A 57,671-nucleotide genomic window follows, 5' to 3' on the forward strand; every position below is an offset into this window, starting at 1 on the left:
GGCTCCGCGCCCGGCGCGCTTGTCCAACCCGAAACCGAACACTATCAACCCCAAGGACTCTCGTTATGAACGAGGGACGACCGGGGGGCAGGTCACCATCTTACCGAAAATGGATCACTCTCGGGGGTCTATCGCTACCCCCAAACCCAGCTCGTCAGACTTGGAGAATTCCCTCTCCACCGACACCGAACCATGTCCAACCGACCGCCCGATTGACCCGCGCCACGCCGTGGAGGCCATGCCATGGAGACGACTTCATCGAGACCAACCGAGGCGGGTTGGAACGCGAGCGGCGTCAAAGTATGCTTTACCCGAACCATGATGGCTATTACTCGGATCAGAGGTTTTCCTCATATTACGCATAAGTGTCGCGTTCACGCTTCGATGCAGGCCTTGATGTCAGCGAAGAGTGCTTTCAGGTGATGACCGGACATGTCGAGGATCGGCTCGAACATGAAAGAGTTCAGATGGATATTCTCTGGCGTCATCAGCGCAACTCGTTTGACCGCACGTAAGACCTTCTCGTCGCAATCTCCCGACCTTTCATATTTGCGGATCAGCTTGCTAGTCTGATTCTTCCGGATCGCCCCGACGTATTCAGGGTCGTTTATCTCGTCGATCAAGACTTGCTCTGCCACGAGCCTGATACCAACAGACAGCGCGATCTTCTGTTCGAGCGTCAGGTTGTCATCATCGAGATCGCAAATCTCGCCGCAGACGGACATGATCAGATCGAATACGCTTCCTCCTATGCCACTAAAATCCGTGAACGATCCTGCGGCTAGTACCGATTGATATACGGTATGGAGGTCTTGCACGGTTAGCGCCTGCGTCTGATCCTTCATATGGAGCAGAGAAGTCAGGGTCTGGAATGCCTCTTCATTGCCGACATACTCGGCAAGATTTCGGACAAAAGGAACCGACGCCACCAAGACAACCGGAGTCGTAAGATTGTTCTTCCAGGTCTCGAACGGGTTGTCACTGATGCTGTCGGGTATCAGCTGTAGTGCGCCATTCAGCCGGTTGCAAAGGAGCTTGTTATCACCGAAAACACCAAGACGACCCCGCACCGTTCTGTAGAAATCATAATTGTGGGTCAGAATAATAAGGTGGAAATTCTCTTCGGAGCGCATGTCATTCAGGTACTCGATAATCGCGTACTTATTTTTATAGTCAAAGGAATCTGCAATATCATCAAGCACAACCAGTGTCTCGATGCCAGCTTTCCGCCGCGCTTCAACCTCGAAGATAATATTCAGAATATACAGAGCGCGTTTTTCACCATTGCTGAGACCTTTATCCAGAATATTCCTGTCTGTTTTTCTAGGCGCTCCGTTATCGCGATCCTCCACATAGAACGTAATTTGCGGCGCGGATACATTCAGGACAGCATCACCCTTGTTTTCCACCTTGACTGTAAAAGGGACTGAGAAACGATCATTGAATTGGCTGATCACTGACTCCCATCGTGTTTGTTCTTTTTCGGCTTCGCCAATAATTTCCTTGATCTTCTCCTTACTAGAATCGTATTCCTCGATCAGATCGAAGTATTCGCTACTGCTTTCGACGAGATAAGAAATCCAGACCCGCTGCTTGAACGCGTCGATATCCGATAATTCTGCAACAACAAAAGGGTTCTCGATTAGATAATCCCGAAAGTTCCTGAGTTCCGCGGTCGTCAGTGTATTGTCTACTTTCTGGAACATCTCCGCGAGCTTCGGGTCCGTGAGGATTTTCTGTTTCTCGGACTCGATAGCGTCAATCAGCTCGGCTTCTGTTGATATTTCGCTACGTTCACCCTGATGGTTGAGGTTGACGGAATGGCCGCCATCGAACCAGCCGTTGGACTTGAGATTCTTAGCTATTGTCTCCGCGTTGCTGTGGTTGAACACGCCCTTTTTGAAGTAAAGGGAGCTATCGAGGATCTGCTCATAAATCTTCGTATAGTCGTCAATCAGAGTCTTGACGTCAGAGTTCTGCAAAAACTCTAAAACTTTGTCGCTAAAGAGCGTCTTATATTTTAGTCCGGAAAACTGGGAATGAGCTCCCTCTTTGACTTCACGCTCCAAGCGCGCGAGCGCCACTAGCACGTCTTCCTTTCGGACCTTGAAGGCTCCGGCGATTGCAGCATCGATATCTTTGCTCAGTCCGGACGGTTTTTTTAGAGCCTTGAATAGCTTTTCCTTCTTCTCCGCAATACTTCCGAAAATGTCGTCATACCGTGCTTTTAGCTCTTCGCTGGCGAGGAGCGTCGATATGCGTGACGACTGATATTTGTCATCAACAGAGTCGATGACAAAGACCGACTCGCGGTCGATTGCCTGGCCGCCCTCATCCGCAATCGATAATTCACTCACTCGTTCGGGGAAGAAAATGTCTTCTGGCTTCTTATTTAATGCGTATTGGCGCATGGTTTTTGCCAGCGAAGTCTTCATTACCCCGTTCGGCGCGTAAACGAGGACAGGCATATTGTTGTTGGAGAAGTCAAAAGTATGCTCTAGGGCGTCTATCCCGTAGCAATTCTTCATGCCGATGTGAACTTGCTGTACCATAACTATTTAAACCTCTTCTACCTCAACAAATTTGAGCATATCTTCGACTGATGTTGACTTTATGTAGCGCGCAGAACTGGCGTCTTTTCCTTCTGCAAGAACAGCGAAGTGTCGTTCGCCGCACTTAATCTTCGCCCCTTCTTTGTGGCGCAGGTCATCCCACCAGCCGCTACTTTTTGTCTCCACTACGAAGTAAAGTTTTTCGCCTCCGTCATCCTCAACCAGAACCGCCCAATCAGGATTATAGGTGCCCAGCGGCGTTGGCACCTTGAACCAGGGCGGAAGCTTAGCATAGACCTTCACCGCCTCATTGGCTTCAAGGTCTTCCGCAAACCGCTTCTCAGTGCCAGCTGAGTCATAAACAACATGCTGATAAACCGATTTTTGCGTCTCCAAGGTATTTTTTAGATATCCTGTCAGCTCTTCCTGTTTGAACAGCTCTTGAGCATAGAAATGGTCGTCGCCGATGCGCTGATAGCGAATGCCGTCCACTAGCGCGAGGCGCTTGGTGCGGTTAATCGCTTCTTCGGCAATGTCGATGAACTCTTGCGGATTCTTTTTGAAGTCGTGCAAACGACGGCTGTTCGTCAAGATTTCGACCAAGCTTTTACGCGTGAGGTGCGTCTTGTCCTGAAGATCGGTAAGCAGATCGGGCAATTCAATATCGCTCTCGTTTATCGTCGAGAATAACGACGTATCGCCCTCATTTGCCTGCACTCCCCCTTTGCCGATAGCGATGTCTGCCTTACGGAAACGAGCCCGTGTCTTGGTGATCGGCGGAGCGTCCCGAATAGCTGTCGCGCAGTCCTCGAGCAGCTTCGGATTGTCGAAGTCCACGCGATAGGTGGTCTTGTGCTTAATCCTGTCCCAAAGCTGCTTGAATTCTTCGCTCTCCAAAACTGCCTCGCGAGTACGGATGGTCACGCGCTCGTCGGCATTCTTGATATCCAGCTTGCCTGCAAGCTTGCGCAGAATGTCCTTGATGTCCGCTTCTTGCTCTCCGAATTCATCGGGTAACGTCAGCGTGTCTTCCTTCAACGCCGTACGCAGGGTGTCGAGCACTTTGCCCCGAGTATCCAGGAACCCTTCGCCCTTCAGGAAGTCCCACACCGCTTCCGACTTCTCCACGCCGAGCGGCGCGGTCGTGCCGTCGTCGGCAGTCACGGCGATGTTGGCGAACTGGTGTTTCTCCACCACGCCGAAGCGGATGCCCGTGTCCGCTTCAATCTCTTTCTGAAGGTTCTCGGCGAATTGCTCATAACTCTCCGTCGCGATGACGGTCAGCGTGTTCACATCGAAACCACGTAGGCGGTTTCCTTCCTGATTGACGCAAAGACGCAGACCCCGACCGAGCGTTTGTCGCCGCTCACGCTCAGTGCCCATGTCGCGCAGGGCACAAATCTGAAAGACGTTCGGGTTGTCCCAACCTTCTTTCAGTGCCGAGTGGGAGAAGATGAACTTGAGCTTCGAGTCAAAGCTCAGCAGCTTCTCCTTTTCCTTCATAATCAGGTTATAGGCGCGTTCTGCGTTGTCGCGGTTCGTCTGGTTGTTCTCAGCCGTTTCCGTCCATCCGCCTTTCTTGTCTATGGAGAAGTAGCCGTTGTGGACTTCATCCGCCTCGATATCGAGATCAACCTTCTCGAAGAGCGTCTGGTACGCTTCGCTCTTGGCGAGCTTGCGGTATTCTTCCTCAAACATCAGGGCGTACTTGCCCTTCACAATGTTCCCGTCTTCATCGTACTGGCGGTAGAACTCCACGCTGTCGATGAAGAACAGGCTCAGCACCTTCACATCGCGCTTTTGCGAAGCGAAGCGCATTTCCTTGTCCAGATGCTCTTTGATGGTGCGGCGTATCATCAGCCGCTTAAGATCGTCAGGGTTGACGCCGCCGACTTCTTCCCCTGGGTGAAGGGTGACTTCGCCGCCTGGCATGCTCAGCTCCATCGACTCATTACCCTTGCCGCAGTTGATCGTGCCTATGCGGAAGTTCTCGTAGATCGTGCGACCTGTCTCTTGCTCCAGATCGTCGCCGTCTTCGACCGTCAGGATATCTCGCCGCACGTTGCCGCCGCGCAGGAAGTCAGCTTCGATCTTCGCACTGATAGAGCCGCCTCGATTGTGGGTTGAGAGTAGCTTCACGAACGGTTTGTTGTGCCCGCCCTCGACTTCGAGCGAGGCAACCTCGATCTGCTTCACCAGCTCCCGCTCATAGGCGTCCACCGCGTCCAGGCGATAGACCATGTGGTGCTTGTCCACATGGGTTGCCGAATACCGCAGCGTACAAAGCGGGTTCATGTCATTCAGAGCTTCCTTGCCTTTACCCTTCAAGCCGCCGTCCACACTTTGCGGCTCATCCACAATGATGATCGGGTGGGTGGCACGAACAAGGTCGATGGGTTTTTCGCCGCCCGTCTTCTCGCTGTCCTTGTAAAGATTGTTCACATCCTTTTTGTTAATCGCCCCGACCGTGGCGACCATGATCTGGATGTTCGGACTCGTCGCAAAGTTCCGTACTTGGCCGAGTTTCGTCGAGTCATACAAGAAATACTCATACCCCTTCGCAATCGGGTAGAGGTTTTCGAAGTGGTTGCGGGTGATTTGGAGCGTCTTATAGACGCCTTCCTTGATCGCGACGGACGGGACGACAATCACAAATTTGGTAAAGCCGTAGCGCTTGTTCAGCTCGAAGATGGTGCGAAGATAGACGTAGGTTTTCCCCGTGCCGGTCTCCATTTCTACCGTAAAGTCACCGGTCGTCAGCGACTCTGACGGACGGAGGCCATTGCGGAGCTGAATGGTGCGTAGGTTCTCAAGGATTTCATCATCCAGTAACTCAAGGCGGTTACCGATGCCGAGTTCGCTTTCGGTGATACCGAAGGAGCCTTGCCCAGTGTCATCGGGGCGATAGGTAACGGTGAATTCCGTACGGTTGATTTCCTGTCCTTGAAAAAGATCAACGACCGATTCAATCGCTGTCTGTTGATAATCAAGATTGTCTTCAAAATGCAGTTTCATGTGCGTTCTCCAATCTTAAAGGCTGCGCACATGAGCGATGCCGTTCTGTTCCAGAATGGCGGTCATGTTGGTTTTAGCGATGTCATCCGCGAAGGCGCTATCGCGGAAGACGACTTGTGTGTCCGAAGCAGGCTCAAGTTCCTTATGCCAAGCGCTAATGTCTCGCGCCAGCGGCTCGATCTCGTTGTTTGCAATCTTCTCGTCAAGGCAAGCGAACAGCACACCGAAGCCAATGCTATAGACTGTTTTTCCTACGATACTTTTCTCTTCAATCGGGACGGTCAGATCGACACCGCGCTTGAGCAGCAATTCGTACAGAACGTCTTTCTCGCTCCGGCCTTCCTCCAAGTGCTCAGCATGATCGAGCAAGCTTTGCTCAAGATCAGCCATGTCAGGGTTCCAAGCGCGGATGTTGCTGCTGTCGAGCTTGAAGACTTTGAAGCCAAGATCACCTTTATAATCAGAGTTCTCTGCCTCGATTGAGGCTTTCACAAGCCGCGCTCGCTCTTTTCCAATCTCACATATGTTTGCAGGAAGCCCTTTCTTGGTTAGGTATCCAATCGCGTTTTTGCAAGTTTTTTTGGCCGTTCCCGAAGCGGCTTTCTCCATGGCATGGAGGTCTTCAGGAAGTTGAACCATAATTGCCCTACACGAGCTGCCGAGCTCAAGATTCAACAGAGAAACTGCGTGCAAAGTACTCGCTGAGCCTGCGAAGAAATCTAAAACGACGTCATCACTTTTGACTCCGAAGGCTTTGAACAAGTCCTTCAGTAGAAATTCATCTTTTGGATTGGTGAACAGTTTGTCCCCAAACAGTTTTTGCAGGCGTTTTGACGCCGAACGACCATCAACAAACCGCATGCTCGTTAAGCTTTGCTGTTCCGTGTCCTTCAAATAGGTCTTGTTGTTGGGAACAGTTGTGTGGTCGGCTCCAAAATGAACCCGCTTCTCCTTAATTCGTTGAAGTAGAGTTTCCTCAGGATAACGCCAGCCAGTAGAGGGCATTTTGCAGACCTCGCCCGTCACAGGATGCCTCACATCGTACACATATTGTCCGTCGTTGGGGCCTGAGATGTTGTCAGGAAAGTAGACGCCGCGCTCGTCCATCCAGCTGTAGTGCTTGCTGTCCCTTATAGGGTTTGAATCTGGGAAGCTCTTGTAGAACTCCAGAGCGGCTTTGTGGATTGCTTCCCAATCGTCCCCGTGCTCCCTCCGAAAGCCTTCGAATGCTTTATAAATTTCGTCCAAGCCAGCCTTCTTTTCGACCCACTCGCCGCCGTTCGCATCCTTGTTCTTGGTGAACACCACAAAGTATTCATGCTGCATGGATACATACATCTGGTCATTTTTGCTGCTGTTCTTCCAAATAATCTCACCGCAGAAGTTTTCTTCGCCAAAAACATCGTCCAAGAGTTTCACTAGGTTTGCGTTTTCGTTTTCATCAATAGATACAACAATTATACCATCGTCCCGCAGGAGGTTTCTCGCGAGTTTAAGTCGCGGCAGCATCATGTTGAGCCAGTTCGTATGCTTTCTTCCAGATGACTCCTTATTGCTGGAAAACTTCAAGCCCGCGTCGTCAACTTGGCCAGTGTATCGGAGGTACGTATCCAAGTTGTCTTGGTAATTGTCGGGGTACACAAACTCTTTGCCTGTGTTGTAGGGCGGGTCGATGTAAATCATCTTTATCTTGCCTGCGTAGCTCTTCTGCAGGAGTTTCAAGACTTCAAGATTGTCACCTTCAATGAAGAGGTTTTGCGTGGTGTCCCAATCGACGCTCTCTTCGGGGCACGGACGCAATGTACCAGTTGACGGTGTGAGGGCGATCTGGCGGGCTTTCTTCTTGCCGTGCCATGATAGACCATACTTCTCCTCACCGTCCGCTACCTGATCTCCAAGAAGTTGGCGTAGTGTATCGAAGTTGATGCCATCTTCGCTGAAGGCATCTGGGAAGATAGCCTTCAGGGCTTCGATATTCTCCTCGATGAGGTTCAGGCTCTCGCCATCCTCGTGTTTCAATGCGTCCATTGCTCTTTCCTCATAGTTCGTTGCGAACCGCTTCGATGCGGTCATTCAGTTGCTTAATCTTGGTATTCAGGCTGACCTGCGTTCCAAGATTTTTCTCGTTCTTCAGCTTGTTGCGGAGTTCGCTCCGCTCTTGATGAAACTTCTCGATCTGTCGGAGTGCCGCCAGGCGCTCCGTCTTGCCCTTCGGCGTCTTGCCCGCTTCGGCTTTAAGCGCGTAGCGTCCCGTATGGACGGCACAGTTCAATGCGATGATCCGCGCGACCGCATCCTGGTAGAAGTCGTACAGGTTGCGATAGCTGAAATTCGTGACGCGGAAATCGGACAAGAAGGCGGCCTGCGCCTCATCAGGCGCGGCCAATTCTATCCAGCCCGTGTCATAGCTACCTTCGGTAACGATCTTGTTCGCGTCGGCGCGGTTTATCCGCTTGTCGGCAGCGGTGATCGCCAGCCGTGAACCGCAGACGAAGACGATCAGGAGCGGATAGGGGATTGCCTTCTGGATGACCGATGCAATCCGAGCGTGACGACCTGCGGCGGTAAGCATCACCTGCAAGATCGCGATCTCAAGATATTCGCGCGCGTCGTCCTCAAGCTTGGGGATATTGATCGTTGAAGGCTTGATCGTGTAGCGCCATTCGATGCTGTCGATGTCTTCGACAAAGGCTTTCTTGTCTGTCGCACCTAGCTGCCCATGCTCATAAAACTGTTTCTTGAACAGGCGCTTGCCGAGGTGGCAGGCTTCGGGAACCGCCAAATTTTCGTGGAACTGATCGAAGGTGCGGATGTCTGTCATGGCGCGTTCACCACCATGTAGCTGATCACCTCGAAGTCCTCCATGCACTGGAAGCTGTCTTTGGTGAGGTTAGTACCGCCTCGCGAAAACAGGCTCTCCACACCTTTCTCTTCGGACTTGCCGACCACGCTTGCGACGGCAGCTTCCAACAGGGCGCGATAATGGCTCATGTCGCGCCCGTTCTTCGTCCTTGCGTTCATGCGAGCGACCGCATCTTTGTCTACTGAGCGCGTGCCGAGACCATGCTTTTTTAGGACATCGAGCACTTTCTTCGATTGCGTGAAAGTCAAGGCGACCTGACCATCGTCGCTGACATAGGCGAGGTAGTAGGGGGCGAGCGCGTAGCCGTCATCATTTCTGACGGGCTTACCCACGTTTTTCAGGCAGAAAACAACACCAGGTGGCAGACCGTCGAGCTTGAGCGCATGGTCGAGCGTTGCGGCAGCGAAAAGCCCTGTCGGAGCGCTCTCCAGCTCATCGAGGTGCTCCTTCATAAATGCCGATAAATCCATACGGAAGTCGTTCAGCGTTAGATCGGCAATCGACACCCCGCCGGACATATCTTCAAGATCAACCACGGTCTTTTGGAGTTGTTCGAGCTGCTTACGCCGATACTCCAAATCTTTCATTTGGCCTGCGCTGTCCTGCTCGATCACGTTCTCTTCGCCCGTCGCGGAAATATCGAGCAGCACCATGCGTCCGCTTACACGAGCCTCAAGGTTGATGTACTCATCCAGCTCCATGTTCGGCCAGAAGTTCACAAGCTGAATGACTTCGTTCTTCGAGCCAAGACGGTCGATACGCCCGAACCGCTGGATGATCCTTACAGGGTTCCAGTGGATGTCATAGTTGACTAGGAAATCGCAGTCCTGAAGGTTCTGGCCTTCAGAAATACAGTCCGTAGCGATTAGTAAGTCGATCTCTTCTGTCGCGCCCTCATCGATCTTGGAACGCTCCTTCGAGAAAGGTGAAAATGCTGCGAGCAGGCTGTCAAAGTTGTTGCTTTGGCCAGGCATGTTCGTCTTGTTTGTGCCACTACCCGTGATCTGCGCAGCATTGATGCCGAGCGTATCCTTAGCCCATCCCGCAATGTTTTCGTAAAGGTAGTTAGCCGTGTCGCTGAAGGCCGTGAAGACGACGATCTTGCGGTTGCCCGCGTTGATCGGGTTATTGCACTTATCAGCGATCAGATCGCGCAAGCCGTGTAACTTGGCATCTCGGGCAGCCTCGATCTTGCGTGCTTCTTCTAGCAACTCAGCCAGCTTGGTGCGATCATCCTTCAAATCTTGTCGCCAGCGGTGCTCATCTATGTCTTTGATGAGCACCTTCACCTTGCGCCCGATCAGATAGGCGTCGAATTCTGGATCATCCGTTTCGACATCCTCAATACCGAGTTCCTCGATATCGCTGGCGCTATGGTTTTCGAGCTTTTCAAGCAGGCTTTCCACTTCCCCAAGCAGCTTCTCAAGCGTTAGACCAAAGGAATTAATGGAGCTTTCCATGCGCTTGAGAAGGTTCACGCGCATTAGGTGGATGAGGCTCTGTTCGCGGTCGATCTGACGGAAGACAGACTGTCCGCCTTTTACCTGCACATCATATTTTCGGCTATATTCTTCACGCTTGTCCGCCCGAACATACTTTAAAGGCGAATAGGCGCTAAGGTTTAGCTTGCGGATTGTGCGGTTGATCTCACGCAGTGGCGGGAACTGCCCCAGCGTATCGATATCCGCTTTGATGTTGATCGGCTGGAGGCGCTCAGGGAATGAACCGATCTCAGATACATCGTAGTATTTCTCGATATGCTTGCGTGACCGCGCAATCGTGAGAAGGTCGAGCAGCTTGAAGTAGTCGAAATTCATGCTGTCGAGCAGTGCTTCGACCGTTCTTTCGCTCTCTTCATGGCGCAGCCAGTTGTTGAAGCGCGTCTGCGCCTTACGCAACGTCTCCTCAACGCTGCCGATACCCTGTTCACTGTAGGCACTATCTATGCCTTCGGTGATGAACGCGACCTGGTTCTTCAGGTCGTTCATGCGGTTGTTCACAGGCGTTGCCGAAAGCATCAGCACCTTGGTCTTCACGCCCGAGCGGATAATCTCGTCCATCAGACGCGAGTAACGCGTAAGCCCTTCCTTGGCAGAACTGGAATTGCGGAAGTTGTGCGATTCATCGATGACCACGAGGTCATAGTTTCCCCAATTCAGCGTTTCGAGATTAATCTCCCCCGACCGGCCTTGCAGGCGGGTCAGGTCGGTGTGATTCAGGACGTCATAGTTGAAGCGGTCTGAAGCGAGCAGATTGCGCTTATCGTTGACCGTGTAGACCGTCCAGTTGTCCCGAAGTTTCTTCGGGCACAGCACAAGAACGCGGTCATTACGCAGCTCATAGTACTTGATTACCGCCAGAGCTTCGAAAGTCTTACCCAAGCCCACGCTGTCCGCAATGATGCAGCCATTATACTTTTCAAGCTTATCGATAGCGCCAAGAACACCATCCCGCTGAAACTTATAGAGCTTGTTCCAGACGATCGTGTCCTTGAAGCCAGTCTTCGACTTTATGATGTTTTCCTCGTCGATATCTTCGAGGAAATCTTTGAAAATATTGTAGAGCGTCAGAAAGTAGATGAACTCGGGCGTCTGATCGTTGACGAGCTTTTCAAGCCTTTCGAGCAGCATCGCCTTTGCATCTTCAACTGCGGCGGGATCGTTCCAGATCGTCTCGAACCAGTCGAGCATTGCTTGCGTGCTCGGCGCATCCTTAGCGCACATATTCATGTGGAAGCGGTTGGACTCGGAGTAGCCAAAGCCCGTGGACGTAAAGGTAGAGCTACCCTGAATGCCTATCGCCTCGCCGTCCTTTCCTTCCGCAAGTAGAAGGTTCTGTCCGAACGCGCGAGGGTTCTTTGCAACCTTGATGTCCGCCTTTTCGGCCAACCATTTCGCGCATTCTTTCGCTATGCGGTTCTGGTCGAGGCGGTTCCTGAAGCGAAGCTCGAACTCATCTCCCGCTAGCGCAGCAGACATACCGTCTGCCATGTCGTTTGCGGGTTCTTGCGCCAGTACCAGGCGGAACCTGTCGAGCCCCTTGAGCTCGTTCTTAAGGGACTCAAAGCCGTAGATGGAAAACAAGCCCGAGATCACCGAAAGTTTGGTGCCCTCGGTCAGATGTTCACGCAGGGCGTCTCCGACCTTGCCATTCTTCTTGTTGTCCAAAAGCATTAGCTGCTCGCCCCGCTGTCCTTCATTCGTTCGTCAATCCACGCATCAATCTCTTGCTTTCTAAATCGCCAAGCGCCTCCAACCTTGAAGCCTGGGATCTTCCCCTCTGCCGTGAGCCGATAGGCTGTCTTTTCCGTTATCTTCAGGTAGGCCGAGACTTCTTTGATCGTCAGTATGTCGGTCTGCATGCGCTCAGCCTCGGAAAAAACAGCCACCAAGTGAGAAAATACGGGAACAAGCGGCAACTCACAACCCTTAGCTGAGTCCCGCACACAGGTCTCTAAGAAGAGACTTCCGCTGCCAAAGCTTTGAATGTGAGTAGTGTAAGGGCGTACATAGGTAGTTTTGGTCTTGAGCACCCTCCGTAAGCCCCACGCTCTCGGAACCGAACCACCTCTCCATGGGCAACACTTCTCATGAGCATCGGTTGTGGATATCGTCAGATAGGGACATGTGATGCGGTCGAACGACTGTTATCCTTGCGATAGGACGAGAGGCGTGCGACCTCATACGAAACAAGTGCAAGCCAACCGAGCGTGAAGAATGCAAATAAGACAAATAATTGACAAAATTAATGACGACCAGATTTTCGTTCCTGCTTTTCAACGAGAATACGTTTGGAAACGACCCGATGCGAAGGCATTGTTCACTTCACTCATAAAGCGATACCCGACGGGAACGCTACTAACTTGGGAGACGACCAATCCTCCTGAGCTCAAAGGTCAAAAAAAGTACACTAGTGAAATGGGCTCTGTGAAGCTGATCCTTGACGGTCAGCAGCGCATTACCACGATCTACATGATCCTCGAAGGGAAGCTGCCTCCATATTACAAACAGCCGGAAATCAAAAATAATGTCTTCGGGTTGTACGTAAACTTAGAGACGCTTGAGTTGGAGTATTACAAAAAACAATCGATGCAGAACAATCCGCTCTGGGTCAATCTGACGGAAATTTTTCAGGGTGACGTCAAAAGTTCAGATGTGCGAAAGAGCCTAAAGGCGAAAGAACTTCTCAGTGATGAACTAGAAGACTTGATCGACACTAATTTTGAGGTAGTCAAGTCGATCCAGGACAGGGAATTTCCTGAGCAAATCATTCCTGTTACAGCTTCTATCAAGGAAGCGATTGATATCTTCTATATTGTCAACGCAAGCGGCGTGAACCTCACCGACGCGGAGCTCGCCTTGGCCCAGATAAGCGGTTACTGGCCTGACGCTCGCGACCTTTTCAAGAAAAAGCTTTTCGAGCTTGAGCAGAATGGCTTCGTCTTTAAGCTCGACTTTATCATTTACGCTCTTCTTGCCGTGACCCATTCAATGGGCTCAGAGATGAAGCGCCTTCATAGTGCCGACAATCTTCAGGCAATCAAAGAAGCTTGGAGCCGTCTCGACAGTCAGGTTCTCGATTACGTGACAACGATATTGCGCACTCATGCTTATGTTGACCACTCCGATGAGATAAACTCCGTTTTTGCCCTCATTCCCCTGATCGCATACGTTTACAAAAAACCGAAAGGTCAGCTAACGGAAGCGGAAATCAAGAAGGCGGTAAAATGGTTCTACTATTCTCAGCTACGGCAACGATACGTGAGCCAGACCCCGCAAAAGCTCGACAAAGACCTGGCGACCGTTAGGGACTCGGATCAGCCGTTTGATGAGCTGCTCGGCGCTATTGAGCAGGAGCGCTCATTGACGATTACCGAAGGCGAATTCGTTGGTCGTGATATACGACACCCACTCTTCTCGCTCATGCGTTGGTACTTCAAGAGCAAGGGAGCAGTGTGCCTTACCAGCGGTGTGTCCATTCGTCAGAATATGGGCAAGAAGTATCTATTGGAGAAGGATCACATATTCCCCTACGCAGCGCTAAAGGCCAATGGGTACGATATTAACAATCGATTCAAGTACGCCCTTGCCCAAGAGATAACCAATCGCGCAGTACTCGCGTCCGTAGAAAACCGTGGCAAATCTGACCAGGCCGCAAAGGAGTACCTTCAGAGTGCCGCGGAGAAATTCCCGTCGGCTCTAGCCAAGCAGTGCATACCGAATGATCCAAGCCTTTGGAGCATCAACTCCTTCGAGAATTTTCTAGCTGCACGCAGGAAGCTCCTGAGCGATGAGTTGAACCAGTTTTTGTCCGGTATAACCGAGATGCAGCCCGAACAGGGCAAAGTAAGCATCTCAGATATGATTGCCGAAGGTGAGCATGACGGCTTGGAGTTCAAATCTTCCATGCGTTGGGACACCAAGGAAAACTGTTTAAACAAAGACTTGGAGAAAGTTATCCTCAAAACCATAGCCGCATTCAACAACGGCTATGGTGACGGAGGAACTTTGATTATCGGCGTTGACGATGATCGGAACATTCTCGGCCTCGAAAACGATTTGAGTACGCTAAAGGGTGATGATGCCGATGCATACGAATTACACCTGCGGAATTTGGTGAAGTCGGAATTTGGTATCGATTTTGCTGCGTCAAACGTCCGGATTCGCTTCCATGATGTGGAAGGCGAATTGATCTGCTCCGTGGAAGTGTCGAGAGGTACGTCGCCGTTGTTTGTGAAAGTCGCTGACAAGCACGGCGCGAAGAGTGAGAAATTCTTCGTTCGTTCTGGTAATTCTTCTGAGCCTATCAATAGCCCGAGCGAGATTTCTACGTACATCGCGAAGCGCTTTAAGGCCGCGTAGCTCCCAAGTGAAAACTTGGAATTTATAGGACGCATCCCTTCTGGTCGGGCTGTCGTGAACCGAGCACGCCTTTGGCAGTCTCGGCCAGTGGGCTTCCATCCCTTGCGCTGATCTGATGCCAGCCCGTTCGGGCTGACTTTCTCTTTCTTGTTGGGGTCTACGACCCCGTCCTCCGTCAAGACCAAGCCCTTCCCCCTGATCAAGTCAGGGGTGCGGGCGCAGTCAGCGGTCTCCCCATCCTTCCGCGCTTCCGCCTTCGCCGAGGCTTCGGCTGACAAGTCGCTTGTGCAGGACGGGTGATCCCCCACCGCTGTCTGCGGTCCTGACGGTCTCCCCCCGCTCATTGGCGCGGGCCTAGTCCGGTTGCATGCGCAACCGACTAAGCAAAAAGGAGAAAAGACCAATGAAGCAAGATGTTTATCAGAAAGTTACAGACAAGATCATAGCCGATCTTGAGAAGGGCGAGCTTACATGGCTGAAGCCATGGAGCGCAGGCAACATGGACGGGCGGGTTCTGAAACCGCTGCGCCATAACGGCCAAGCCTATAGCGGCATCAATGTTCTGATGCTCTGGGGCGCGGCGATGGAGGCGGGCTATTGCTCCCCGTACTGGATGACCTACCGCCAAGCCAAGGAACTCGGCGCTCATGTCCGCAAGGGCGAGCGCGGCGAACACGTTGTTTATGCGGGAACGGTGAACAAGACCGAAGAGCAGGACGACGGCACCGAGGAAGAGCGCAGCTTTCGCTTCATGAAGGCTTACACCGTCTTCAATGTCGATCAGGTCGAGGGCTTGCCCGATCATTACTACGTCAAACCCGAGCCCGTCATCGACCCCGCGCAGCGGGACGAGACCGCCGACAGGTTCTTTGCGGCGACGGGCGCGAACGTGCGGCATGGTGGCAATCGTGCCTATTACATTGGCGGCAGCGATCATGTGCAGATGCCTGTCTTCGAGTGTTTCCGCAGCCCCGAGGCCTATTATGCGACCTTGGCGCACGAGCTGACGCACTGGACGAAGCACCCCAAGCGCCTTGACCGTGAATTTGGGCGCAAGAAATGGGGCGATGAAGGCTATGCCCGCGAGGAGCTGGTTGCCGAACTCGGCGCGGCGTTCCTATGTGCCGATCTTGGCCTGACGCCCGAGGCGGGCACCGACCATGCCGCCTACATCCAGAGCTGGCTGAAGGTTCTGAAGAACGACAAGCGCGCGATCTTCAGCGCCGCCGCCTACGCCCAGAAGGCCGCAGATTTCCTGCATGGCCTTCAGCCCAGGGCAGACACCCAGACCGAAGCCGAAGAAGGAGTCGCCGCGTAAGCGGCGGCTTCGCCCGTTATTTCAAGAAAGGAGATTTTCCAATGATAGCACAGACACACAACATCACATGGCGCGGTATCGCCATCGAGATTACCCACACCCCCGAAAAATGGATAGTGACTGATCACATCGAGTTACGCACCAAAGGGAAAGCGCCGCTGCCCGTCACCGAGACAGGCTACCGCTCCGAATACTTTGCCCTTGGCAGTGTTGCCGAGTACGGCGGCGCGGTCGCCTTCGTTACGGCATGGCTCGACCAGGAGGCTGAGCGCACCAAGTGGCGCGGGGCGCAGCTTTCCCTGTTCTAGGGGGCAGAAAAATTCGCGGCTGGCCTTTCGGCCAGCCGCATCAGGATTTAGAGACCTGGCGCACGGGTCGCCAGCTCATCTTCGATGGTTCGCATCGTCACAAGCGCGTCGCGCTGTTCCTGCGAGCCGCGCGGGGCGGCGGTGAAGGCGATGAACGCTTCTTTTCGCAGACCGTACAATTCAGGTGTGCTCAGCGTTGCCGCCTCAAATCGAGAGGCAAGTTTCATGTCATCCTCCTTTGGCTTCAAGGAGGCCCCGAACCGCTCAGGGCCTTTCGGCCCCGCACCCATCATGATCGGCCAATGAAGGCTCTGATGGTTCGGAGGTGACGCCAGAACGTCACAGGCGGATGCGCAAGGAGCGCAGACTCGGTTTGCGGCTGCTATCGCCCAAAGCACCATAGGATTGATCGCGGTTGATCGGAAAGAAGCGGGCGTCAGGTTCACCCCGTCCCAAGCGCGCCAATGGCAGCGCGCCCGATTGTCAGATGCGGATTATCACCTCGGAGATGCGCGAGGCACGCAGCAGGTCGTGACAGATGCGGCTGGCTGAAGGGCAGTCGCCGTTTTTCTGACCGCGTAACTCTCACCCCCTTGATTGGTTGGCTTGCTTCAAAACACCCAATTTCCCTGACCGAACGCGGCACGGCCTTCAATGGTCTGCCCGCACCATCTGGCTACGCCAGCCGTGTTGACCATGAATTCCGCACCTATGCCTTCGGCCTGACGGGAGGGCGTTAGCAAGCCACCCCAAACAAAGGAGATGAGATCATGGCACGCGAAAAAACAACGAACACCCAAGCCCACAACGCACCCGAATTTCTGGCCTGGCACGTCACGCAGAGAGGCGAGAAATCCTTCTGGAACAAAGTCGGCGCAGCTTGGGCGCACAAGGACGGACAGGGCTACACGCTTCAGCTTGAGACTTGCCCGATCAACGGACGGATCGTCCTACGGGCTCCGCTCGAAGATACCCCACCGCAAAACGAAGGGCGCTCCTAGAGCGCCCGCCAAATTCAGGGTAATGAACCCGCCAAACCATCGGCGACGATGCCACGATAGACATAGGAGCTTGAAAGCTATGTCGGAAGACGAGATCGAAATCACCATCACGATCAGCCGCAAGGCGTTCGAGAAGGCGACCCGCCTTGCCGCCGATAAAGAAGGCCCCGCTGACGAACTCGCAGGGCTGATGAGCGCCGAAGAATATATCGAGCGGCTTGTCGAGATCGCCCTGGAAGACTGACGGAAGCTACGGCTCGAAGCCGCGTCTGAGTCGAGGACGCGGGGCGCGTTCGCGCTTTCGGTCTTCTTCTTTTCGGGTCTTCTCGCGCTTACGCGCAGCCGTGTGATCGGGGTCAAGCTGATCATCACGCATGTAGTGCACCACATCCTCGCGCAGCCGTAGCAGCTCTTCTTGAGCGGCTTCCTTCTGCACTCGAATGTCTCGCTGGATAGCTTGCCGTTCTTCGATCTGCTTGAAGATTAACGCATCTGTTTCGGCGCGGTCGCGGTGCAGGGCATCGAGCGCTTCGCGTTCATTCTGTTCCTTCACCCTGGCATATTTTCCTGTCAGGCGATGCCAGATGCCAGAGACTCCTTTCGGCAGGCGCTCAGCCCGCTTGCGGGTTTCGGACTGCCAGCGTTTCTCTTGGGTTTCGTTGAGCTGGCGGCGCTCTTCCTGATGCCGCCCGACAATCTCCGCCTTGCGGAAGTCGATATGCAACGACCGCCGCGCCGCGTCCCGTTCGGCCTGCTTGATGAACTCTTGCAGCTTGGCCGTCATACCGTGCGCGATATCGGCCTTCACTTGTTCGACCGAACGAAGCTCTTGCGGATCGCCGAGCTTGGCGGCCACGTCCTTTGCCTTCACGCCGCCGTAGCGGGCAACGGCATAGACTTCACCGCGATAATCGACCGCGACAAAGCCGCGCCGATCACCCTTGGCCAGCCAGAACCCGCGCTCCTTGAGCGCCTGTTCAAAGGCCGCGCGGTTGTCCGACGCTTCCCAGACAGTCTTGAAGACCGCCTTCAGTTCCTTCGCATCGAGGCCAGCCCGTTGCGCTTGTTGCCATTCTTCTCGCGTGAAGGTGAGGGGATCGCGCAAGCGCCGATCTTCCAGGCCGCGCGGCATCGCCCAGCCGTGCTCTAAGTAGAGCTGGCGCGACACATCGCGCAGCTTGATCTTGTAGTGGTTCATATTCAGCGCTCGCATCCGTTCGCTGTCGATCCGCGACCAAACGGCATGGGCGTGTCGCCGTCCGTCTTTCTCATGGAAGACGATAGCGCGGGGCTGGCCTTCCAGCCCGAGTTTGGCTTCGACCTGCTCGATGGCTTTTTCGAAATCCTCGATAGACGCATTCGCGCCTTCGGGCGGATTGAAGCTCATCGAGAACAGATGCTTTTCGCAGCGCGTTCCCCGTGCGATGGCATCGGCTTCGCCGAAGGCCTCGACCAGATCATCACTGATAAAGCCGCGCACGTCATGCAGCTCGACATGATCATTGTCCTTCATCGCCAGAAGATAGCGGGCGAGTTGCGGGGCGTTGCCTCGCTCTTTGGCCTTCAATATCATGGCTCGCTCCCTGGTGCCTTGCCGAGCGCGGTCAAGAGAGCCGTTCGCAGTTCGGAGATTTCGCGGCAGGCTTCTTTGATCTCGGCTTCGGTTTCAGGCGTCACAGGCAGGGAGCCCGTGTTCACCGCTTTGGCTAGTTGGTTCATGTTTTGGGACAGGCGCGACTGACCCAAAGCACCCGCTACACGACCAAGGGCTTCCTTGTCCTGAACAGGGCTATTGCCGCGCCTTTTGCGCGGCGCAGCATCATCGCCGAAGAGACGCTCTCGGATGTATGCCGCCAGGGACTTGTCGCCCCTTTCAGCATCCAACCGCGCCCGCTCGTCATAGGTCAGCCGTAGCGAAAAAGGCGGTGGATAATCCGCCTTTTTCGCCTCGGGCTTGGCTATCTCATTGAATTTATGGCGCGAATTCGTCATTTTCGCACCTCGGACGCTTAGCGTCTATCGATGCGAGATGGTGCTGCCATTCTTCAAGGGCCTGAAAAAGCTGGTTCGAGCTTTCTCCCGTTAGGCCCACCATTTCCGGAAAATCCAGCAGTCCATCGGACGGTCAGTCGTTCCGGGTGGGTGAGTATGCCCGTTCGGTCAAGCTGTATCGCCATGACTTGGCGTGGGGCTTGGGGGTACTGCCAAAGGCCGGATGTCAGCCGATCACACAGCCCGCTCGGTTTTTCTTGGCCTTGTACATCGCCTTGTCGGCGCGATTTATGATGTCTTCGATATCGTCGTCGCCCGGTCCGAAGATCACCAGCCCAAGACTTGAGGACATGCTCAGCGTGACCGGGGGCTCGGTTTGTTCCAGTCGGACGGGGCGGCCCAGGGCTTTCAGTACACGGTTGGCAAGGGCCAGGGCCTCGGCCTCGGCGTTTGCGCGCGGCGCGGGCAGGTCATCGACCAGCGCGACGAATTCGTCGCCGCCATAGCGCGCAACCAGATCCGACGATCGCACCGCATCGCGCAGCCGAGCGCCGAACGCGCTCAGGAATTCATCGCCGCCGCGGTGCCCATAGCGATCATTGATCGTCTTGAACCCATCGACATCGAGAAAGAAGATCGCGCCGAAATAGCCCGAACGGTTGCTCTTGCGCAGGGCGCGTTCGAGGCTGAGGTCGAAATGCCGCCGGTTCGGCAGTGCGGTCAGGTCGTCGATCATCGCCATCACGCCCAACCGCATCGCGTCACGCTTTTCCAGTGCGGCGGAAAAGACATTGGCGACGGTGCGGATCAGGTCGATCTCGCCGGCTTGGAAGCCACGGTTTTTCCTGACCGCATCATAGCCGACAAAACCGGATAGAACGCCGTTCTGACGCATCGGCAGGGCCAAGAGCGACTTGACGTCCTGTTGCTGCAGGAACTTCTTGTCGGGGCGGTCATCGTCCAGAAGCGCGGTATCCGGGATATACATTTCGCCCACTGTATCGAAAGCCTCCCACCAGGCGGATGCCTTTTCGATCGAGAGGCCCTGCAACTGGTTGCGCACGGACTCGATTCCGGGGGCCACCCATTCATGGGTATTGTCCAGGAATTGCCCGTCACGCAGCCTGAACACGTAGGTCCGGTCTGAATCGGTGAACGCGCCCAGACGGGCAAGCGCCTTGTCGATCATCCTGTCGAGTTCCACGTCCGAGGCCGACAAGACATCGTTGATGATATCGACACACAGCCTGAGCCCCTTGGCCAGGCGGTCTTCACTATGAGTGGCTTCCAAAATGGTCCTGTTCATGGCACCGCCATGCCCTCGTTACGTCCCGGCCCTGAAAAACTTTCGTATAATATCGGGCTTCTGAATGGGTATACGAAAAGCGGCCGAGTTGGGAGTATTTTCTTGCCTTCACAACGCGCTAACGCGCCGCACGTACTTTGTCGCGGGGCTGATGTCGGGCCATGCGATCCGGGATGCAATTCATGGTTGAGGATGTTCGAGCCTCAGGCGCGAGGATGCGGGTTGCGGTGTGACCCCGCAAGCGTTGTCCGGGCCGCCGCGAAGTCGAAATTCCTGATCTGGCCGGCCAATGTCTCGGCGAAAGCCGCACCATAGGCCGCGGCGAAAAGCGGCTGGTGACGCTCTATCAGTTTGATCGCGCCGAAGTCGGAGCGTTCCAGCAGACCGATCAACGTGTCGCGGGTTTGCGCGAGTTCGCTTGCGCAGAAGGAATTGGCTTTTTCTGCAGGGGGTTGCGCCAGGTTTGGCAGGGCGCGGGTTATCGCGGCGATGGTGTCGTTCAGCGCTGTCTCTGTCCGATCCTCCAGGCCGGGATGATCTGTCAGCTTGCCGGTGTGTATCGCCTCTTCCAGCTCGGCCGCAAGCGCCTGGAGCCCGACCGCGCCGATCTGCGCCGAAGAGCCCTTGAGGGTATGTGCGACGCGCCGTGCGCTGTCGGTGTCGTTGTCCGCCAGCGCTTGCCGGAGCGTATCGATCGAGCCTGCCCTGTTCTTGCAAAAACTTGCGAGCAACTTCTGGTAGAGATCCGTGCCGCCTGCGGCCAGTCGTAATCCAAGCGCCGGATCAAGCCCGTCGATCCCCGCCAGCCCCGCAAGGGCCTCTGGCAGGGGGCTGTCCGTAACAGGTGGTGCCGAGTCGGATTCGGTCGGCCGGGTTTTGAGGATATTGGCCAGTTTCTCGAAAAGCTGGTCGGACGGCACCGGCTTGCTCAGGAAATCGTCGACCCCCGCGCTCAGCCCTTCTTCCCGGTCCTCCGCCCGTGCGCTGGCACTCAGCGCGATGATGGGTATCTGCGACAGCGGGGCAGGGAGGTTCCGGATGCGGCGGGTCGCCTCCAGGCCGTCCATGACCGGCATGCGGATATCCATCAGCACCAGGTCGAAGCTGTCTTGCTGAACCTTTTCCAGCGCGGCCGCACCATGTTCGGCAACGACGACCGAGGCCCCCGCGAACTGAAGCAATTCGCTGCTCACCTCCTGGTTCATCGGATCATCTTCAACCAGAAGAACCTTGCAGCCCGACAATGAGCCGCGATTGTTCCGCGGCCGGGAGTTGTTCGTTGTGCTGCGGGACTGGCCTGTGCCGGGTGATCTTTCTGATCCTGCCGGGTCCCTCGTCCGCTTCTGTTCCGGTTTGTGTTCCATCCCGGCCTCCCTTGGGTGAGGTCTTCAAGCCCGATTGCCGCCGAGGGGCGGCGCATGGACCATGGCGTGACAGGCCATCAAGCTACAAGGCTGCGGCCCGCTTTCCCACCGTTTTTTCGTCTTTCGCGATTGTGGGGGGCATGTGGGACGACCGGTGCGCGGCGATGACGGGCGCGATGGGCAGGCGTTGCCTGCCGCCCGCATGCGCCGATTGTTCGGGCGCTCGAAATATGTCAGACAAAAGGGAAACCTCGCGCTGGTTGCGGGTGGCTCCGGGTAGGTGGCCGGTACAGGATCCAGGCATGTGCGCTCAACTCACCAAGATCGGCAACCGGGTCATCGGGCTTGATGGCGAGGGATACGAGATGCTGAACGTTCCGTTCAGCAACTTGCCCGTTTCCGTCGCCCATTACCACGAGGCCCCCCGGTGCGACGTGTTCTTTGAACATACCGACGTTTTCCCGGTCTGTTTCGAGTTCGAGGTTGTCGGCGTCAAGCTGGCCTTCGAACCGACCGTGGCCTGGCATCCCCGCACCATCGACACGCCGGGCGCCGAAAGGGAACTCGAACAGGCCCGCCGCGAACAGGATGCCGCAAGAGCGACGGCGATGACGCGGGCGGTTCTGCCCGGTTGGGTGCCGCCCGAACAACAGCGCCATCCCAGTGCGCACCCGTTCTGGGCCGGTGTGCGCGAGGCCCATAGCGGTGTCTATTACCTCGATGTCACGGAATACCCCGATGACAAGGCCGCAGGCCTGGCGGCGGCCAAGATCGCCGATCGCCTGATCCGGCAGGCCGCACAGAAATACCTCATGAACAAGCCGGTTCAATTCGCCGGGGGAGACGACCGCAATGCCTTTTGAATGCCACGCGCCAAAGCTGGCCCTGTATTCGTCGAGAAAATGCGGTAAAATTTTCGTCATCACGGGTGTTGCCGGACAGGCGTCGCGGCAACCATCCGGCGAGAGGGGACTTTGACATGTCGTCCATAGCAGAGCTTTTCACCGCCTATTACCCTGAATTCGTCGGGCCAGAGCCGGAAATCCTTTCGGTTGACCTTGCCTTTTCACCGCTGATGGCTTGCGCCACTTCCGGTTCGGAAGAGCTGCTTTACGGCAATGCGGACATGGCCGTGCGGCTGGGGCTGACGCTTGAGGATCTGGAAACCGGGGCGTGGCTGGACAGGGTGCAACCCGATGGTGCCGAGAACCTGCGCGAGGCATGGCGGACATTCCTCCAGACCCGGCGCCCGCTGACGTTGAAATTGTCCGTGCAGACCGGACCCCAGGATGCCGTCCATCGGTATCGGCTCGTCTGCATAGCCTATCGCCATCCGCTCACCGGCGCGGACTGCGCGTTGGTGGCGGCCGCCAATATCGACTTCCCCGAACGCGCATTGAGATATCTGGACGAAGCCCAGGGCGCGCTTGCCGCGGTCCACGCCGGCCGGGGCGCTGTCAGCCTGACGCTCGATGCCGATGCAAGGATCGTCGCGATCACCCCCGAGGCCAGGAAACTGCTCGATCTGGACGAGACCGGCACCGCCGAGGGCGTCATGTTGAAAACGTTTCTGGCGGAAGAAAACCATTCCGATCTCGACGATTGTCTTCAGGATAGCGGCGGGCGGGGGGTACGGGCTTTTGCGACGCAAGTCCGTTCCAAGGGCGGTCCGGGCCCCTTTATCGAGATTTTCTGCCACCGCACCGGGAACGGCAGCCACGATGACGGCACCACGCATTGTTCGATCATCGGCCTGCATGATCAACTGGCGGCAAGCCAGCTTTTGCATATCGCGCATGGGCGGTCGGGATGTGCGGGCAAAGTTGTTCCCGGCGGGCTGATCGGGCTGGATGCCGGGGGCCGGATCGTTCTGGCCGACGACCACGCCGCGACAATCCTCGGCCGGCCGGCGCAAGAACTTGTCGGATGCGCCTTCCGGGATCTCGCCCAGGTCGCCCCGGGCGACGAGGCCGGGCGCGCGGCGCTGCCGCTGCCGCCAGAGGCTGGGGTCGGGGCCACTCATTGTGCCGAAATCCTTGTGGGTGGCGCTGGTGGTCCGGTCTTTCTGGAATATATCGCCACGCGCCTGCCCGAGGTGGAAAACGACACTGGCCTGTCATGCCTTGTCAGCCTGCGGGACATGAATGGCGACCTGACCCACCGGGCGTTGCAAAGCCTCGACTTGTTGGTGTTGTCGATGGTAGCGATGGGGTTTCCGCGGGACTGGATGCTGGCCGAGGTGGGCAAGGCCATCGGCCGGGTATTTCCAGAGGTGGCCGTCCTGTTCATGTCCCCCGACAAGCGCGGGCACATGTCGCGCGTGGCCAGCCACGGCATGGACGAGGCCACTGCCGCCGCCTGCGAGGCGCTGGCCAACGCGCCCGACACCGCGTTGCGCCGTTCGATCGAGGCCGATGCGCGGTTCACGGAATGGAACCCGGACGTCCTGCCGCAAGGACCTGCCTGGCAAAAGGCCTATAGCCTGCCGCTGAAACCATGGAACGGGGACCCTCATGCCGTTGCGGTGCTGTTGTTCCGGCAGGATGGGCTGCCCGAGCAGGATCGCGCCCGAACCCTTGGAAAGATCGCGGACACGCTGCGACTAAAGGCGCAGTACATGGACCGCGAGACCAAGGGGCAGGCGACCGAACAACGATTCCGTTTCCTGTTCGAGGCGATGCCCACGGCACTGATCGAGCTGGATTTCACCGAAACGCTTTCGCTGTTCGAAATGCTTCGCTCCCAGGGGGTGAACGACCTGGCCGCCCATATCGCCGCGCATCCCGAGGGGGCCGCCGCGTTGCTGGCCTCGGTCAGGGTGGTCGGCGGCAACCCGCTGGCCCTGCGCCGCTATGGGGTCGATAGTCAATCCGCGCTGATCGTGGCATTCGACGAGGTGCTGAACGGCGATGAGTTTCGCGAAACGCTGCAAAAGGCATTCGTGGCGATGTATGAGGGCGCGGCCTTTTTCGAGGCCGGGCGCGTGGTGCGGCGTCAGGATGGCACCTTGCGCAAGATCGAGGTCCGCTTTGCCTTTCCGAACCCCGAAATCGGACGGGGCATCATCGCAGAGATCGACAATACCGCCCGCGAACAGGCGCTGGAACGGTTCACAGTGCTGGCCCGGACGATCAGCGACGCGGTGGTCGAATATAACTTGCGCACCGACAAGGTCTGGTATGTCGACGGGCTGGAGCGCACGTTAGGCTTTTCGGCCGAGGAAATGGGAACGAGCCTGGCCTCGTTCATCGGCCTCGTCCATCCCGAGGATGTAGAGAAGGCGCTGACGCTCTTCAATTCCTTCAAGGCACGGGCCGATGCAGACAGCAACAGCCTGACACTGCGGATGCAGCGCGCCGACGGAAGCTGGGCGATTACGGAAATCCATGCAGCCCCCCTGATGGACGAGCTGGGGCAACCGGAACGCATCGTGGCCAGCCTGCACGATATCAGCGCCAAGATGAAGGAACAGCAGCGCCAGCGCCTGATCGCCGAGGTCGCCTGCGATGCGGCGTTCGAACATGATATCGAGGCCGATGAATTCGTCTGGGATGGCGGTCTGAAACGACATTTCGGGATCGATCCCTCCGAGATCCGCACGATGGAGGAGTGGAAAAACCACATCCACCCCGATGACCAGCATCGGCTCACCGAAATACATAACGATGTTCTGGCCATGAAGCTGGCCACCGCCACCGGCACGGTGCGTCTGCGCTGTGGGGATGGGCGCCATGTCTGGACGGATCTGCGTATCAAGGTTCTGCACGGGGCCAATGGCAAGCCCTCCGGCGTGATCGGCGCGGTCGAGAATATCGATGATCGCATTGCCTACGAAGCCCGTGTCGGCACGCTGTTGGAACTGGCCGCGGACGTGATATTCGAGATTGATCCCGTGAATGGCACGGTCTGGCACAATGTTCTGGGAACGCCCTATCTCGCGGGGCGGCGGGGCTGGCTGCCGCTAGAGGCGGCGGATCAGGGCGATGCAATTCACCCCGACGACCGCGAGGGGCTGCGCCAGCAGGTGGCGCTTATCCATGATGGCGATCTGCGCGAGATCGAGGCCCTCTATCGCCACATGACGATGGACGACACCTGGGTCGAGCTGGTCACAAGGGTCCGGGTCGAGCGTGACGAGAACGACAAGGCGGTGCGTCTGATCGGTTTTACCCGCAAGAGGTGAGGCCGGGCACGGGCCGGGCATGGGCCAGAGCCGCGAACGGGTTCCGCCACCCGTCGGGGGGGCGGGCGGCCCGAGCGCCGCTTTTGCCAGAAAGTGTACGCGCGCCTGCGCGTTCATACCTTTTGCGAGACAAGCTGCTGAACGGTTTTGAAATCAAACTGATCGCTCGCGCGCACCAGTTCGGCAAAGGTCGCCTTGTCCAGAGCCTCGCAAAGAATCGCATGGTTGCTCTCTACCAGGGTCTGTGTCCGAAATTCATGCCCGCGCGCTGCCTCGCCGATATCGTGCAACAATGTGGCGATCTGATCGGGTTCGAGGGTGACAGGCGCCTGCATGGCAGCGGTTTCTGCCGGCAGGGCGGCGCGAATGGCCTTGGCCAGGGCCTGTGTCTGGTCGGCCAGGGCACGCAGGCGGGCAGGATCGGGATGATCCGTCGAATTTGCGTCCAGTCTCTCCTCGATCGCGGCGGCGGCGTCTGCCAGGGCGGTCGCCCCGATCTGACCTGCCGTGCCGCGCAGCTTGTGACAACGGGCGATGACTTCCTTGCGGTCCGTTTCTCGCGTCATCGTCCGCAACGCCCTCAGCACGGCCGGGACATTGCGAACGAAACGCAAAAGAAGGGTGCGGTAGGTCGAGAACTGTCCACGCGTCAGCCGCAGGCCTTTATCGGGATCCAGCCCCGATACGGCCCGAAGCGCCGCCATCTCGGGGGGCGGGGCGATCTCGCTTGCGGCGGGGTAGGGGCGGGGTGGGCGCGCGTCGCTGTCCGGCGGGGTGGTCTGATCTGACAACAGCCGCACGAGCGCGTCGCGCAGGACTTCGAAATCGATAGGTTTCGTTACCAGGTCGTTCATGCCCGCGGCAAGCGCCTCGTCGCGGCTTTCGGCGCTGCCGCTGGCGGTGAGGGCAAGGATGGGCACGTCGCCCGCCGGTTTCGGCAGCGCACGTATGCGGCGCGTTGCCTCCAGGCCGTCCATCACGGGCATCCGGCGATCCATCAGGACGATGTCGAACGGCAACCGCCCCATCCAGTCCAGCGCCTCGGCCCCGTTGAAGGCCGTGCTGACCTGCATGCCCATTTCCGACAGGTAAATGCCTGCGATTTCAATGTTGGTGGGGTTGTCATCGCACAGCAGAACGCGCCGCCCCTTCAGCGCGGGGTGCTGTGTGCGCATACCGTTCATGGCAACAGATGGAGGAATCGCGGACGGGACGGTGGCGGCATGTCGCCTGCTCCAGGCCTCCGTCAGGGCGTCGTGAAGCAGAGAGATGTCCACCGGTTTTTGCAAGACGCCGTCGATCATTGCCGATTGCCGTTCCGCCTGTATTTCGGCGGCGCTTGTATGGACCATCAGGATGATCGGCGGGCTGTCCTTGCCAAGCTCTTGCCGAAGTGTTGCGACGCAGTCATCCAGGCTGATCCCCGGCAGGTCGTCATCCAGAAGCACGGCATCGAAAGGTGCCCCCTTGGCGGTGGCCTCGCGGATGGCGCCGATCGCGGACTCGCGATCGCTTATGCCGGTTCCCCGCAGTGTCAGTGCCTCAAGCAGCTTGCAAATCGTTTGGCGCGCGGTGTCGTTGTCGTCCAGGACGAGCACGCGAGAATCCCTGCGGAAGGCCGTGGGGTCGAGTTCGCGCTGCAACATGCCCTTCCCCGGCCGATAGGGAAGCTGGAACCAGAAGGTAGAGCCTTTGCCGGCTTCGCTTTCAAGGCCGATCGTTCCGCCCATCAGTTCGACAAAATGCTTGCAGATCGCAAGGCCCAGCCCGGTGCCGCCGTATCGGCGCGTGGTGGAACTGTCGACCTGGGTAAAGCTCTGGAACAGCTTTTCCGTCTGTTCGGGGGCCATGCCGATCCCGGTATCGGTGACCGCGAAATACAGCATTTCACCCTCGCCGGATTCCTTTCGGCGACGGACCTCTATGCTGATTTCTCCGATATCGGTGAACTTGACCGCGTTGCTGAGGAGGTTCAGCAGAACCTGCCCCGTCCTGGTCGGATCGCCCACGAAGGTCGTGTGCAAATCGGGATCGACGCGAGTGATGATTTCCAACGATTTTTCGGCGGCCTTGTCGGTGATCATCGCCACGGTGTTGCGCACCATCTGGTTGAGATCGTATTCGATCTCCTCGACATTGATCCGCCCGGCCTCGGCCTTGGCCAGATCGAGAATGTCGTTGATGATCTGAAGCAGGTTCGTGCTGGAGGCATATATCTTTTCGATATGCGCATGCTGGCGCGGGGTCATCTCTGTCTTCAGCAGGATTTGCGCAAATCCCATGATCGCGTTCAGCGGTGTGCGCAACTCGTGGCTCATGTTCGACAGGAAGTCGGATTTGACCCGCGCGGCCTCTTCGGCCATTTCGCGGGCCTCTTTCATCTTTTCGCGGGCCTCGCGTTCCTCGGTCACGTCATTGACGATCCAGACAGAGCCGCTGTCGATATCCTTGATGTCAACGATCGTGGCGCGCAGCTTGGCCCAGAAAACGGTGCCGTCTCGGCGGCGCAGGCGAACCTCTTGTTCGACGGGCTTGCCCGTTTTCAATCGCGCCGTGGCCTGGGCGGCGAACCGTGTGAAAGAAATATCGCTGGCCCAGAAATCGGATGGTGCGGTGTTGAGCAAGACCTTTGCCGGGGCGCGGAACAGGGTTTCAGTGGCCGGGTTCAACGCCGCGATCCGCCCTTGCCGGATCAGGACGATCCCGGATGAGGCCGCCGAGAGGATGGCGCGCAATTCGTTATTGGTGCTGGTCAGTTTCCGGGTTCGGGTCGCAACCTCGCGTTCCAGCCGCTTGCGATAGGTTCGCAAGGTTTCCTCGGCTTCGCGCTGGGCGGTGACATCTGTCCAGATGACCTGGTAGATCGTGTTTTCCGCCCCCTTGATCGCGGTCAGCAAGACATGGACCAGGCGCTTGCCCCCATCGGCATGCAGATGCTCCCAGTCAAAGCTCACGCTGCCCTTGGCATCGGCCTCTGCGAATAGCAGGCGGGCGCGCTCGACAGAGCTTGTGCCGTCGGGCTGCTGGTCTGGTGAAATCTCTGCCGGCGTTTTTCCGACGATGCTGTCGGAAAAGAAATACCCCAGGAGGTTCAGCGCGGCCCGGTTGGCCGAGGTGAAAACGCCCCCCTCGATCGTGGCGATGGGTTGTTCGGTGTTGAAGAACAGCTTGCGAAAGCGATCCTCGCTTTGACTGAGGGCGTTACGCGATTCCAGGCGGGCGATCTGGCTGGTGATGCGCGCCACGACCAGCCCCATCATCTCGTCTTGCTCTTTGAGGAAGGGGCCCTGTTTTTCCTGTTCGGGGCTCAACTCGTCATAGCAGATCGTAATCTCGCCGCGGGCCGCGCCATCCACGGTGATCGGCCATGTATGCACGGCGACCTTGCGGTTGGAACCGATCAGGTCGCCCGTATGTTCGCCGATCGTGACACGTGCATGGCAATGCTCGGCAAACCAGAATCCCTGTGGCAAGGCACGCGCCAACTCGAGGGTCAGTTTCGCCAGGTCGCCCCCATGTTCCTGGGTGATGTCGGTAACCCGTTCGATCGTGCGCAGTTCCTTGACACGCTCGATCAGTTGGGCCTCTGACTCGCGCCGGGCGCTGGTTTCGATCCGCACCCGGCGCCGAAGGCTGAGATTCCAGATCAGCGCACCAACCCCGAGAACCGCGAGCACACCGGCCACTTCCAGGAGTTGGATCAGGTGCGTTTTCAAGTGGTTGTTGGGCGTTAACAGGGTGCGCCCATACCACTTGTCCTCGATGGCCCGGAATGTCTGGGGCGGAATCCGGGCAAAGCCGACGGCTACCTTTTCATAAAGGGCCAGGTCGGCCTCGGGTACCGCCCAGTGAATGCCCGTCTGGAAAAGCTGTGCCGCCGCGCGGAACTTTTCGTCGACCCCGCGCTGGTTCAGCAAGTAGTTGGCCTGCCGTTCCAGCATGCAGAATACCTGGATCTCTCCGGCTGCCGCGGCATCGGTCAACGCCCCCGGGTCCGAATAGGCGCGGATATAGTCAACGCCTTGGGACAGGAGGTATTCCTCGCATGCGCCGGACCCCACGACCCCGATGACAAAGGGCCTTGCCGAGTCGAGATCGGTAATGCCCAGCAAGTCGTCGGAATAAAGAAGGGCGGCGTCGAGCGTGATGAATGCATCCGAGAAGGTCAGCCTGTCGCGCAGTTTCGGCGTGGACTGGAGCCCATCGATCACATCGGCACGGCGTTCGTCGAACAGCCAGATCGCGCTGGAAAGGTCGGTCAGCACGAAATCGACCTTGATGCCTGTCGCCTCTTCCCACGCGCGCCAGGTGTCGATGCGGCTCCCGTATGGTTCGCCCTCGTTATCCTTGATGTAGAAGGGCGGAAAATAGGCCGGTGCGGCGACGGTGATCGATGGTTGCGCCGTTTCGGCGTCTGCCGCCATCCCGGACGACTGGGCAGCGGCGGGAGAAAGACCTGCCCACGCAGACCAGAGCAACATCGCGCCAAGACCCGCCCGCCGTGTGCCCGGCAGGGAAAGGCGTGTGCGTCTTTTTCTGCCCATGCTCGCTCCCTTGTGGCGGAACGGTGCGCGATCCTAGGTGGTTTCGGGCGCGGGATCGCTGAATTTTTCAGCGACTTCAAAGAAATGATCCCGCATCGCGACATAGGCGTCAATGACATCGGGATCGAAATGCGTTCCCCGGCCCTCGAGAAGGATCTCGTCCACTTTTTCAAGCGGCATGGCCTCTTTGTAGACACGCGCCGAGGACAGCGCGTCGAATACGTCGGCGACCGCCATCATCCGCGCCGATAGCGGGATCTGGTCACCCGACAGTCCGTCGGGATAGCCCGAACCATCCCATTTCTCGTGATGGAAATGGGCAATCTCGGCGGCGACAGCCAGGAATTCCAGCGCGTGCCTTGATTGTTCCTCGGAAAGGCCGGCGCTGGCCCTGGCCTGGTCCATCGCCATTTCTATCGCGTCGCTGCCGATACGCGAATGGGTCTTGATGATCTCGAATTCCTCGGGGGTCAGGCGCCCGGGTTTGAGAAGGACCTTGTCGGATATCGCAACCTTGCCGATATCGTGCAGCGGCGAGGCCTTGACGATCAGTTCCCTGTGCTTGGGGTCGAGTTCGTCGCGGTGCTCGGGCATCCGTGCAAGGTAGTCGGCCAGCAGCCGCACATAGCTTTGGGTGCGCAGGATGTGCAGTCCCGTATCCTTGTCGCGCGCCTCGGCGAGGGTGGCGAGCGCGGATATGGTCACCTCCTGGATCAGCAGGTTTTCCCGCATCCTCCGCGCCACTTCGCGTTCGAGCCATTCATTCTGGTCGGCCAGCACGTCGCGCGCCGCCTTGAGGTCGAGTTGCGCCCTTACCCGTGCCGTCAGAACCGCCGGGACGATCGGCTTGCCGATATAGTCCTGCGCACCCATTTTCAGGCCCGCCTCCTCGTCGATATGTTGCGACTTGGCGGTCACGAAAATAACGGGGATGTTGGCCGTTTCGGGGCTTTCCCGCAAATGGTGCAAGACCTCGTGCCCGTCCATCTGTGGCATCATCACGTCAAGCAGGATCAGGTCGGGATGCGGCGCCGTGCGGGCGATGTCCAGTGCCACGCTTCCCGATGTCGCGACCTTGACCTGGTAATCCGCCGACAACAATTCGCCGAGCAGGTACAGGTTCTGCGGCTCGTCATCGACAATCAGGATACTGGCTTTCGCTTGTGTCATCGATTCGGCTGTCCTGTAAGTGTGTCTCTGCCACATATCTCTTGTCGGGCAGACCGCAACGGTCCCGCTAAAAGCTGCCGTTTCAGATGTTGAGATACCACGATCCTCACCCGAACAAAACGGCGCGCACGAAAAGGACTTAAACATTTTTGGCCAATACTCGCCAATGTTTATGCGTTTAAGTCACGTTCCCGCAAGCGCGCCGGGATAAGGATGCCGCCCGCGCAGTCCTGGCGGGATGAAATCCTGCGCCATCTGCCTATTTTTAGGGCGATCGCTCGGGTATGGGCTGGCGGGGCTGGAAAAATGCTTGCGGGCCGGACGATCGGCTCGCTAGGTTCGTATCAAATGTATGACGGCAATTGGGCCCCCGTGTCTCTGATTTGAGAGGCGCGGGTTTTTTGTGCGCCGAACCGGAGGCAAGATGGGAACCACATCTGCACATAAAGTTGGCCTGCTCTTTTCGACCACCGGGCCTTACGCTGCGCTTGGCCGGTCGGCGCTGGACGGCGCGCGGATGGCGGTCGACGAAGTCAACGCCGAAGGTGAGGTCGCGCTTGTGCCGGTCATGTGCGATCCCGAGGGCATCCCGCACCTTTACGAGAAATGCACCCGGCGATTGCTGCGCGAGGGGGCCGTGCGTCACATCGTGGGCGGCATCACGTCCTGGTCGCGCAAGGACATGATCCCGGTGCTGGAGCGGCGGGATGCAATGCTTTGGTATCCCTGTCCCTACGAGGGGTTCGAGTGCAATGACCATGTCGTCTACCTCGGCGCCTGTCCGAACCAGCATCTCGTGCCACTTGTCGATCACGTCTTGCAGGATCGGCCCCGGCGCGCGGTGCTTGTTGGTTCGAATTATGTCTGGGGCTGGGAAACGCTGCGCGTCGCGCGCGAGAGGCTGTCGGCGGCCGGTGTCGAGATCGCAGCAGAGCGGTTCGTGCCGCTGGGCGAAACGGGCTGCGCACATCTGATCGACGAAATCCGCGCCTGCCGACCCGACGTGATCGTCAACAGCCTGATCGGTCCGTCCAACCATGCCTTCATGCACATGCTTGCGGAAATCCGCGACATGACGGGTAGTTGCCAGGTGATCAGCGCCAACCAGACAGAGGCAGACCTGGATGAGCTGGGGCAGGCGGCGGATGGCATGCTGTCAATCGCCGCTTGGTTCGAGGGCATCGAAACGCCAGAGAACCGGCTGTTCCGCGCCAGGATTGCCGATGCCTTGGGGCCAGATTACCGCGCGTCGTGCAACTTTGCGACGGCCTACACGGCCGTTCGGTTACTGGCCGAGGGGATCGCCCGCGTCGGCCATGACGAGCCGCAAGCGGTTTTCGATGCCGTGTCGGGGCGTATTCTGGATACGGTGCTTGGCCCGGTCGAGATCGACCCGGCCACGCGCCACACCACGCTTGTACCCCGGATGGGAAGGCTGCGGAGAGGCGTTTTCGAGATCGTTTCCGCTGCGTCGGACAAGGTCGCCCCTGACCCGTACCTGACCCGCGTGACCCCGCCCCCGCCGAGACAACGCAAACCTGAACTCAGGATCGTGTCATGACTTCCATGCTGGACCTGAACTTTACCGGCCGCCGCGCGGTTGTTCTGCACCCGACTGAAACCGTTCGCACGCGCCTTGCCAGCCGCCTCGACGTTCTGGGGCTCGCGGTCGAGGGGCACTGGCCCGACCTGCCCGCGGAGCGCATCGATTTCCTGTTCGTGGATATCGATATGGGCCATGACGGGCAGCTGCATTGGGAACCGGGGCAGGCACCGATGCCGGTGATCGGGGTGATCCGGTCGGAAACGCCCGGACGCCTGGCCTGGGCTTTGCGTCACAACCTGGATGCCTTTCTGTCCGAGGCGGCGCCCGAACTCGTCTATTCCTCGCTGGTCATCGCAACCGCCAGGTGGACAGAGCGCGCGCGCCGGACCGAGCATGACGTAGAGGCCGCCCGTCGGGCCGGGATGCGCCATTTTCTGATCCGCGCGGTCATGCAGATCATGGAAACCCACGGTGTCGATGAACTGGGGGCGCTGAGGAAACTTCGTACCCTCGCCATGGTCGAGCGCGTGGCGCTGGAAGATGCGGCGCTATTGGTGCTCAACGAAAATGGCACCTTGCCATCGGAGGGGTCGGCATGAGTGAGCCGAGCGTCACCGCGCAAAAGGCCCCCGCGCGGGCGGATGGCGCGAGCACGGTGATGGTGCGACTGCTGCGCCGGCCGCGATCAGCCTTTGCGCTGATCGTCATCCTGACCATGGTGGGCGCGGCGGTTCTTGCGCCATGGATCATGCCTTATGATCCGAACGACCAGATGTTTGATGGCCTCAGCCTGGAGGGTGCCCCGCTGCCGCCCTCTTCGGAATTCTGGCTGGGCACCGACCTGTTGGGGCGCGATCTGTTCTCGCGGTTGATCCTGGGCACCCAGACCTCGCTGATCATCGGGGTGCTGGCCAACGGGATCGCCGTGCTGCTGGGCGCCACCGTGGGTATCACCGCGGGCTATTTCGGCGGCTGGATCGGCGGGATCCTGATGCGGTTTACCGACCTGATGATGGCCTTTCCCGCGCTATTGCTGGCCATCGTGCTGGCGGCGATCTTCAAGCCCTCGCTACTGATTGTGGCCCTCGTGATCGCGATGGTGAACTGGGTGCAGATGGCGCGCGTCATCTATACCGAGACCCGCAGCCTGGCGCAGCGGGAATTCATCGACGTGCAGCGCGCGATGGGTGCGTCCACCTTCCGCATCCTGGGCCGGCATATCCTGCCGCACCTGGTCTATTCGATCATCGTCTTCGGCACGCTGGGGATTTCCACGACCGTCCTGCTGGAGGCGACGCTCTCCTACCTTGGCGTCGGCGTGCAGCCGCCCACGCCAAGCTGGGGCAACATCATCTTTGAAAATCAGACCTATTTCGCCAACGCGCCCTGGCTGGTTTTCTTTCCCGGCGTGGCCATCGTCCTGCTGGCGCTGTCGTTCAACCTGCTGGGGGACGCGTTGCGCGACACCCTCGATCCCAGACTGAAGGGGCGGCACTGATGTGGGCCTATGTGATCCGCCGCCTCGGGGAATCCCTGCTGATCCTGCTGGGTATCAGCCTGGTCACCTTTGCGCTGCTATATCTTGTCCCCGCCGACCCCGCGCGCCAGATTGCCGGACGCTCTGCCACTGCGGAAACGGTGGCCAATATCCGCGCGCAACTGGGCCTGGATCAGCCGTTCCACATCCAGTACCTGCGCTATCTCGGCAATCTCTTGCAGGGTGACCTGGGGCGGTCCTACCTGCAACGCACCGAGGTTTCGGAACTGATCGCGGCGCGGATGCCGGCGACGCTGCTGTTGATGCTGGCGACCATCGTGGTGGAGCTGATCATCGGGCTGACCATCGGCGCCATCGCCGCGCTCAAGCGGAACTCGGCCGTCGACCAGTCGCTCATGGTGTTCTCCTTCGTCACCATCTCGGCCCCGCAATTCGTGGTGGGCATCCTGCTGCTCTATGTTTTCGCGGTGCAGCTGGGCTGGTTCCCGATCGGGGGCTACGGCACCTTTGCCCATCTGGTGCTGCCCGCGATCACCATCGGGTTGCTGGGCACAGGCTGGTACTCGCGCATGATGCGGAGTTCCATGATCGACGTGCTGGCGCAGGATTACGTCCGCACGGCGCGGGCCAAGGGGCTGGGCCGGTTGCGCATCATCCTGCGCCATGTCGCGCCCAACGCGATCCTGCCCATCATTGCCATGATCGGCATCGATATCGGGCTGTTCATGTCCGGTATCGTGGTGGTCGAAAGCGTGTTCGGCTGGCCCGGTATCGGCCAGCTGGCCTGGCAGGCGATCCAGCGCGTGGACATTCCCATCATCATGGGGGTCACGCTTGTGTCCGCCTGTTTCATCGTCCTCGGGAACCTTCTTGCGGATCTCATCGCGCCGCTGGTGGACCCGAGGATCAAGCTGAAATGACCAACAGGAGAGGGAAAGACCAATGAAAAAGACACTTCTGACAAGCGTTCTGGCGCTGGGCACGGCCTTCGGCCCGGCGCTTGCCCAGGATTTCACCGAGGCCAAGCAGGGCGGGTCGATGATCGTCACCTACAAGGATGACGTGTCCACGCTGGACCCGGCCATCGGCTATGACTGGCAGAACTGGTCGATGATCAAGTCGCTGTTCGACGGTCTGATGGACTACGAACCCGGCACCACGGTTCTGAAAAAGGATCTCGCCGAGGATTACACGATTTCCGAGGACGGTACGGTCTTTACCTTCAAGCTGCGCGAGGGGGTCAAGTTCCACAACGGCCGCGAGATGACGGCCGAGGACGTGAAGTATTCGCTCGACCGCGTGACCAACCCCGAAACCCAAAGCCCGGGCGCCGGGTTCTTCGGTTCGATCGAGGGCTATGACGCCATGGCCGCGGGCGAGGCCGACGGCCTCTCGGGCGTGACCGTGATCGACCCCTACACCGTCGAGATCAAGCTGTCGCGCCCCGACGCCACCTTCCTGCACGTCATGGCGATCAACTTCTCGTCCATCGTGCCGAAAGAGGTGGTCGAGGAGTTCGGCCCCGATTTCGGCAAGAACCCGGTCGGCACCGGGGCCTTCTACCTTGCGGACTGGACGCTGGGCCAGTCCCTGACCTTTGCACGCAACACCGAGTACTGGAACGAGGGTCTGCCCAAGCTGGACCAGATCACCTTTGAAATCGGACTGGAACCCATAGTGGCGCTCTTGCGTCTGCAACAGGGTCAGGCCGACATTCCCGGCGATGGCATCCCGCCCGCGAAATTCCTCGAGGTCACTCAAGACCCGGCCTTCAAGGATTTCGTGATCGAGGGCGGACAGTTGCACACCGGTTATATCACCATGAACGTCAACATGGCGCCCTTTGACAACGTCAAGGTGCGCCAGGCGGTGAACATGGCGATCAACAAGGATCGCGCCGTGCGCATCATCAACGGCCGCGCGGTGCCCGCCAACCAGCCGCTGCCGCCCACGATGCCGGGCTATGCGCCTGACTACGAGGGCTATCCCTACGACCCCGAGGCGGCCAAGGCCCTGCTGGCCGAGGCAGGTTTCCCCGATGGGTTCGAGACCGAGCTTTACGTCTACAACACCGATCCGAACCCGCGGCTGGCGCAAAGCTTTCAGCAGGACTTGGCGGCCATCGGCATCAAGGCGGAAATCCGGTCGCTGGCCCAGGCCAACGTGATCGCGGCGGGTGGCGAACCGGACCAGGCGCCGATGATCTGGTCGGGCGGCATGGCATGGATCGCCGACTTCCCCGATCCGTCCAACTTCTACGGGCCGATCCTGGGCTGCGACGGCGCGGTGCAGGGTGGCTGGAACTGGTCGTGGTACTGCAACGAGGAACTGGATGCCGCCGCCGACGCAGCCGACGCCATGACCGACCCGGCCATGGCCAGCGAACGCGAGGCCGCCTGGCGTGACATCTACCTCAAGATCATGGAGGATGCGCCCTGGGTGCCGGTCTTCAACGAGCAGCGCTTCACCATGCGCTCGGCCAAGCTGGGCGGCCCGGACTCGATCTTCGTCGATCCGGTGCATGTGCCGGTCAACTACGACTTCGTGTATTCGACCGATGTGCAATAACTGCGACTACACCATCCACGGTCGCAACCATCATTGCGGGTGGGATCGTTCGATCCCGCCTGCGGCGACCATCGCGCCGGGCGAAAGCGTGCATTTCGAATGCCTCGACAGCTCGGGCGGGCAATTGTCCAGGGACAGCACGACGGCCGACCTGGCCACACTGTCTTTCGACAAGATCAACCCGGTCACCGGTCCCGTCTTCGTCGACGGGGCCGAACCCGGCGACATCCTGAAGGTGCAGATCGACGGGTTCACCCCGTCGGGCTGGGGCTGGACCGCCAACATCCCGGGCTTCGGCCTGCTGGCCGACCAGTTCGAGGATGCGGCGCTCAATGTCTGGAACTACGACCCCGATACGCTGGCGCCCGCGCTTTACTGCGGGATCGCACGTGTGCCTTTGAAACCCTTCGCGGGCACCGTCGGGCTGGCCCCGGCCGAGCCGGGGGCGCATTCCGTGATCCCGCCCCGGCGCATGGGGGGGAACATGGATATCCGCGATCTGGCCGCCGGCAGCACGCTGTATCTGCCGGTCGAGGTGGCCGGCGCGCTGTTCTCCATCGGGGACACGCACGCCGCGCAGGGCGATGGCGAGGTCTGCGGCACCGCCATCGAAAGCCCGATGAACGTGTCGCTGACCATCGACCTGATCAAGAACCAGCCGCTGAAATTCCCCCGCTTCACCACGCCGGGGCCGGTGACGCGGCACCTGGATTCCAAGGGCTACGAGGTGACCACGGGGATCGGGCCGGACCTGATGACCGGGGCGCGTGACGCGCTGTCGGGCATGATCGACCTGCTGTGTGCCACCCAGAAACTCAGCGCGGTCGAGGCCTACATGCTGTGTTCGGTCTGTGGCGATCTTCGGATTTCCGAGATCGTGGATCAGCCCAACTGGGTGGTCTCGTTCTACATGCCGCGGGTCGTGTTCGAATGACGGCTGACAGGGACAACGCCGGGCGCGAAGAGACATCGCGCCCGGTTCTCAGCGTTCAGGGGCTGACCATCCAGGTGGCCACCCCCGAAGGCCCGAAACCCGTGGTGCAGGATCTCAGCTTCGACCTGCGGCGCGGGGAAACCCTGTGCCTTGCGGGCGAAAGCGGGTCGGGCAAGTCGATGACGGCGCTGGCGATCATGGGGCTGTTGCCCCAGCCGATGGCCCGGATCGCCAAGGGGTCGATCCGGCTGGAGGATGGCACAGACCTTGCGACATGCAGCGAGCGTGACTTTCGCGATATCCGCGCCAATCGCATCTCGATGATCTTCCAGGAGCCGATGACCTCGCTCAATCCGGTGATGACGGTGGGGCGGCAACTGACCGAGGTTTTGCTGGAGCACCGTGCCTGCACGAGGGCCGAGGCGCCAGGGCGCGCGCTAGAGCTGTTGCGCGACGTGCGCATCACCGATGCCGAACGGCGGCTGAAACAATACCCGCATGAATTGTCAGGTGGCATGCGCCAGCGGGTGATGATCGCCATCGCGCTGGCCTGCAATCCCGAGATCCTGATCGCGGACGAACCGACCACCGCGCTGGATGTAACCGTCCAGGCCGAGGTGCTGGAACTGATCCGCGCGCTTCAGCGTGAACATGGCACAACGGTCCTGATGATCACTCACGACATGGGCGTCGTGGCCGAAATGGCCGACCGGGTGATCGTCCTGCGCCATGGCCGGCAGGAAGAAACCGCCCCCGTGCGTGCCCTGTTCGCCGCGCCGAAGACCGCCTATGCGCAAGAGCTGCTGGACGCCGTGCCGCGCCTTGGCAACGCGCCCGCGCGCCCGGCGCCCGACCGCATCCGCGATGTCGTGGACGTGGCGGAACTTTGCGTGCGGTTCCCGATGCGCGGCGGAATCCTCAACCGCGTCACCGCCCAGGTCCACGCGGTCGAGGGCGTCAGCTTTCGCATCAGCCCCGGCGAGACGCTCGCGCTGGTGGGTGAATCCGGCTGCGGGAAATCCACCATCGGACGGGCGCTGCTGGGGCTGGTGCCCTGGCAGGGCAGCATCCGGATCGACGGGCGGCAAATGGCCGGGCTGTCGGCCAAGGGCCTGAAACCGATCCGGCGCGATATCCAGATGGTGTTTCAGGATCCGGGCGCCTCGCTGGATGCACGGATGACGGTGGGCCGCCAGGTGGCCGAGCCGCTGGTGATCCACGGGCTGGCCTCGGGCAGCGAATTGAACGACCGGGTCGAGATGCTGTTTCGCCGGGTCGGCCTGACGCCCGAGCAGATGGACCGCTACCCGCACGAATTCTCCGGCGGTCAGCGTCAGCGGATCTGCATCGCCCGCGCGCTGGCGCTGGGCCCCAAGGTGATCGTCGCCGATGAAAGCGTCTCGGCGCTGGACGTATCCGTGCAGGCGCAGGTGCTGGACCTGCTGCGCGAGTTGCAAGAGGAACAGGGCCTCGCCTACCTGTTCATCAGCCACGACATGGCGGTGATCGACCAGGTCGCCGACCGCGTGGCGGTGATGAATCTCGGCCAGATCGTCGAGACCGGCAGCCGCGACCAGGTGCTGCGCGATCCCGCCCATGCCTATACCCGCCGTCTGCTGTCCGCCGTGCCGATCCCCGATCCCGAACATATGCGCCCGCCCGTCTTGCCCCGCGAGGGCGAGGTGGGCTCGCCCGTCTGGCCGCTGGGGCAGGGGCCAGAGCGCCTGCCGATGGTGGAAATCGCACCGGGCCACTGGGTCGCACAGGGTGCGTCCCTCAAGGTTGCCTGAGAAAAGACCGGAGAGAACGATGAGCTGGAAAACCGCCTACCGATCCTTCTACTACGAAACCGCGCCCGAGCCCGAGGATATCGTGCTGCCGCCCGACGAAACGGCGCTGTTGGTGATCGACATCCAGAACACCTACCTGGAGCCCAAGGACTCGCCCGAGGAAAACACCCGCTGGCAGCCCTTCTTCGACCGGATGAACGACATCGTCATTCCCAACACGCGCGCCTTGCAGGACTGGGCGCGGGGCAAGGGGATCGAGGTCATCCACGCCCGCATCGCCTGCCTGAAAGAGGATGGCCGCGACCGCTCGCTCAGCCAGAAGAAGCCGGGGTTCAACTATCTGCTGTTGCCCAAGGACCGCGAGGACAGCCAGATCGTGTCGGCGGTGGCACCGGAGGCCGACGAGATCGTCGTGACCAAGACGACCGACAGCGCGCTGACCGGCACCAATCTGCGGATGATCCTGCACAACATGGGGATCAAGAACGTGATCGTGGCGGGCATCTTCACCGACCAGTGCATCTCGTCCAGCGTGCGCAGCCTGGCCGATGAAAGCTTCAACGTCGTCCTCGTGGAGGATTGCTGTGCCGCGGCGACGGACGCGCTGCACCGCCACGAGCTGGAGGTGATCAACATGATCTACTGCCATGTCGCCAGCAGCGCCGAAGTGAAAGGTTTTGCCGCGGGCTAAGGCAAGACCGCTTTTGGCGCATCCCGGGTGACCTGCGCGGCAGGCTGACTGCCGCTTGGCGCCGGCAAGGGCTATCCCGGCCTTGGCGACAGGTGGCGCATGGGCATCGCACAGGTTTCGGGAATGAAAAAGCCCTCTGGGTTATCAACCTAGAGGGCTTGTTTTGGCTCCGGCGGTAGGGCTGGCGGGACCAAACCTAACGTGGTCCGACCGGCCTCAAACACCTTTATATCAACGCTTTGCGCGACATGCGCTTCAACCCGGCTGCCCGGCGTGTGTGCCGGACGTGGTGTATTTGTGTGCTGAGCGTGCCTCATTCGACGTTCGAATGCAATCGGTCCTTTGCGAGGCATTCGGGTAGGTTATTGTTCCGGCGCTCGTTGGCAGTCTACTAGTAACAAACGCTTAACTTTTCCGCTGGCAGAGCTTACGCGTCTAACCCTCATGTCTAACTTGTTTCGGGTGCCAGTATTGCTTCCGTGAAGTGACCAAGTAAGAAGCGGAAGATTCCCGATTGAGAAATCTCCGTCTGGACGAATGGGAATGACGCGGTTGAATTGGTCGACAAAGACACGCGCATTTCGCGACAGTGAATTGTAGCGGGTAACGTTACCTCGCACTACCTCTAGGCCAATGGATTCTTCTTGGGTGTTCACCCAATCCTTGGTTTCCAAGTTGAACGTGACTAGCTCGGTTCGCGGGGTCCCAATGGACATTGAAGTTATGGTCCCTTCGTCACCAATGGGTCTATGAGCGTCTTGCAGGCTTCCTTCCAAAATTTCCGAAAGTTCATCAAAATCCACGGGAGGTTTCTTGAGCGGAGGCGGCTCTTTTCGCTGATAGAGTTTCTTGAGACTCGCTGTTTCAGGTTCCGCGTCGAGACAGCCTGTGGCTCGTTTGAACGCAGTCTTGATGAAATCGTAGAACATAGGCGCGCCTATGGCTACCGCAGCTGTCGACGTGGCCGGGTAGGTTTCCATCAATACAATCAGTTCAAATAGGAAGCTGCCTTGACGGGCAGGTTTTATGTGGATTGATGCGCCTTTCATCGCGGGTGCGCGCGTTGTTACCTCTCCCGTCATGTATGCATGTGTGGCAAGGTGCAGCGCACGGGTAATGCCATCAATCGAAGTGGCTCCATCATAGCCCGGAAGGACGTTTTCGTCAGCCAAACCACCCGTGTATCGAATCTTAATTCGATGTTCTGATAAAGCGACCATTGGTTTATCAATTCTCTGAGGTTTCTCCAAAAAGATGTATTGTCCTATAAACGGCTAAGCGAAAAGAGCAGAAAAATCTGAAAGCGCGAACTCGACGGTTGATGTTCCGCGCATCCCCCCGTGGGGGGGGCGTTCTCGATGTAGCTGGCCGGGCATGTCGCCCATGCAACGCGCCCCGGCCTCTGAGGCCCACCCACCAGCCCCGGCAACTCCCGCGCGACACTCGCACCGGACCACCTTCGCGCCCCCTTCGCTGTCTCACAGGGCTTGCCCTAGTGAGTCGTCTCTGGCTGCCCGGAAATCTGTCCCAATGGAATAGCCTTGACATTCTGAGACAGCGCAGCCTATCACGTTTTAGACCTTGTGAGACACATTCCGAGAGGCAGGAGGCGAGACGATGCTTGTGGGATATGCGCGCACCTCGACGCTGGACCAGACAGCGGGCCTAGAGGGGCAGGAGCGGGACTTGAGGGCTGCCGGGTGCGAACGGCTGTTCGTGGAACAGGTCTCATCGGTGGACGTGAAAGAGCGGGCGAGGTTGGCCGAGGCGCTGGCCTATGTCCGCGAGGGCGACACGCTGGTTGTCACCAAGCTGGACCGGCTGGCCCGGTCGGTGGCCCACCTTCTGAACATCCTCGACACCCTGACCGAACGCGGCGCTGCGCTGCGGGTGCTGGACCTGAACCTGGACACCGGGACACCCACGGGGCGGCTGCTTCTCACCGTCCTTGGCGGCATCGCTCAGTTTGAGCGGGAGATCATGCTAGAGCGCCAGAGGGAAGGCATCGCCAAGGCCAAGGCCGCCGGGAAATACAAGGGCCGCAAGCCCACGGCACGGGCGAAGGCGGATGAGGTCTTGAAGCTGCACCGGGAGGGCGTGGGCGGGACCGAGATCGCGCGCCGCGTGGGCATCGGCAGGGCGAGCGTCTACCGGATACTCAACGAGGCCGATGGGGTGGCCTGAGCGGTAGCGGCTGAGCGGTAGCGGCTGACCTCCCTGACACACCCTGATCTTTTCTCAGGGACGCACTCCTCGCTCAAGGCGGCTCTGCGGGGCCGTGGGGAGTGGTAGGGAGCTTGTTGGGTAGCGGCTGACCTCCCTGACACACCCTGATCTTTTCTCAGGGACGCGCTCCTCGCTCAAGGCGGCTCTGGCCACCTGGTCTCAGGTCACGACCGCGATGGCCGATCGTTCCTGGTGCCTGAAACGGTGACGAATTCGAAGGGGGCGGTTCGGCACTATTTCACCCAAGCCGAAGTCGACCGGTTCCGGGCCACCTACGTGACCCTGGGCGAGCTCGTGGCCAGCCGAGGTCAATCCGCGAAGGCGATCCGGAAGGCCTTCGGTGAAGCCGGGATCGAACCCATCCTCCCGCGTCCGAAACTCGACGCCTATGTCTATCGACGATCGGATATCTGACCTGCGTTTCCAACACGATTTTTCCCTTTAAGGCCGCTCTTTCGGGCGGCCTTTTTTCGTGCCGTCTCCGGAGTTCTGGCGCAGGCATCCGCGAATGGGTGATAATGCCTTGGTTGGAATGGGCGATAATGCCCTGGAAAAATGGGCGAATGGGCCGCCGGATTGACTCTGGGTTGACGCAATTTCAATAACTTACGGCGGATCAATGGGCTTTAATCACCTGCCTCGACAACTGTTGTTATTGTCGAACCAGCCATAAATTGGCCGTTTGACCGATGAAATGGCCATTCTGGCACGCAAAACATGGCCACCGCGTTCGTTTGGGCGCGGTGGCTTTGTTTCATTGGTCTCCACGCCCAGGGCTCCGCCAGGCGCGGACCAAGGCAAGCTCCGGTTCACGGGTCATCAGGCTGACCTGTATATCTATGCACTTTGTGCTGATTGCTGACCGGCGTGCGGAATGCACCGGCGCCAAGTGTAAACCGCGCCGCGGCGGAAAACATGTTCAAGGATCGTCATCGGGGCCACCTCAATATCGAGGCAGGTTCACCCTGTGGGACAGCCGTGTATGACACCCTGGTTCCAGCACCGGTATCGGGCTATCCGTTTCCGTTCTATACCAGTGACTTAATGTGGGATTTGGCTGGGGTGGTAGGATTCGAACCTACGGTACACGGTACCAAAAACCGCTGCCTTACCACTTGGCTACACCCCAACGGTGCGCGCGTAAATACGCTTAGAGCGGGCGGGCTGCAAGCCCAATCTGGCGAAAAATCGTGTCTTCTTTTTCCAGGGGATCACATGCTAAGGGGGTGGCTCTTGGCCAGACGGTCGAACGCCATCAGGGTGTCGATCAACGCCGGCATCTGCGACAGCGGGATCATGTTCGGGCCATCCGAGGGTGCGCTATCGGGGGTCTCGTGCGTTTCGATAAAGACCGCCGCGACCCCCAGCGCCACAGCCGCGCGTGCCATGACGGGGGCGAATTCGCGCTGTCCGCCGCTGGCCCCGCCCAGCCCTCCGGGCTGTTGCACCGAATGGGTGGCGTCCATCACCACCGGATAGCCCGTGCGCGCCATGATCGGCAGGCTGCGCATGTCGGCCACAAGGGTGTTATAGCCAAAGGACGTGCCGCGCTCGGTCAGCAGGATACGGCTATTGCCGGTGGCCTCGATCTTGGCTGCCACGTTGGGCATGTCCCATGGGGCGAGGAACTGACCTTTCTTGACGTTGATCGCCGCCCCGGTCTTGCCCGCCGCGACAAGCAGGTCGGTCTGGCGGCACAGGAAGGCCGGGATTTGCAGCACATCGGCAATTGCGGCAACCGGCGCGCATTGCTCCGGTGTATGGACATCGGTCAGAACCGGAACGCCCAGCCGGTGCTTGACCTCGGCCAGGATTTTCAGGCCAGCCTCGAGGCCCACGCCCCGCCGACCCGATATAGAGGTGCGGTTGGCCTTGTCGAAACTGCCCTTGAAGATATACCCCGCACCCGCCGCGGCGCAGATACGGCGCATCTCGGTGCCGATCATCAGCGCGTGTTCGACGCTTTCCAGTTGGCAGGGACCGGCAATCACGGTCAGCGCACGGGCATTTCCGACGGTCAGCCCGCCGATGTCGATGTCTTTCATGTCAGGCCGATACCTGTTCCTTGAGGACCGAAACGGTGATGGAGATCATCAAGTATATCCCGGCAAAGATCAGGAAGGCCAGAATCGTGTTTTCGAAGGCGCGCGGATAGGTGGCCTCGTCCGGGGCGACCGGGCTGACGCCCATCGACAAATAGCGTACTTGCCGGTTGGCCTCGATCCGGGCGGTTTCAAGCTGTTGCAGCGCCTGTTGCAGCAAGAGTTGCCGGTTGGTGAGGTCCGCCTCGGCGATACGCAGCTCTGCCGAGATGCGGGCCAGCGAATCCCCCCCGATGCCGCTTTCGGTCATCGAGGCGCGCAATTCTGCCACCAGGTCCTCGAGCCTGCGAATATCTCCGCGCACGCCGTCGACGCGGGCCTGGTTGGGGCGGGTATTGTCCAGCAGTTGTTGCAGTTGCAGCCGCTTTTCGCGCAGCTGCGTCTCGAAGGTGGTGATCTGCCCCATCAGCGCGCCGGTTTCGCTGGCCGGGTCCAGCACACCCAGCTTTTCCTGCAATTCCAGAACGCGCTGCTGGGCTTGCGACACCTTCCGTTCGGCATCCTCGTAACTTTCGCGCGCGCCGGACATCTGATCTTCGCGCAGACGCTGTGTCAGCCCGTCGATGCGTTCCTCGGCATAAGAGATCAGCGCGTTCGAGAAGGCCGCGCTGGTCTGCGGATCGGCGGCGCTCACCTCCATCTTGAGGATGCCTTCGGTGGGGTCATAGCCGATCTTGACCGCCTTTCGATACAACTTATAGGCCGCCTCTGCGGTGCTCGCGGGCGGCAATTGCTGGATCGGGTCGATCCAGTCCTGGCTGAAATGCGCGCGAAACCCCTGATCCTCGTCGAGGCGCAGCATCGCGTCGCGCGATTGCAGATAGCTTTGCACCGCGATCGAATCCTGTTGCATCGCCAGGCCCGTCCCCTGGAACAGGCCGCCCAGACCCCCACCACCCGCCGAGTCGGCCTGCTGGATCACGAATTCGGACTTGGTGGCGTACATGGGCGTGGCAATATTGAAATAGTAATAGCCCACGAAAATGGTCGGCAACAGCACGAAGGCCGCCAGCCGCGCGAACAGAAGCGCCAGCTTGCGCCGGCGTCGGCGGGCGATGTCGCGCTGGATGTCATGCACTTCGCGCAGCCGTGTCGCGGCCGGAGTTTCGATTTGCGTTGCTGGCAACATGTTGCCTTGCGCAGCGGTGCGGGGCAGGGCGGGAAGGCCGAATTCCGCCCCACGTCCGGGCGCCTCGCCCTGCACAAGCTCTAGCATGTTGGCACGCTGGAACGGATCGATCCCTTCACCCCGCAACAGCCGTACCGCATCGTAATCCGATGTCGGCGCCAGCCCGTGTTTCTGTGCGATACGCCGGGCCATGCGCAATTGTCGGCCCGTAAGCCCCTCTCGCCGGATCGCGTCGATTTCCTGGTCTGCCGAAAGTCCCGAGCCCTGAGCGCGGCCCATGCCCTGCCCGGCGGGGGGACCCATCTCGTCCTGCGCCGGATAGCCGGCGGCCTGGCTGGCGCGATCACCGGCCCCGCCCTGTTGCGCCGCGGCACGCGCGGTGGGAAAGGGCATCGGGCCAAAACCGTCTTCGTCGACCTGCCCGTCCTCGGCCCGATCGGAACTGGCGGCATCCTCGTTCAGTCGCAGCGAACCGCTGCGCCGGACCCGGAATTTCTTAGCCTTTGGTTTGATAGTCATAAAGCGCCTTGGCCTCTTCCAGACTGTCGAACATGAAAAGCTGCCCATCGCGCAGCACCGCCGCAGAGCGGCAGAATTTTTCCAGCGTCGCGGGCTGGTGCGAGGCAATCACGATGGTCGCCCGTTCCAGCCGCTCGCGCAGGATAGCACCCGCCTTGCGGTTGAATTCGACATCCGTGGTCGAGGGCATGCCCTCGTCGATCAGATATATGTCGAAGTCAAGCGCAAGCAGCAGCGAAAAGTTGAACCGCGCCCGCATGCCCGCGCTGTAGGTGCCCACGGGCATGTCGAAATATTCTTCGATTCCGCATAGCCAGCGCGAAAAAGCCTCGACATAATCCGGGTCCAGCCCATAGAGCCGCGCGATGTAACGGGCATTCTCGGTTCCGGTATGGCGATTGACGACACCGCCCATGAATCCCAGTGGAAAGGAAATGCGACAGGCGCGCGTGATCGTGCCCTCGTCGGGCTTTTCAAGTCCGGCCATCATGTTGATCAACGTGGTCTTGCCGGTGCCGTTCGGGGCAAGAATGCCCAGGGAATTGCCCAGCTCGACGCGAAAGGATACGCGGTCAAGGATCACCTTGCGCTGCTTGCCCGTCCAGAAACTCTTGCTGACATGGTCGAACTCCAGCATCGGCATCCCCGCTTGGTCCAAGTCCCGGCGCCGGGTGCCGGAAACGGACTGGTTCTATTCTGGAACCTAAGATGGCTTTGGGGCCATATTATGTCTTCTGCGCGATTCCGAACAGTGCGACCCTGCAAGGCGCTTGCCATCCGCCCGCCTGCTCCACCGTCGCGACTTGGTGTCGCCCCTGCCGTACGCCCCTGTGGATCCTTGGCGCGGCGGATTGGCCGCCGCGGGCGTTTTTCCCTTGCCCCGTCCGTTACGGGGCAATACCGCGTGACCCGGGCGCCCCTGCGTCGACGTCGATCCCGTCACAATCCCGCGCGCCCGCCCCAAGAGGTGCTTGCATGACCGAGCAAACCCCGCTGGACCGCGCCCATGCCGCCATGGCCGCCGCCCCGGATGATCCCGCGCCGCGCCTGCGCTATTACGGCAGGCTCGCGGCGAGCGAGCTGTTCCTCCTGCTCGAATGCGAGGCCGAGGGGGATCGCATCCGTCCCCGCATCTTCGCCCCTGACGAGACCGGCCCGGTCGTGCTGGCCTTTGACCGCGACAGCCGGCTCGTGGATTTCACCGTGACCGCCAGTCCCTATGCCGCCCTGCCGGGCCGGGCACTTGCGCCGATGCTGGCCGCCCAGGGGCTTGGGCTCGGCGTCAACCTCGGCACCGCGCAGGCCGAGATTCTACCAGCCGAGGCCGTCGCCTGGTGGGCGGACACCCTTGCCGTTCCAGCCCCCGCTCCCGCCCGCCTCGTGCCGCGATCGCTTTGCCCTCCCGCCGACCTGCCGCCAGACCTGCTCTGCGCGCTCGATACCTGTCTTGCCGCGATGGGCGGGCTGGTGCAGGCGGCCTGGCTGACGGGCACCCGCTTCGACCAGGGGGGGCAGGGGCTCTTGCTGATCCTCGTCGGCCCTGCGCCGGGCGCCGAGGAGACGCTTGCCCGCGGCGTGGCCGAGGCGCTGCGTTTCAGCGGCCTGGACGACGGCAGGCTCGATATCGCCTTTCGGCCCGCCGGGGATCGCCTCCTTGACCTGATTGCCCGGGTCGGGGTGCGTATCGACCCGCCCGACCACGACCCCGTCAGCCCCGTGCCGCTGCGCGATCCCGATGCGCCCCCGCGCCTGCGCTGATGTCTTCTTCTTGGTCCAAGTACCCGATCCCGCGCCCGCCCCGGCGGGCGCGGCCCCGCCCAACGCCGGACAAGCGGGCTTGCCCGCGCCGGCCGGGGGCGGGAGTGCCTTCTCAATAGCCCCGCGCGCGGTCCACCAGGTGCAGCAAAGGCTCGTCCGCCTCGACGCGGCGGATATTCTCGACGATCACGCGTGCCGCGCTTTCGGGGCGGGTTTCCGAGGCGATATGCGGCGTGACCGTCACCTTGGGATGGGCCCAGAACGGATGCTCGGCGGGCAATGGTTCGGTGCGAAAGACATCCAGGGTGGCATGGCCGATCCGGCCGGATGCCAGCGCCGCCAGTAGCGCGTCGTCGTCGATCAGCGCGCCGCGCCCCGGGTTGATCAGGACCGTGCCGCGGGGCATCCATGCCAGGCGCTCCGTATCGATCAGGTTCTCGGTCTGCGCGGTCAGTGGCAGCAGCAGGACCACGATCTCGGCCCTGGTCAGTACCTCAACCAGCCCCTCGTCGCCGTGGTGGCAGGCGATACCGTCGAGACTGCGCGGCGTGCGGCTCCAGCCCAGCACGTCGAATCCCAGCCCGACCAGCGCGCCCGCCGCCACCTGCCCAAGCGCCCCTAGCCCGAGCACCGCCACCTTGCGGTCGCGCGCCAGCGGTGGTGCAATCGGTGCCCAGTCGTGGGTGGGGTTCACGATATGCGCGTCCATGCCCAGGTGATGGCGCAACACGTGCCCGGCCACCCATTCGCGCATCCCTTCCTCCAGCCCGGCATCGACCATCCGGCATAATGGCTGGGTCAGGGTGGGGTTGCCCACGATGCCTTCGACCCCGGCCCATAGGCTCAGAACCGCGCGGCATCCGGTGAAGGGGGTAAAATCGGACAGCCCGCCATTCGGCGCGTAGACGATGTAATCCACCCGTTCCGGGTGCTCGGTCGCGTTCACCAGCCGCGCGGCGATCCCGGCCTTTGCCAGGGCCGCGCGCAAGGGCACCTCGTATTGTGGCCAGCGCGCGGGTGGTGCGGAAAACAGGATCGTGCGCATCAGCGTCCCCTTGGCCGGTGAATATGTGCGCTTTGCACCAGTCCAAAGGCCACCAGCAGCACCAGCATGGCAGACCCCCCGTAGGATACCAGCGGCAGAGGCACGCCGACCACCGGCGCAAGACCCATGACCATCGACATGTTCAGCGCGAAAAACAGGAAAAAGGTCGCCGCGATCCCGATCGTCAGCAGCGCGGCAAAGCGGTCGCGGTTTTGTAGCGCGGAGGCCACGCAGAAGGCCACGATCAGCACGTAAAGTGCCAACAGGGAAATCCCGCCGACGAAACCGAATTCCTCGGCCAGCGTGGTAAAGATGAAATCGGTATGTTTCTCGGGCAGGAAGTTCAGCCGCGATTGCGTCCCCTGCATGAAACCCCGGCCCGTCCATCCGCCAGATCCCAACGCGATCTTGGACTGGGTTATGTGATAGCCTGCTCCCAGCGGGTCCGAGGCGGGATCGAGAAAGGTATCGATGCGCCGATACTGGTAATCCTTGAGCAATTGCCATCCCGTGCCGCGCGACAGGAACACCGCCGTCACCAGACCCGCGCCAAGCCCGATCACCGCCGCGAAGTAGAGCCAGTGAACACCGGCCACGAACATCACGATCCCGCCGCCCGCGATCAGCAACAGCGCGGTCCCGAGATCGGGTTGTCTGAGTACGAGAAAGGTCGGCAACAGGATCAGGATCAGGGGGATCGTCACGAATTGCGGGCGCGAGACGTGCCGGATATCGAGCCAGTCGTAATAGGCCGCGAGAATCATCACCAGCGTGATCTTGGTCAACTCCGAGGGTTGCAGCCTGAAAAAGCCAAGGTCGATCCAGCGCTGCGCCCCCATGCCGACGCTGCCAAAGAATTCGACCCCGACCAACAGCATCACCGACACGCCATAGGCCAGCGCGGCCATGTTTCGCCAGAACCAGATCGGTATGAAGGCCACGAAAAACATCGCGGCCATGCCCAGTGCAAAGCGTTTCATCTGGGGCTCGGCCCAGCGTTCGACCGTGCCGCCCGCAACCGAGTAGAGCATGAGAAATCCCACGCCGGCCACCGCGCAGAGCAACAGCACCAGCGCCCAGTTGACATATAGCACCTTGCGCAGTCCCGCAGGCACAGTCTTGACATTGTATTCGAGATAGCTCACGCGCGGCTCCTCCCGGCGGCGGGCGCGCTGTCCAGCTTGCGCAGTGGCAGCTTGCGCAGGTCCTGCTCCTTTTGCCAGCGCTGCCGGTCGGGGTATGCGCTGAGCGGCGGCAGGTCGCCGTAAAGCGCCCGAAGCGTGATATCCCGGGCGATCGGGGCTGCGGCGGTCGAGCCTCCACCGCCATGCTCGACCACCACGCAAACAGCGATGCGGGGCGCCTGGGCCGGGGCGAAGGCGACGAACAGCGCGTGGTCGCGTCGTTCCCACGGCAGATCCTCGTTGCGGAAAACGCCCGCTGCGCGCTCGGCGGTGGTGATGTTGCGTACCTGGCTGGTGCCGGTCTTGCCCGCCATGGCCATGCCCTCGGCCACCACGCGCGAGCGGTAGGCGGTGCCGCGGCGGCTGTTGACCACGTCATTCATCCCTTGCCGGATATACGCAAGGTGGGCCGGGTTCACGTCGAGCGGCGCGCCAGCGGGATGGGGCTGTTCCATCCCGTTGACAGATCTGACCAGGCGGGGCATCAGCGCCCGGCCCGTTGCGATGCGCGCGCTCATCACCGCCAGTTGCAGCGGCGAGGCCAGCACGTAGCCCTGGCCGATGGCGGCGTTCAGCGTATCGCCCACGACCCAGTCGGCGCCGCGGTTTTCACGTTTCCAGGCCTTGTCGGGCATCAGCCCCGAGACCACCGCTGACAGGGGCAGATCGTGGCGTTCGCCCAGGCCGAACTTGCGCGCCATGGCGGTGATCTTCTCGATGCCGACCCTCTGGGCGATATCGTAGTAATAGACGTCGCAGGATTGTTCGAGGCTCTGGTTGAGGTTGACATGCCCGTGCCCGCCGCGCCGCCAGCAGTGGAAGCGCCGCCCGCCGACCTCGAGATGGCCGGGGCAGTAGACGGTTTCCTCGGGCGTGATCAGCCCATCTTCCAGCGCGGCAAGCGCGGTGATCATCTTGAAGGTCGAGCCGGGCGGATAGGCCCCCTGCACCGCCTTGTTCGAGAGCGGCCGGTATGGGGTTTCGGTCAATGCCTTGTAATCCGCGACCGAGATGCCGCGCACGAACTTGTTCGGGTCGAAGCCGGGCGACGAGGCGATGCCCAGGATATCGCCCTGGGCCAGGTCCATCACGACCGCGGCCGCACTTTCTTCGCCCATCCGGGCCTGCATGAAATTCTGTAACCCTGCATCCACGGTCAATTGCAGCGCGGCACCTGGCTGGCCCTCTACGCGGTCCAACTCGCGGATCACGCGACCGACCGCGTTCACCTCGATCCGGCGGGTGCCTGCCTTGCCGCGCAGCAATTCCTCGTGTTTTGCCTCGACGCCGGTCTTGCCGATCTGAAAGCGCGGAATCTGCAACAGCGGATCGGGGGCGTCTATCTGCGAGAGATCGTAATCCGACACCGGGCCTACGTAACCGACCACATGGGCGAAATCGGGCCCCATCGGGTAAAGCCGTGACAAACCCACCTCGGGCGTGATCCCCGGCAGGATCGGTGCGTTCACGGCAACGCGCGCGACATCCTCCCAGCGCAGGCGGTCTGCGACGGTCACGGGCACGAAGGGGCTGTGCCGGTGAACTTCGCGCAATGCGCGTTCGACTGATTCGGCATCGAGCGGGACCAGTCGCGCCAGCCGCGCCAGCGCCTCTTCGGGATCGCCCGCGTCTTCTCGCACGATGACGATCCGATAATTCTGTTCGTTCTCGGCCACGATCCGGCCCGCACGGTCGAAGACCAGGCCGCGCATGGGCGGGATCAGTCGGATATTGACGCGGTTTTCCTCGGCCAGGAGGCGGAACTGGTCGGCCTGGGTGACTTGCAGGTGTCGCATCCGCAGCGTGAGCATCCCTGCAAAGCCTGCCTGGACCCCGCCCAGGATCAGTGCGCGGCGGGTAATGCGCCGCGTGCTTTCCTCGGTTTCGCGACCGGGGCGTCTCATCGCAACAGCCCCCTCGGGTCCAATTCGCCCGGTGTCACGCCGCGCACCAACAGCGCATAGCGCGAAACGAATGCCACGACGGGATAGATCAAAACCGACAGAACCGCCTGAACGCCAGAGGCGCCCAGCCCCGCGCCGGGCACGGCGAAAAGCGCCAGTGCCGCCCCTTGGCAGATGAACACCGCCACGATCGTCACGCTCGCCATCAGCCATTCGGTTCCGAACGGTGTCTCGACCGACATTTGCTGGCGGGTACGCAGGAATTCGCTGCCAAGCAGCACCAGCGCCGTCAAAAGGCCGGGTGGTCGCATCAGCATGATATCCAGCATCAGAAAGACCCCGCAGATCAGCCATGGCGGCAGGTAGTCGGGCCGACGATGCAACCAGGCAATGGTCAGGCACAGCATCAGGTCAGGGCCAGGAAGATGGCCCGGCGTCGTGTCCAGCGGCAGGATCAACAGGAATGTCATCGCGCCGGCCAGCCCGATATAGATCAGGCGGTAAAACCCGCGATCAAGCGTGAGCGGATCAATCATCGCTCGCCCTCGGTGTCGCGGCCATGTCCGGTGTTGCGGGCACCGGGCCGATCGGTGCCGGGGCAATCAGCGCACCGGGATCCCGGATCACCTCGCCCTGGTGACTGCGCAGCACGCGCAGGAATTCCAGCCGGTCATATTCTGCCGCCAGCCGGACCCGAAGCTGCCGGTCACGGCCCAACGTTACGTGGCCGACCAAAAGGCCGGCGGGGAAAACCCCGCCATCACCAGAGGATACCACCCGGTCGCCGGGTTGCACCAGCTCGGTATCCTCGATGAAATCAAGCAGCGGCCCGGCCGAGTTGTCGCCGGCCATGACCGCACGCTGGCCCGAAGGCTGGATGGTGACGGGAATGCGGCTGTTGGAATCGGTCAGCAGGATCACCCGCGAGGTGGTCCGCCCCACGCCTGAGATCCGCCCGACCAGGCCAAGCCCGTCGGTCGTGGCCCAGCCATCGACGATCCCGTCGCGCGCCCCCACGTTCAACAGCACCGACTGGCGGAAGGGCGACCCGCTATCGGCCATCACCACGCCGGTGACATAGGTCAGGCTGGGGTCTAGCCGGACCTTGTTGAGGTCCAGCAGCTTGGCGTTTTCCTGCTCCAGTTGTAGTGCGGCCTCTTTCCAGGCCTTCATCTGGCGCAGTTCGCGACGCAATTCCTGGTTTTGTTCGGCGAGGCGCGCGTAGGATTGAAACCCTTCGACCAGTTCCCAGGTTTTGGTTACTGGCACCAGGGCCCAGTCGAAACCGGGTACCACCCGGTCAACGATCTGCGCGCGCACCCGTTCGACCCGCGGGCTATCGATGCGCCACAAGACGAAAAGACCCAGAAGGAAAAGAACCATGGCGCCGATCAGGATCGTCCGGATCGGGCGTGCATAGTCGAGAGGGCTGTTGCGGTCTGCGGCCAAGGCTGCCTCGCTTCACGCGTGGGCGGGGACGGCCCCGTGGATCAGCTTTCGTAATCTATCACATGCCGGAGCTGTTTTTCGTATTCCAGCGCCTTGCCGGTGCCAAGCGCCACGCAATTCAGGGATTCATCGGCAACCGAAATGCCAAGGCCGGTCTGTTCGCGTAACGCCAGGTCCAGCTCGCCCAACAGTGCGCCGCCACCCGTCAGCATCACGCCGCGGTCAACGATATCGGCGGCCAGGTCGGGCGGCGTGGCCTCCAGCGCGGTCATCACCGCCTCGCAAATCTGCTGAACCGGTTCGGCAAGCGCCTCGGCCACCTGGGCCTGGTTGATCTCGATTTCCTTGGGCACGCCGTTCAACAGGTCGCGGCCGCGGATCTGCATCGACGCGCCGCGCCCGTCATCGGGCATTCGCGCGCTGCCGATAGAGGTCTTGATGCGTTCGGCCGTGGCCTCGCCCACCAAAAGGTTCTGCTGGCGGCGCAGGTAGTTGATGATCGCCTCGTCCATGCGGTCGCCGCCCACGCGCACCGAGCGGGCATAGACGATGTCGCCCAGTGACAGCACCGCCACCTCGGTCGTGCCGCCGCCGATATCGACGACCATGTTGCCGGTGGGGTCGGTGATCGGCATGCCCGCGCCGATGGCCGCCGCGATTGGTTCGGCGATCAGCCCCGCGCGCCGCGCGCCGGCCGACAGCACCGATTGACGGATCGCGCGCTTTTCCACCGGGGTCGCGCCGTGGGGGACGCAGACGATGATCTTGGGCTTGGTAAAGGTGGTGCGTTTATGGACCTTGCGGATGAAATACTTGATCATCTCTTCGGCCACGTCGAAATCGGCGATCACGCCCTCGCGCATTGGCCGGATCGCCTCGATGCTGCCGGGCGTGCGGCCCAGCATCAGCTTGGCATCCTCGCCCACGGCCAGCACCTGCTTGCGCCCGTCCTTGACGTGGAAGGCAACCACGGAGGGTTCGTTCAAGATCACGCCGCGCCCCTTGACATAGACCAGCGTGTTCGCCGTGCCGAGGTCGATGGCCATGTCCGACGAGAACAGCCCGCTAAATCCTGCCATGTCTTGCGCCACCCGTGTTCGAGGGAAAACAGGCCCGCGATTCCACGCCGCGGACCGCCAGCCTTATAGGCGCTTGGTGGCCGGGCGGTAAAGGGCGCATTCAAACGGTCGAGGGCGTGTTTCCGCCAGTATCGAATATCGAATGTTCCCGAACCTCAAAACGCGGAAATCCGGGGCTTTAAGGTGCCGGATTTGCACTTATCGCGTTTTCGTCCGGGGCGCTCGATCGCCCCGGACCGCTCGCCCGCGATCACACCGCCGTGGCGGTATCGTCGGGCTTACCCTTTTCGCGCCGCACCAGCAGGCGATTCAGCGCTGCGACATAGGCCTTTGCCGAGGCCACGACCGTGTCGGTGTCGGAGGATTGGCCGGTGACGATCTTGCCGTCCTCTTCCATCCGCACGCTGACGGTGGCCTGGGCATCGGTGCCGCCGGTGACGGCGTGCACCTGGTAGAGTTGCAGATGCGCGTTATGCGGGAACAGGGCCTTGACCGCGTTGAATGTCGCATCGACCGGCCCGTCGCCCTGGGCGGTCACCTGGTGATCCACCCCGTCGATGGTCAGCGTCAGGTCGGCCGATTGCGGCGCCTCGGTGCCGCAGATCACGCGCAGGAATTTGACCTGCAACCGGCCATGACCTTCGTCGGCACTGCTGTCGCGCATCAGTGCGATCAGGTCGTCATCGTAGATTTCCTTCTTGCGGTCGGCCAGCGCCTTGAACCGCACGAAGACATCGTTGAGCTGGTTGTCCCCCAGATCGAAACCCAGCTCTTTCAGCTTCGCACGCAGCGCGGCGCGGCCCGAATGCTTGCCCATTACCAGGTTGGTGGCGGTCAGGCCGATATCCTCGGGGCGCATGATCTCGAAGGTCTCGGCGTTTTTCAGAACGCCGTCCTGGTGGATGCCGGATTCATGGGCAAAGGCATTCTTGCCGACGATGGCCTTGTTGTACTGCACCGCAAAGCCCGACACCGCGGCAACCTTGCGGCTGATCCCCATGATGCGCGTGGTGTCGATGCCGGTCGCAAAGGGCATGATGTCGTTGCGCACCTTCAGCGCCATCACCACCTCTTCCAACGCGGTGTTGCCCGCGCGTTCGCCCAGCCCGTTGATCGTGCATTCGATCTGGCGGGCGCCGGCCTCGACGGCCGCCAGGGCGTTGGCGGTCGCCATACCGAGGTCGTTGTGGCAATGGGTGGCAAACACCACCTCGTCCGCGCCGGGTACGCGGTCCAGCAACATCGCGATCAGGTCCGCGCTTTCGCGGGGCGCGGTGTAGCCCACCGTGTCGGGAATGTTGATCGTCGTCGCCCCGCACTTGATCGCGATCTCGACCACGCGGCACAGGTAGTCGTGTTCGGTGCGCGTCGCATCCATCGGCGACCACTGCACGTTGTCGCAGAGATTGCGGGCATGGGTCACGGTCGCCTCGATCCGCTCCACCATCTCGTCCTGCGTCAGCTTGGTGATCTCGCGATGCAGGGGCGAGGTGCCGATGAAGGTGTGGATGCGCGGGCGCGCGGCGTGTTGAACGGCCTCCCAGGCGCGGTCGATATCCTTGAAATTGGCGCGTGCCAGGCCGCAGATCACGGAGGTCTTCGATTGCCGGGCAATGTCGCGCACCGCCTCGAAGTCGCCCTCGGAGGCGATCGGGAACCCCGCCTCGATGATGTCGACGCCCATGTCGTCGAGCATCTCGGCGATTTCCAGTTTCTCGTCATGGGTCATGGTCGCGCCGGGGCTTTGTTCGCCGTCGCGCAGCGTGGTGTCGAAAATCAGGACGCGGTCCTGGTCACGGGTATTGGTCATTTTCTGAAACTCTCTAGATATCCTGAGCCGTGTGTCGATGGCGCGGTTCATGTCCTCTGAGCGGTCGCGCCGAAACGGCACGCTCAGAGGCGGCTAAGGAGAAGCAGTAGGCCAAGGGGCAGCGCGCGCATGGCGCGTACAGCGGGGGCGATATGTCCTTGGCGTTCCATCGGGGCACAGTATAGGGGCAGGTGGGGGCGAGGGAAAGTGCCTTTCGGTTGCGCCCCTGGCCAGGTGGTGCAGGTTTCGGGTATTTCGGCCAAGAAGAAGATGCAGGGCAGTGCGCATGCCCTGGGCAGGAGGGGAATGGAACGGGCCTTGGTCATAGGGGCGGGCGGTGGCATCGGCGCCGCGGTGCAGGCGGCGCTTTCGGTCCGGCTGGGCGCGGGCGCCGTGGTCGGGATGTCGCGCTCGGCCGACGGGCTGGACGTGACCGACGAGGCCGGCCTGGCGCGGAGGCTGGGCGCGCTGGAGGGGCCGTTCGATCTGGTTCTCGTCGCGACAGGGGCGTTGCGGGGGGCCGGGCGGCCGCCCGAGAAGGCGTTGAAGGAGCTGTCGCCTGCCGCTTTTGCCGATCAGTTCGCCGTGAACGCGGCCGGCCCGATGCTGGTGCTGAAACACGCGCTGCGGCTGTTGCCGCGGGACCGGCGCGTGGTTTTCGCGGCCTTGTCAGCGCGGGTGGGATCGATCGGGGATAACCGGCTGGGGGGGTGGTATTCCTATCGCATGGCAAAGGCCGCGCTGAACCAGGGGGTGCACTGTGCCGCCATCGAACTGGCGCGCAGCCACAGGCAGGCGATCTGCGTCGCGCTGCACCCGGGCACGGTGGCCACGCCCTTCACCTCGGACTATGCCGGGCGCCACCCGGCCGTGCCGCCCGCCGAGGCCGCCGGAAACCTGTTGCGGGTGATTGACGGGCTGACGCCCGCGGATAGCGGCGGGTTCTTTGACTGGGCCGGTGA

At 60.3% G+C, this 57,671-nt stretch carries 43 protein-coding genes and 1 tRNA gene (1 of these 44 running past the window's edge); 19 read left to right on the forward strand and 25 right to left on the reverse strand.

Features of this window, described 5'->3' with window-relative positions:
• Window positions 1-374: 374 nt before the first annotated feature.
• Genes EV663_RS09345 through EV663_RS09370 form a run of 6 tightly spaced genes read right to left on the reverse strand, consistent with a single transcriptional unit; the run spans window position 375 to window position 11,848 of the window.
• Window positions 375-2,528 (reverse strand): ATP-binding protein, encoded by a 2,154-nt coding sequence (locus EV663_RS09345; RefSeq protein ID WP_132951534.1) that lies wholly within the window; start codon window positions 2,526-2,528, stop codon window positions 375-377.
• 30 nt (window positions 2,529-2,558) lie between these two features.
• Entirely contained in the window at window positions 2,559-5,567 is a 3,009-nt protein-coding gene (locus tag EV663_RS09350; RefSeq protein ID WP_132951535.1) for a type III restriction-modification system endonuclease, read from the reverse strand.
• Between the two features lie 15 nt (window positions 5,568-5,582).
• Complete coding sequence (locus EV663_RS09355) at window positions 5,583-7,640, reverse strand: site-specific DNA-methyltransferase (RefSeq protein WP_243697924.1); 2,058 nt, start codon at window positions 7,638-7,640, stop codon at window positions 5,583-5,585.
• Window positions 7,606-8,388 carry a DUF4391 domain-containing protein gene (locus EV663_RS09360; RefSeq protein ID WP_132951536.1) on the reverse strand — a complete coding sequence of 261 codons (783 nt, stop codon included), beginning with the start codon at window positions 8,386-8,388 and terminating at the stop codon, window positions 7,606-7,608. The genes EV663_RS09355 and EV663_RS09360 overlap by 35 nt, the downstream gene beginning before the upstream one ends.
• Complete coding sequence (locus tag EV663_RS09365) at window positions 8,385-11,603, reverse strand: helicase-related protein (RefSeq protein ID WP_132951537.1); 3,219 nt, start codon at window positions 11,601-11,603, stop codon at window positions 8,385-8,387. Before EV663_RS09365 ends, EV663_RS09360 begins: the two co-directional genes overlap by 4 nt.
• Window positions 11,603-11,848 carry a helix-turn-helix domain-containing protein gene (locus EV663_RS09370; protein WP_425057136.1) on the reverse strand — a complete coding sequence of 82 codons (246 nt, stop codon included), beginning with the start codon at window positions 11,846-11,848 and terminating at the stop codon, window positions 11,603-11,605. The genes EV663_RS09365 and EV663_RS09370 overlap by 1 nt, the downstream gene beginning before the upstream one ends.
• 298 nt (window positions 11,849-12,146) lie before the next feature.
• Here EV663_RS09370 and EV663_RS09375 point away from each other — a divergent pair, with 298 nt between their 5' ends.
• The 3 genes from EV663_RS09375 (at window position 12,147) to EV663_RS09385 (ending at window position 15,917) form a co-directional block, all read left to right on the forward strand.
• Window positions 12,147-14,291, forward strand: a complete 2,145-nt coding sequence (locus EV663_RS09375; protein WP_132951538.1) for a GmrSD restriction endonuclease domain-containing protein — start codon at window positions 12,147-12,149, stop codon at window positions 14,289-14,291.
• A gap of 403 nt (window positions 14,292-14,694) precedes the next feature.
• Window positions 14,695-15,609 carry an ArdC family protein gene (locus tag EV663_RS09380; protein ID WP_132951539.1) on the forward strand — a complete coding sequence of 305 codons (915 nt, stop codon included), beginning with the start codon at window positions 14,695-14,697 and terminating at the stop codon, window positions 15,607-15,609.
• A gap of 41 nt (window positions 15,610-15,650) precedes the next feature.
• Entirely contained in the window at window positions 15,651-15,917 is a 267-nt protein-coding gene (locus EV663_RS09385) for a hypothetical protein (protein ID WP_132951540.1), read from the forward strand.
• 47 nt (window positions 15,918-15,964) lie between these two features.
• Here the strand turns inward: EV663_RS09385 and EV663_RS09390 are convergent, their stop codons facing one another.
• Window positions 15,965-16,144 (reverse strand): hypothetical protein, encoded by a 180-nt coding sequence (locus EV663_RS09390; RefSeq protein WP_132951541.1) that lies wholly within the window; start codon window positions 16,142-16,144, stop codon window positions 15,965-15,967.
• 543 nt (window positions 16,145-16,687) lie between these two features.
• Between EV663_RS09390 and EV663_RS09395 the strand changes: the two genes are divergently transcribed.
• Both EV663_RS09395 and EV663_RS15625 read left to right on the forward strand, forming a co-directional pair.
• A complete protein-coding gene (locus tag EV663_RS09395) occupies window positions 16,688-16,918 on the forward strand; it encodes a hypothetical protein (protein WP_132951542.1) in 231 nt (76 codons plus the stop codon).
• Between the two features lie 79 nt (window positions 16,919-16,997).
• Window positions 16,998-17,162 carry a hypothetical protein gene (locus EV663_RS15625; protein WP_165910170.1) on the forward strand — a complete coding sequence of 55 codons (165 nt, stop codon included), beginning with the start codon at window positions 16,998-17,000 and terminating at the stop codon, window positions 17,160-17,162.
• Window positions 17,163-17,168: 6 nt separating this feature from the next.
• Here EV663_RS15625 and EV663_RS09400 read toward each other — a convergent pair whose 3' ends face one another.
• The 4 genes from EV663_RS09400 to EV663_RS09415 all read right to left on the reverse strand — a co-directional run bounded on the left by EV663_RS09400 (window position 17,169) and on the right by EV663_RS09415 (window position 21,580).
• The gene (locus EV663_RS09400) at window positions 17,169-18,491 is read right to left on the reverse strand and encodes a relaxase/mobilization nuclease domain-containing protein (protein WP_132951543.1); all 1,323 of its coding nucleotides are present in this window, start codon (window positions 18,489-18,491) and stop codon (window positions 17,169-17,171) included.
• Window positions 18,488-18,910 carry a hypothetical protein gene (locus EV663_RS09405; protein WP_132951544.1) on the reverse strand — a complete coding sequence of 141 codons (423 nt, stop codon included), beginning with the start codon at window positions 18,908-18,910 and terminating at the stop codon, window positions 18,488-18,490. Before EV663_RS09405 ends, EV663_RS09400 begins: the two co-directional genes overlap by 4 nt.
• A 226-nt stretch (window positions 18,911-19,136) precedes the next feature.
• Window positions 19,137-20,216: a GGDEF domain-containing protein gene (locus tag EV663_RS09410; protein ID WP_132951545.1), complete on the reverse strand. Its 1,080-nt coding sequence runs from the start codon at window positions 20,214-20,216 to the stop codon at window positions 19,137-19,139.
• A gap of 203 nt (window positions 20,217-20,419) precedes the next feature.
• Window positions 20,420-21,580, reverse strand: a complete 1,161-nt coding sequence (locus EV663_RS09415; RefSeq protein WP_132951546.1) for a response regulator — start codon at window positions 21,578-21,580, stop codon at window positions 20,420-20,422.
• Window positions 21,581-21,882: 302 nt separating this feature from the next.
• Between EV663_RS09415 and EV663_RS09420 the strand changes: the two genes are divergently transcribed.
• Window positions 21,883-22,443, forward strand: a complete 561-nt coding sequence (locus EV663_RS09420; RefSeq protein ID WP_132951547.1) for a hypothetical protein — start codon at window positions 21,883-21,885, stop codon at window positions 22,441-22,443.
• Between the two features lie 116 nt (window positions 22,444-22,559).
• A complete protein-coding gene (locus tag EV663_RS09425; RefSeq protein WP_132951548.1) occupies window positions 22,560-25,763 on the forward strand; it encodes a PAS domain-containing protein in 3,204 nt (1,067 codons plus the stop codon).
• 113 nt (window positions 25,764-25,876) lie between these two features.
• Here EV663_RS09425 and EV663_RS09430 read toward each other — a convergent pair whose 3' ends face one another.
• Together EV663_RS09430 and EV663_RS09435 are read right to left on the reverse strand one after the other, a co-directional pair.
• On the reverse strand, window positions 25,877-30,307 hold the full coding sequence (locus EV663_RS09430) for a response regulator (RefSeq protein WP_132951549.1): 4,431 nt from the start codon (window positions 30,305-30,307) through the stop codon (window positions 25,877-25,879).
• Between the two features lie 33 nt (window positions 30,308-30,340).
• Window positions 30,341-31,477, reverse strand: a complete 1,137-nt coding sequence (locus EV663_RS09435) for a response regulator (RefSeq protein WP_132951550.1) — start codon at window positions 31,475-31,477, stop codon at window positions 30,341-30,343.
• Window positions 31,478-31,901: 424 nt separating this feature from the next.
• Here EV663_RS09435 and EV663_RS09440 point away from each other — a divergent pair, with 424 nt between their 5' ends.
• From EV663_RS09440 to EV663_RS09475, 8 genes are read left to right on the forward strand one after another with little or no spacing between them, the layout of a single operon-like run.
• Complete coding sequence (locus EV663_RS09440) at window positions 31,902-33,038, forward strand: transporter substrate-binding protein (protein WP_132951551.1); 1,137 nt, start codon at window positions 31,902-31,904, stop codon at window positions 33,036-33,038.
• Window positions 33,035-33,622 carry an ANTAR domain-containing response regulator gene (locus EV663_RS09445; RefSeq protein WP_132951552.1) on the forward strand — a complete coding sequence of 196 codons (588 nt, stop codon included), beginning with the start codon at window positions 33,035-33,037 and terminating at the stop codon, window positions 33,620-33,622. The genes EV663_RS09440 and EV663_RS09445 overlap by 4 nt, the downstream gene beginning before the upstream one ends.
• Window positions 33,619-34,521 (forward strand): ABC transporter permease, encoded by a 903-nt coding sequence (locus EV663_RS09450; protein ID WP_132951553.1) that lies wholly within the window; start codon window positions 33,619-33,621, stop codon window positions 34,519-34,521. Before EV663_RS09445 ends, EV663_RS09450 begins: the two co-directional genes overlap by 4 nt.
• A complete protein-coding gene (locus EV663_RS09455; protein ID WP_132951554.1) occupies window positions 34,521-35,441 on the forward strand; it encodes an ABC transporter permease in 921 nt (306 codons plus the stop codon). Before EV663_RS09450 ends, EV663_RS09455 begins: the two co-directional genes overlap by 1 nt.
• Before the next feature lie 22 nt (window positions 35,442-35,463).
• Complete coding sequence (locus tag EV663_RS09460) at window positions 35,464-37,089, forward strand: ABC transporter substrate-binding protein (RefSeq protein WP_132951555.1); 1,626 nt, start codon at window positions 35,464-35,466, stop codon at window positions 37,087-37,089.
• The gene (locus tag EV663_RS09465; protein WP_132951556.1) at window positions 37,079-38,023 is read left to right on the forward strand and encodes an acetamidase/formamidase family protein; all 945 of its coding nucleotides are present in this window, start codon (window positions 37,079-37,081) and stop codon (window positions 38,021-38,023) included. The genes EV663_RS09460 and EV663_RS09465 overlap by 11 nt, the downstream gene beginning before the upstream one ends.
• Window positions 38,020-39,813: an ABC transporter ATP-binding protein gene (locus tag EV663_RS09470; RefSeq protein WP_132951557.1), complete on the forward strand. Its 1,794-nt coding sequence runs from the start codon at window positions 38,020-38,022 to the stop codon at window positions 39,811-39,813. The genes EV663_RS09465 and EV663_RS09470 overlap by 4 nt, the downstream gene beginning before the upstream one ends.
• A gap of 19 nt (window positions 39,814-39,832) precedes the next feature.
• Window positions 39,833-40,504 carry a cysteine hydrolase family protein gene (locus tag EV663_RS09475; protein ID WP_132951558.1) on the forward strand — a complete coding sequence of 224 codons (672 nt, stop codon included), beginning with the start codon at window positions 39,833-39,835 and terminating at the stop codon, window positions 40,502-40,504.
• 362 nt (window positions 40,505-40,866) lie between these two features.
• On the opposite strand, the gene EV663_RS09480 is transcribed toward EV663_RS09475, so the two are convergent.
• Window positions 40,867-41,754, reverse strand: a complete 888-nt coding sequence (locus EV663_RS09480) for a DUF7946 domain-containing protein (RefSeq protein WP_132951559.1) — start codon at window positions 41,752-41,754, stop codon at window positions 40,867-40,869.
• A 367-nt stretch (window positions 41,755-42,121) separates the two neighbouring features.
• Here EV663_RS09480 and EV663_RS09485 point away from each other — a divergent pair, with 367 nt between their 5' ends.
• Together EV663_RS09485 and EV663_RS09490 are read left to right on the forward strand one after the other, a co-directional pair.
• A complete protein-coding gene (locus EV663_RS09485) occupies window positions 42,122-42,688 on the forward strand; it encodes a recombinase family protein (protein ID WP_132951560.1) in 567 nt (188 codons plus the stop codon).
• Window positions 42,689-42,934: 246 nt separating this feature from the next.
• Window positions 42,935-43,144, forward strand: a complete 210-nt coding sequence (locus EV663_RS09490) for a hypothetical protein (RefSeq protein ID WP_132951561.1) — start codon at window positions 42,935-42,937, stop codon at window positions 43,142-43,144.
• Between the two features lie 640 nt (window positions 43,145-43,784).
• On the opposite strand, the gene EV663_RS09495 is transcribed toward EV663_RS09490, so the two are convergent.
• The 4 genes from EV663_RS09495 to EV663_RS09510 form a co-directional block, all read right to left on the reverse strand.
• Window positions 43,785-43,859, reverse strand: a tRNA-Gln gene (locus EV663_RS09495).
• Window positions 43,860-43,941: 82 nt separating this feature from the next.
• Window positions 43,942-44,775: a 3-deoxy-8-phosphooctulonate synthase gene (kdsA, locus tag EV663_RS09500; RefSeq protein ID WP_132951562.1), complete on the reverse strand. Its 834-nt coding sequence runs from the start codon at window positions 44,773-44,775 to the stop codon at window positions 43,942-43,944.
• A gap of 1 nt (window position 44,776) precedes the next feature.
• Window positions 44,777-46,480 carry a KpsE/RkpR family capsule polysaccharide export protein gene (locus EV663_RS09505; protein ID WP_132951563.1) on the reverse strand — a complete coding sequence of 568 codons (1,704 nt, stop codon included), beginning with the start codon at window positions 46,478-46,480 and terminating at the stop codon, window positions 44,777-44,779.
• Window positions 46,458-47,117 carry an ABC transporter ATP-binding protein gene (locus EV663_RS09510; protein WP_132951564.1) on the reverse strand — a complete coding sequence of 220 codons (660 nt, stop codon included), beginning with the start codon at window positions 47,115-47,117 and terminating at the stop codon, window positions 46,458-46,460. The genes EV663_RS09505 and EV663_RS09510 overlap by 23 nt, the downstream gene beginning before the upstream one ends.
• Window positions 47,118-47,455: 338 nt before the next feature.
• On the opposite strand from EV663_RS09510, the gene EV663_RS09515 reads away from it, so the two are divergent.
• On the forward strand, window positions 47,456-48,238 hold the full coding sequence (locus tag EV663_RS09515; RefSeq protein ID WP_132951565.1) for an SseB family protein: 783 nt from the start codon (window positions 47,456-47,458) through the stop codon (window positions 48,236-48,238).
• Window positions 48,239-48,350: 112 nt separating this feature from the next.
• On the opposite strand, the gene EV663_RS09520 is transcribed toward EV663_RS09515, so the two are convergent.
• The 7 genes from EV663_RS09520 to EV663_RS09550 all read right to left on the reverse strand — a co-directional run bounded on the left by EV663_RS09520 (window position 48,351) and on the right by EV663_RS09550 (window position 56,709).
• Window positions 48,351-49,283 carry a 2-hydroxyacid dehydrogenase gene (locus EV663_RS09520; protein ID WP_132951566.1) on the reverse strand — a complete coding sequence of 311 codons (933 nt, stop codon included), beginning with the start codon at window positions 49,281-49,283 and terminating at the stop codon, window positions 48,351-48,353.
• A complete protein-coding gene (gene rodA, locus EV663_RS09525) occupies window positions 49,283-50,428 on the reverse strand; it encodes a rod shape-determining protein RodA (protein ID WP_132951567.1) in 1,146 nt (381 codons plus the stop codon). The genes EV663_RS09520 and rodA overlap by 1 nt, the downstream gene beginning before the upstream one ends.
• Window positions 50,425-52,371, reverse strand: a complete 1,947-nt coding sequence (gene mrdA / locus EV663_RS09530) for a penicillin-binding protein 2 (RefSeq protein WP_132951568.1) — start codon at window positions 52,369-52,371, stop codon at window positions 50,425-50,427. Before mrdA ends, rodA begins: the two co-directional genes overlap by 4 nt.
• On the reverse strand, window positions 52,368-52,907 hold the full coding sequence (locus EV663_RS09535; protein WP_132951569.1) for a rod shape-determining protein MreD: 540 nt from the start codon (window positions 52,905-52,907) through the stop codon (window positions 52,368-52,370). Before EV663_RS09535 ends, mrdA begins: the two co-directional genes overlap by 4 nt.
• Window positions 52,900-53,820, reverse strand: coding sequence for a rod shape-determining protein MreC (gene mreC, locus EV663_RS09540; RefSeq protein WP_132951570.1), 921 nt, complete (start codon window positions 53,818-53,820; stop codon window positions 52,900-52,902). The genes EV663_RS09535 and mreC overlap by 8 nt, the downstream gene beginning before the upstream one ends.
• Before the next feature lie 41 nt (window positions 53,821-53,861).
• A complete protein-coding gene (locus tag EV663_RS09545; protein ID WP_132951571.1) occupies window positions 53,862-54,899 on the reverse strand; it encodes a rod shape-determining protein in 1,038 nt (345 codons plus the stop codon).
• 250 nt (window positions 54,900-55,149) lie between these two features.
• A complete protein-coding gene (locus EV663_RS09550; protein WP_132951572.1) occupies window positions 55,150-56,709 on the reverse strand; it encodes a 2-isopropylmalate synthase in 1,560 nt (519 codons plus the stop codon).
• Window positions 56,710-57,015: 306 nt separating this feature from the next.
• Between EV663_RS09550 and EV663_RS09555 the strand changes: the two genes are divergently transcribed.
• Window positions 57,016-57,671, forward strand: the 5' portion of a protein-coding gene (locus EV663_RS09555) for an SDR family oxidoreductase (protein ID WP_132951573.1). It continues 16 nt past the right edge of the window; 656 of the gene's 672 nt are visible here — the first part of the coding sequence; the start codon lies at window positions 57,016-57,018; the stop codon falls past the right edge of the window.

The sequence above is a fragment of the Rhodovulum bhavnagarense genome (genome assembly GCF_004343505.1).
Classification (GTDB): Bacteria; Pseudomonadota; Alphaproteobacteria; order Rhodobacterales; family Rhodobacteraceae; genus Rhodovulum; species Rhodovulum bhavnagarense.

Coding starts and splice junctions, on each gene's coding strand:
- EV663_RS09345 (WP_132951534.1), bottom strand. CDS start 2,528: ATGAAGAATTGCTACGGGATAGACGCCCTAGAGCATACTTTTGACTTC.
- EV663_RS09350 (WP_132951535.1), bottom strand. CDS start 5,567: ATGAAACTGCATTTTGAAGACAATCTTGATTATCAACAGACAGCGATT.
- EV663_RS09355 (WP_243697924.1), bottom strand. CDS start 7,640: ATGACCGCATCGAAGCGGTTCGCAACGAACTATGAGGAAAGAGCAATG.
- EV663_RS09360 (WP_132951536.1), bottom strand. CDS start 8,388: ATGACAGACATCCGCACCTTCGATCAGTTCCACGAAAATTTGGCGGTT.
- EV663_RS09365 (WP_132951537.1), bottom strand. CDS start 11,603: ATGCTTTTGGACAACAAGAAGAATGGCAAGGTCGGAGACGCCCTGCGT.
- EV663_RS09375 (WP_132951538.1), top strand. CDS start 12,147: ATGCAAATAAGACAAATAATTGACAAAATTAATGACGACCAGATTTTC.
- EV663_RS09380 (WP_132951539.1), top strand. CDS start 14,695: ATGAAGCAAGATGTTTATCAGAAAGTTACAGACAAGATCATAGCCGAT.
- EV663_RS09385 (WP_132951540.1), top strand. CDS start 15,651: ATGATAGCACAGACACACAACATCACATGGCGCGGTATCGCCATCGAG.
- EV663_RS09390 (WP_132951541.1), bottom strand. CDS start 16,144: ATGAAACTTGCCTCTCGATTTGAGGCGGCAACGCTGAGCACACCTGAA.
- EV663_RS09395 (WP_132951542.1), top strand. CDS start 16,688: ATGGCACGCGAAAAAACAACGAACACCCAAGCCCACAACGCACCCGAA.
- EV663_RS15625 (WP_165910170.1), top strand. CDS start 16,998: ATGTCGGAAGACGAGATCGAAATCACCATCACGATCAGCCGCAAGGCG.
- EV663_RS09400 (WP_132951543.1), bottom strand. CDS start 18,491: ATGATATTGAAGGCCAAAGAGCGAGGCAACGCCCCGCAACTCGCCCGC.
- EV663_RS09405 (WP_132951544.1), bottom strand. CDS start 18,910: ATGACGAATTCGCGCCATAAATTCAATGAGATAGCCAAGCCCGAGGCG.
- EV663_RS09410 (WP_132951545.1), bottom strand. CDS start 20,216: ATGAACAGGACCATTTTGGAAGCCACTCATAGTGAAGACCGCCTGGCC.
- EV663_RS09415 (WP_132951546.1), bottom strand. CDS start 21,580: ATGGAACACAAACCGGAACAGAAGCGGACGAGGGACCCGGCAGGATCA.
- EV663_RS09420 (WP_132951547.1), top strand. CDS start 21,883: ATGTGCGCTCAACTCACCAAGATCGGCAACCGGGTCATCGGGCTTGAT.
- EV663_RS09425 (WP_132951548.1), top strand. CDS start 22,560: ATGTCGTCCATAGCAGAGCTTTTCACCGCCTATTACCCTGAATTCGTC.
- EV663_RS09430 (WP_132951549.1), bottom strand. CDS start 30,307: ATGGGCAGAAAAAGACGCACACGCCTTTCCCTGCCGGGCACACGGCGG.
- EV663_RS09435 (WP_132951550.1), bottom strand. CDS start 31,477: ATGACACAAGCGAAAGCCAGTATCCTGATTGTCGATGACGAGCCGCAG.
- EV663_RS09440 (WP_132951551.1), top strand. CDS start 31,902: ATGGGAACCACATCTGCACATAAAGTTGGCCTGCTCTTTTCGACCACC.
- EV663_RS09445 (WP_132951552.1), top strand. CDS start 33,035: ATGACTTCCATGCTGGACCTGAACTTTACCGGCCGCCGCGCGGTTGTT.
- EV663_RS09450 (WP_132951553.1), top strand. CDS start 33,619: ATGAGTGAGCCGAGCGTCACCGCGCAAAAGGCCCCCGCGCGGGCGGAT.
- EV663_RS09455 (WP_132951554.1), top strand. CDS start 34,521: ATGTGGGCCTATGTGATCCGCCGCCTCGGGGAATCCCTGCTGATCCTG.
- EV663_RS09460 (WP_132951555.1), top strand. CDS start 35,464: ATGAAAAAGACACTTCTGACAAGCGTTCTGGCGCTGGGCACGGCCTTC.
- EV663_RS09465 (WP_132951556.1), top strand. CDS start 37,079: ATGTGCAATAACTGCGACTACACCATCCACGGTCGCAACCATCATTGC.
- EV663_RS09470 (WP_132951557.1), top strand. CDS start 38,020: ATGACGGCTGACAGGGACAACGCCGGGCGCGAAGAGACATCGCGCCCG.
- EV663_RS09475 (WP_132951558.1), top strand. CDS start 39,833: ATGAGCTGGAAAACCGCCTACCGATCCTTCTACTACGAAACCGCGCCC.
- EV663_RS09485 (WP_132951560.1), top strand. CDS start 42,122: ATGCTTGTGGGATATGCGCGCACCTCGACGCTGGACCAGACAGCGGGC.
- kdsA (WP_132951562.1), bottom strand. CDS start 44,775: ATGAAAGACATCGACATCGGCGGGCTGACCGTCGGAAATGCCCGTGCG.
- EV663_RS09505 (WP_132951563.1), bottom strand. CDS start 46,480: ATGACTATCAAACCAAAGGCTAAGAAATTCCGGGTCCGGCGCAGCGGT.
- EV663_RS09510 (WP_132951564.1), bottom strand. CDS start 47,117: ATGCTGGAGTTCGACCATGTCAGCAAGAGTTTCTGGACGGGCAAGCAG.
- EV663_RS09515 (WP_132951565.1), top strand. CDS start 47,456: ATGACCGAGCAAACCCCGCTGGACCGCGCCCATGCCGCCATGGCCGCC.
- EV663_RS09520 (WP_132951566.1), bottom strand. CDS start 49,283: ATGCGCACGATCCTGTTTTCCGCACCACCCGCGCGCTGGCCACAATAC.
- mrdA (WP_132951568.1), bottom strand. CDS start 52,371: ATGAGACGCCCCGGTCGCGAAACCGAGGAAAGCACGCGGCGCATTACC.
- EV663_RS09535 (WP_132951569.1), bottom strand. CDS start 52,907: ATGATTGATCCGCTCACGCTTGATCGCGGGTTTTACCGCCTGATCTAT.
- EV663_RS09545 (WP_132951571.1), bottom strand. CDS start 54,899: ATGGCAGGATTTAGCGGGCTGTTCTCGTCGGACATGGCCATCGACCTC.
- EV663_RS09550 (WP_132951572.1), bottom strand. CDS start 56,709: ATGACCAATACCCGTGACCAGGACCGCGTCCTGATTTTCGACACCACG.